Annotated in this window: 40 protein-coding genes (1 of these 40 running past the window's edge); 15 read left to right on the forward strand and 25 right to left on the reverse strand. The window is 61.6% G+C overall.

Annotated features, from left to right (window positions below):
- The 3 genes from EJD88_RS18255 to EJD88_RS18265 all read left to right on the forward strand — a co-directional run.
- Positions 1 to 1,022, forward strand: a 1,022-nt coding sequence (locus EJD88_RS18255) for an RHS repeat-associated core domain-containing protein (RefSeq protein WP_178121994.1), incomplete at its 5' end; no start/stop codon positions are given.
- The gene (locus tag EJD88_RS18260; RefSeq protein ID WP_158878668.1) at positions 1,019 to 1,663 is read left to right on the forward strand and encodes a hypothetical protein; all 645 of its coding nucleotides are present in this window, start codon (positions 1,019 to 1,021) and stop codon (positions 1,661 to 1,663) included. The genes EJD88_RS18255 and EJD88_RS18260, both read left to right, overlap by 4 nt.
- Before the next feature lie 997 nt (positions 1,664 to 2,660).
- The gene (locus EJD88_RS18265; protein ID WP_158878669.1) at positions 2,661 to 3,071 is read left to right on the forward strand and encodes a hypothetical protein; all 411 of its coding nucleotides are present in this window, start codon (positions 2,661 to 2,663) and stop codon (positions 3,069 to 3,071) included.
- A 28-nt stretch (positions 3,072 to 3,099) separates the two neighbouring features.
- On the opposite strand, the gene EJD88_RS18270 is transcribed toward EJD88_RS18265, so the two are convergent.
- Positions 3,100 to 3,537 carry a DUF3995 domain-containing protein gene (locus EJD88_RS18270; RefSeq protein ID WP_112194952.1) on the reverse strand — a complete coding sequence of 146 codons (438 nt, stop codon included), beginning with the start codon at positions 3,535 to 3,537 and terminating at the stop codon, positions 3,100 to 3,102.
- A 91-nt stretch (positions 3,538 to 3,628) separates the two neighbouring features.
- On the opposite strand from EJD88_RS18270, the gene EJD88_RS18275 reads away from it, so the two are divergent.
- Positions 3,629 to 4,018: a DUF2946 domain-containing protein gene (locus EJD88_RS18275; protein WP_158878670.1), complete on the forward strand. Its 390-nt coding sequence runs from the start codon at positions 3,629 to 3,631 to the stop codon at positions 4,016 to 4,018.
- A gap of 95 nt (positions 4,019 to 4,113) precedes the next feature.
- A complete protein-coding gene (locus EJD88_RS18280) occupies positions 4,114 to 6,240 on the forward strand; it encodes a TonB-dependent siderophore receptor (RefSeq protein WP_158878671.1) in 2,127 nt (708 codons plus the stop codon).
- Positions 6,241 to 6,312: 72 nt separating this feature from the next.
- Here the strand turns inward: EJD88_RS18280 and EJD88_RS18285 are convergent, their stop codons facing one another.
- Positions 6,313 to 7,314: an ABC transporter substrate-binding protein gene (locus EJD88_RS18285; protein WP_158878672.1), complete on the reverse strand. Its 1,002-nt coding sequence runs from the start codon at positions 7,312 to 7,314 to the stop codon at positions 6,313 to 6,315.
- Between the two features lie 133 nt (positions 7,315 to 7,447).
- Positions 7,448 to 7,897, reverse strand: coding sequence for a hypothetical protein (locus tag EJD88_RS18290; RefSeq protein WP_177411611.1), 450 nt, complete (start codon positions 7,895 to 7,897; stop codon positions 7,448 to 7,450).
- Positions 7,898 to 8,695: 798 nt separating this feature from the next.
- Between EJD88_RS18290 and EJD88_RS18295 the strand changes: the two genes are divergently transcribed.
- Both EJD88_RS18295 and EJD88_RS18300 read left to right on the forward strand, forming a co-directional pair.
- Entirely contained in the window at positions 8,696 to 8,926 is a 231-nt protein-coding gene (locus EJD88_RS18295; RefSeq protein WP_099585108.1) for a hypothetical protein, read from the forward strand.
- Between the two features lie 72 nt (positions 8,927 to 8,998).
- Positions 8,999 to 9,235 (forward strand): DUF2789 domain-containing protein, encoded by a 237-nt coding sequence (locus EJD88_RS18300; RefSeq protein WP_158878673.1) that lies wholly within the window; start codon positions 8,999 to 9,001, stop codon positions 9,233 to 9,235.
- Positions 9,236 to 9,283: 48 nt separating this feature from the next.
- Here the strand turns inward: EJD88_RS18300 and EJD88_RS18305 are convergent, their stop codons facing one another.
- The 13 genes from EJD88_RS18305 to iolC form a co-directional block, all read right to left on the reverse strand.
- Positions 9,284 to 10,975, reverse strand: coding sequence for a methyl-accepting chemotaxis protein (locus tag EJD88_RS18305; protein ID WP_371926561.1), 1,692 nt, complete (start codon positions 10,973 to 10,975; stop codon positions 9,284 to 9,286).
- A gap of 95 nt (positions 10,976 to 11,070) precedes the next feature.
- A complete protein-coding gene (locus EJD88_RS18310) occupies positions 11,071 to 11,475 on the reverse strand; it encodes a TraR/DksA C4-type zinc finger protein (protein WP_010564800.1) in 405 nt (134 codons plus the stop codon).
- Positions 11,476 to 11,881: 406 nt separating this feature from the next.
- Positions 11,882 to 12,904, reverse strand: a complete 1,023-nt coding sequence (locus EJD88_RS18315; protein WP_024076018.1) for an ABC transporter permease — start codon at positions 12,902 to 12,904, stop codon at positions 11,882 to 11,884.
- A gap of 31 nt (positions 12,905 to 12,935) precedes the next feature.
- Positions 12,936 to 14,489 (reverse strand): sugar ABC transporter ATP-binding protein, encoded by a 1,554-nt coding sequence (locus EJD88_RS18320; protein ID WP_112194944.1) that lies wholly within the window; start codon positions 14,487 to 14,489, stop codon positions 12,936 to 12,938.
- Between the two features lie 65 nt (positions 14,490 to 14,554).
- The gene (locus tag EJD88_RS18325) at positions 14,555 to 15,484 is read right to left on the reverse strand and encodes a sugar ABC transporter substrate-binding protein (protein ID WP_158878675.1); all 930 of its coding nucleotides are present in this window, start codon (positions 15,482 to 15,484) and stop codon (positions 14,555 to 14,557) included.
- A gap of 48 nt (positions 15,485 to 15,532) precedes the next feature.
- Positions 15,533 to 15,709, reverse strand: coding sequence for a hypothetical protein (locus EJD88_RS27025; RefSeq protein WP_012723783.1), 177 nt, complete (start codon positions 15,707 to 15,709; stop codon positions 15,533 to 15,535).
- Positions 15,710 to 15,837: 128 nt separating this feature from the next.
- Complete coding sequence (locus EJD88_RS18330; RefSeq protein ID WP_158878676.1) at positions 15,838 to 16,866, reverse strand: Gfo/Idh/MocA family oxidoreductase; 1,029 nt, start codon at positions 16,864 to 16,866, stop codon at positions 15,838 to 15,840.
- A gap of 314 nt (positions 16,867 to 17,180) precedes the next feature.
- On the reverse strand, positions 17,181 to 18,191 hold the full coding sequence (locus EJD88_RS18335) for a Gfo/Idh/MocA family protein (RefSeq protein ID WP_158878677.1): 1,011 nt from the start codon (positions 18,189 to 18,191) through the stop codon (positions 17,181 to 17,183).
- A 19-nt stretch (positions 18,192 to 18,210) separates the two neighbouring features.
- Entirely contained in the window at positions 18,211 to 20,142 is a 1,932-nt protein-coding gene (iolD, locus tag EJD88_RS18340; RefSeq protein ID WP_158878678.1) for a 3D-(3,5/4)-trihydroxycyclohexane-1,2-dione acylhydrolase (decyclizing), read from the reverse strand.
- A 10-nt stretch (positions 20,143 to 20,152) separates the two neighbouring features.
- On the reverse strand, positions 20,153 to 20,968 hold the full coding sequence (locus tag EJD88_RS18345) for a TIM barrel protein (protein ID WP_099585116.1): 816 nt from the start codon (positions 20,966 to 20,968) through the stop codon (positions 20,153 to 20,155).
- A 23-nt stretch (positions 20,969 to 20,991) separates the two neighbouring features.
- On the reverse strand, positions 20,992 to 21,780 hold the full coding sequence (gene iolB, locus EJD88_RS18350) for a 5-deoxy-glucuronate isomerase (protein WP_099585117.1): 789 nt from the start codon (positions 21,778 to 21,780) through the stop codon (positions 20,992 to 20,994).
- Complete coding sequence (gene iolE / locus EJD88_RS18355; protein ID WP_112194937.1) at positions 21,780 to 22,670, reverse strand: myo-inosose-2 dehydratase; 891 nt, start codon at positions 22,668 to 22,670, stop codon at positions 21,780 to 21,782. The genes iolB and iolE overlap by 1 nt, the downstream gene beginning before the upstream one ends.
- Positions 22,671 to 22,771: 101 nt before the next feature.
- Positions 22,772 to 24,709, reverse strand: a complete 1,938-nt coding sequence (iolC, locus tag EJD88_RS18360) for a 5-dehydro-2-deoxygluconokinase (RefSeq protein ID WP_099585119.1) — start codon at positions 24,707 to 24,709, stop codon at positions 22,772 to 22,774.
- Between iolC and EJD88_RS18365 the strand changes: the two genes are divergently transcribed.
- Together EJD88_RS18365 and EJD88_RS18370 are read left to right on the forward strand one after the other, a co-directional pair.
- Positions 24,708 to 24,911, forward strand: coding sequence for a hypothetical protein (locus EJD88_RS18365; protein WP_143522444.1), 204 nt, complete (start codon positions 24,708 to 24,710; stop codon positions 24,909 to 24,911). The two genes, iolC and EJD88_RS18365, sit on opposite strands and share 2 nt — an antisense overlap.
- Before the next feature lie 82 nt (positions 24,912 to 24,993).
- Positions 24,994 to 25,902: a MurR/RpiR family transcriptional regulator gene (locus tag EJD88_RS18370; protein WP_099585120.1), complete on the forward strand. Its 909-nt coding sequence runs from the start codon at positions 24,994 to 24,996 to the stop codon at positions 25,900 to 25,902.
- A 151-nt stretch (positions 25,903 to 26,053) separates the two neighbouring features.
- Here EJD88_RS18370 and EJD88_RS18375 read toward each other — a convergent pair whose 3' ends face one another.
- The gene (locus tag EJD88_RS18375) at positions 26,054 to 26,959 is read right to left on the reverse strand and encodes a hypothetical protein (protein WP_158878679.1); all 906 of its coding nucleotides are present in this window, start codon (positions 26,957 to 26,959) and stop codon (positions 26,054 to 26,056) included.
- Between the two features lie 289 nt (positions 26,960 to 27,248).
- Between EJD88_RS18375 and EJD88_RS18380 the strand changes: the two genes are divergently transcribed.
- Both EJD88_RS18380 and EJD88_RS18385 read left to right on the forward strand, forming a co-directional pair.
- Positions 27,249 to 27,932 (forward strand): response regulator transcription factor, encoded by a 684-nt coding sequence (locus tag EJD88_RS18380; protein ID WP_010564812.1) that lies wholly within the window; start codon positions 27,249 to 27,251, stop codon positions 27,930 to 27,932.
- Positions 27,910 to 29,304, forward strand: coding sequence for a HAMP domain-containing sensor histidine kinase (locus tag EJD88_RS18385; RefSeq protein WP_099585122.1), 1,395 nt, complete (start codon positions 27,910 to 27,912; stop codon positions 29,302 to 29,304). The genes EJD88_RS18380 and EJD88_RS18385 overlap by 23 nt, the downstream gene beginning before the upstream one ends.
- Positions 29,305 to 29,443: 139 nt before the next feature.
- On the opposite strand, the gene EJD88_RS18390 is transcribed toward EJD88_RS18385, so the two are convergent.
- Positions 29,444 to 29,857, reverse strand: coding sequence for an SRPBCC family protein (locus EJD88_RS18390; RefSeq protein WP_158878680.1), 414 nt, complete (start codon positions 29,855 to 29,857; stop codon positions 29,444 to 29,446).
- Between the two features lie 55 nt (positions 29,858 to 29,912).
- Positions 29,913 to 31,208 carry an FAD-binding oxidoreductase gene (locus EJD88_RS18395; protein ID WP_158878681.1) on the reverse strand — a complete coding sequence of 432 codons (1,296 nt, stop codon included), beginning with the start codon at positions 31,206 to 31,208 and terminating at the stop codon, positions 29,913 to 29,915.
- Between the two features lie 245 nt (positions 31,209 to 31,453).
- Between EJD88_RS18395 and EJD88_RS18400 the strand changes: the two genes are divergently transcribed.
- Positions 31,454 to 32,338, forward strand: coding sequence for a helix-turn-helix domain-containing protein (locus tag EJD88_RS18400; protein ID WP_158878682.1), 885 nt, complete (start codon positions 31,454 to 31,456; stop codon positions 32,336 to 32,338).
- A 127-nt stretch (positions 32,339 to 32,465) separates the two neighbouring features.
- On the forward strand, positions 32,466 to 34,616 hold the full coding sequence (locus EJD88_RS18405) for a TonB-dependent siderophore receptor (RefSeq protein WP_158878683.1): 2,151 nt from the start codon (positions 32,466 to 32,468) through the stop codon (positions 34,614 to 34,616).
- Positions 34,617 to 34,619: 3 nt separating this feature from the next.
- On the opposite strand, the gene EJD88_RS18410 is transcribed toward EJD88_RS18405, so the two are convergent.
- Positions 34,620 to 35,057 (reverse strand): carboxymuconolactone decarboxylase family protein, encoded by a 438-nt coding sequence (locus EJD88_RS18410; RefSeq protein ID WP_099585127.1) that lies wholly within the window; start codon positions 35,055 to 35,057, stop codon positions 34,620 to 34,622.
- Between the two features lie 96 nt (positions 35,058 to 35,153).
- The gene (locus EJD88_RS18415; RefSeq protein WP_099585128.1) at positions 35,154 to 35,624 is read right to left on the reverse strand and encodes an Lrp/AsnC family transcriptional regulator; all 471 of its coding nucleotides are present in this window, start codon (positions 35,622 to 35,624) and stop codon (positions 35,154 to 35,156) included.
- Between the two features lie 123 nt (positions 35,625 to 35,747).
- Here EJD88_RS18415 and EJD88_RS18420 point away from each other — a divergent pair, with 123 nt between their 5' ends.
- The gene (locus EJD88_RS18420; protein WP_158878684.1) at positions 35,748 to 36,992 is read left to right on the forward strand and encodes a methionine gamma-lyase; all 1,245 of its coding nucleotides are present in this window, start codon (positions 35,748 to 35,750) and stop codon (positions 36,990 to 36,992) included.
- Positions 36,993 to 37,134: 142 nt separating this feature from the next.
- The gene (locus EJD88_RS18425) at positions 37,135 to 37,803 is read left to right on the forward strand and encodes a helix-turn-helix transcriptional regulator (RefSeq protein ID WP_178117119.1); all 669 of its coding nucleotides are present in this window, start codon (positions 37,135 to 37,137) and stop codon (positions 37,801 to 37,803) included.
- A gap of 90 nt (positions 37,804 to 37,893) precedes the next feature.
- Here EJD88_RS18425 and EJD88_RS18430 read toward each other — a convergent pair whose 3' ends face one another.
- From EJD88_RS18430 to EJD88_RS18445, 4 genes are all read right to left on the reverse strand, one after another.
- Positions 37,894 to 39,852 carry a MacB family efflux pump subunit gene (locus EJD88_RS18430; RefSeq protein WP_158878686.1) on the reverse strand — a complete coding sequence of 653 codons (1,959 nt, stop codon included), beginning with the start codon at positions 39,850 to 39,852 and terminating at the stop codon, positions 37,894 to 37,896.
- Between the two features lie 3 nt (positions 39,853 to 39,855).
- Positions 39,856 to 41,007, reverse strand: coding sequence for a macrolide transporter subunit MacA (macA, locus tag EJD88_RS18435; RefSeq protein WP_158878687.1), 1,152 nt, complete (start codon positions 41,005 to 41,007; stop codon positions 39,856 to 39,858).
- Positions 41,008 to 41,322: 315 nt separating this feature from the next.
- The gene (locus EJD88_RS18440; RefSeq protein ID WP_158878688.1) at positions 41,323 to 52,665 is read right to left on the reverse strand and encodes a non-ribosomal peptide synthetase; all 11,343 of its coding nucleotides are present in this window, start codon (positions 52,663 to 52,665) and stop codon (positions 41,323 to 41,325) included.
- A protein-coding gene (locus EJD88_RS18445) for a non-ribosomal peptide synthetase (protein WP_158878689.1) crosses the window boundary here: on the reverse strand, positions 52,662 to 57,671 show its final stretch. Its footprint extends 7,884 nt past the window's final position; the window shows 5,010 of its 12,894 coding nt (coding positions 7,885-12,894); its start codon lies beyond the right edge, outside the window — the gene reads right to left on this strand; its stop codon occupies positions 52,662 to 52,664. The genes EJD88_RS18440 and EJD88_RS18445 overlap by 4 nt, the downstream gene beginning before the upstream one ends.

A 57,671-nucleotide genomic window follows, 5' to 3' on the forward strand; every position in this document is an offset into this window, starting at 1 on the left:
TCGGCAACCTGATCGGTGAACGCAGAGGCAAAGGTCACCAACTGGTCACCCAGTACCGCTACGACTGCCAGCACCGCCTGATTGCCGTCACACAACCCAACGGGCAAACCGCCAGCTACCGCTACGACCCGTTTGGACGGCGTATCAGTAAAACCGTAGACGGCATCACCACGGAGTTCTTCTGGCAAGGCGACAAGCTGATTGCCGAGCACCATGCAGATCGCCACCGCAGCTACCTTTACGAACCCGACAGCTTTCGACCCTTGGCGCTGCTGGACGGCTTCGGCCCAACCGACACCCAGCCCTACCACTACCAACTCGACCACCTCGGCACGCCACAGGAACTCACCGACCCAGACGGCGAAATCGTCTGGTCCGCGCACTACCGCGCCTACGGCCAGATCAGTCGTCTCGACAAAGGTAAAATCGACAACCCGCTGCGCTTTCAGGGTCAGTACTTTGATCAGGAAAGCGGGCTGCACTACAACCGTCATCGCTACTACAATCCAGATATTGGGCGTTACCTGACACCTGACCCGGTGAAGTTGGCGGGCGGGATCAATGCGTACCAGTACGTGCCCAACCCTACCGGGTGGGTGGATGTGCTGGGTTTAAGCACGTGCCCAGGTGCGGATGCATGCAAGCCAAAATACACCGCTGAGGATCCGGCGAAAAACGCCAAGGTCAATGACGGCGAGGCAGAACTCCCCAAGGGCACGGATAGCAACCTATCGAGGAACGGAGCATTCAGGAGAGCCAAAGAAATCGGAGGGATTCCAAAAAACACTCAACCATTAGCAATTTACCGAGATAAAATTCGCGATCAGGATAAGCACATAATGGGACGGGTATATGTTTTTAGCTTAAAAGATGGCCACCTTACTACGATTTACGAACACTCTCTCGGACACTTAGAAGGAAATCATGGCCCACACTTCAATACCAAAAATACGATAAACGAAATTAAGACCCCACTAAAAATTGGTGACGACTCCCACACGTATTTTAAGAGATCAAAATGAAAACCGCTTATATAAACGAACTCGGCATCAGGCCTTGGACAGATGCGGACAGCATAAACAACAGTAAATTTACTACCACAACCTTGGTAGACCACAACTTTCCTGATTTATGGAAAAGTTGGTGCAGTGTCGTGGAGCACCTTTCTGAGACGTGGTGCTTTAAAAGAGAGTGGAAAGTAATTCGCGGGAAAAAGCCCAACTCAAAAACTGAGGAATACTTATTAAGGAAAGACTTAACCAGCCAGCTCAAAAGTGGAGATTTCTTGCAAAAAAACGAAAAAAGCAACACATACTCCATGATCAAAAACAGGCCAAACACGCCAATAAAAATAAACAGCTTAGCGCTAGAAGGGTCAAGTAGCGTTTTTTTAATAATAGAAAAAACAAAAAGCGAAATAGAGACACTCTGGAAAAACATGTTGATTTTTGAAAAAAATATTACCGCAAAAAACATTGGTTATTTTTTAGACTCGAATGACAGCTTATTACTCTGTAGATTCTATGAAGAAGAAACACATGCAGCAACGCAGTTTATATACCCAACAAAATTCAAAGACGAGATATCTTCAGCACTCAAAAAAAACAAAATACAGAAAATAAATATTCAAGACACCTACAATTTTATTCACCACAAACTATAAATATACAACCTTGGCAAGCAATATAAAAACCAAGCAACTAACAGCACTCTGATATTTATTGGAGACCCTACTGATATTTATTTTTATGAGGCAACCAACCTAAAACTCAAACACCAAAAACACAGATAAGTTATAAAAACAACCCAAAAAAACACAAAATAATTTAACCAATGAATAATTCAACAGATCACACAACCCATTACAAAACAGCTTTGGTTATAGCACTCAATGCCGACATAGAAGAAGACGTTATGCTACTTATCGATGAAGTACTCATTAATTGCTTTATCACCTACTGTCCTTATGAAATTGAAATAGGCAAGGGCTACTCCTATTTCCTTTACGGATAATTGCAAGACGAAAACTTTTTTCCTTCACGCTGCTCAATGACCAAGGCGTGCATTACGACCACCCCCACCTCAATGAGGGCCTCATCAAGTTAGAAGTCGAACGAATAGATGCAAGCTTTCACTAACATATAACTAAGCGACAATACTGCGCACTGCAGACCAACCCAAGCAAAATTCGAAAATCACATCGAGATTGACATGCCGGAGCGAATAAGATTACAAGCACAATCCATTAAGGTTGTCACGAGAAAAATCTTAATTCAAATAACACCAAGCTTGCGAAAAGCAATATTATTGCAAAGCTTATAACCCGAATTAGCGAGAGCAATAATCGCTGGATGACATCAACAAAAGCCAAACCTAAAACACCTGCACCGCCAAATCAAAACACATGGAACTAATGAAGACAAATTTTGATCATCTCGCATAACTATAAACCTCAACAATCCAAGTGGTGCAAAAACAAAAATTGTGACATTTAAACCATGGCGATACCATAGAGCTTCGGCAGCAAGGCGCACACGCACGCCAGTCACCATAAGATTGATCAAAGATTTAGATAGCCACAAAAGCTCATTCAGCAGCACCAAAGATGTGGTAGATGCTTCAAATGCAGTCGGGCTCGATAGATTGGAAAGGCCAAGAAGATGAAAACTCAGACCCTGGAAAACTTGATAACCGAATATTTATCACAGGTTAAAAAAGCAACAGACCTACTTGAGCGCACGTTCGGAACCAAAAATATTCTGGGGCTATGGCGCGCCAAAAAGATTCCGCAATGCGGGCTCCTTACCGAAGACATTACCTACGAGCTGCATGGTGTTGGTTGCAGTGTTTATCTATCTAACATTTGTGTCGATTTCGATTATGGCCCTGATGAGAGGATCGACGGCTTCGACCCTTGGCGGCTGTATATGTACGCATGTGAGGTGCCGAACAAATACAAGAAATACACAAACAAAGCGTCTTTGGAGAATGACTTCAACGAATATCTTAAGCTGGGAAAAGCCAAGAGAATTTCCGGCTCCATGTCGAACTTGTACTTCATTCAACCATGACCCAGGAACCTAAAAAAACGATCGGGCCTCACCCCCACGCCACCACCAACAACCCCACCCCCAACCCCAAACACAACGGCGAATAAACCCACGTATCCATCCTCGCAAACCGCGATCCGCCGACCTTCTTGAAAAACCCCACCAACTCCGAGTCCCCAATCGCCCTGGCAAACATCACCAAGGCAATCGCACTGATCCCCCACTGCAATGCTCCGTGGGATACCGGCGAGAAATACAGCCCGGCTCGCAGGCAGACGAGCAGTGCAATCGCGACCAAACCCATTGCCACCAGAAATGTGCCCAAAGCCGATGGTTTGAACGCAGGACGAGGCCCGCTGGCGAATTCGCCCGGGAGCTGCGGGATGGCCGCCAGGCTGCCGAGTTTGCCGCCCGCCGCCCAGTACAGGTGGACCATGCTGATGCAGGTAAAAATGCCGACGATCCACCGTGCGATGACAAAGCTCATGGCTGGCTCTCCTCAAAGGTGCGAGACAGGATAGTCGCCCAGGGATTTTTTGCAGGCATTTCGTCGGCGGCTGATGGTAAAGTGCCGCCCCATGAAACTTGCCCGTGCCGACCGCTCACTCATTGCCTGGATGCTGTATTGCTGCGTCCTGTTCAATGTGTTCGTCTGCAGTATTGGGCATGGGCAGATGGTCGGGATGCAGCTCAATGGCATCGGCGGTCAGTTCTGTACCGTGGACCCGCGTACCCAGGCGCCCAAGCCGTCCAACTCCACCGATGAAAACCTGCCCACGCTGTCCAAGGCATTTGGTTGCCCACTGTGTTCCACCGGTGGTATGGGGCCGGCGCTCAGCTCCAGCCTGAATGTGGAGGTGTTGCCACAACCTCACGCACCACCGCCAGCAATCGTCACCCGCGCTGACACCCCCGCCCGCGTCACCTGGCCCACGGCTAATCCGCGTGCCCCGCCTGCCTTCACCTGATCCCTGCGCTTTCCGATCTGCACCGGCCACCGTTTCCCCAAGGAAATACGCAAGGCTGTGCGTTGCTTTCAAGCCAAGTTTTTCAGGATTCAACCATGAAACATTTACCCCTGTTGGCGGGCCTGTTCGGCTGCCTGCCTGTCTGCACCTGGGCCATCGAGCTGGCCCCGACCACCATTGATGGCGAGTCAACAACCGAACCCGGCCTGAGCCTGGAGCAATCCAGCGGCGTGGCTTCGCGCTTGGGATTGAGCGTGCGGGAAACCCCGGCGTCAGTAGCCATTGCCAATCGCAACGATATTGAACGCCACGGCGCCAAGACCTTCCGTGATGCCGCCAACACCCTGCCTGGCGTCAATGCCAGCGCTCCGCCGGGATTTGGAGGTTTTGTGTCTTATCGTGGATTTACCAGCAGCCAGATCACCCAGATGTTCAATGGGATCAACGTTGCCACCGGCCTGGCACGGCCGGTGGATGCGTGGATCTATGATCGGGTGGAACTGGTCGGCGGCCCTTCCTCCCTGATCAACGGGGCCGGCTCCGTGGGCGGCTCGCTGAACTACGTGACCAAGTTGGCGACCCGTGAGGAACACGCTGCCGAAGGCCAACTGACCTATGGCAGCTACGACACGGCCGGCATGGCCTTCGGCGTGAACCATGCCCTGACCGAACCGGGCGCCGAGGTGCAGCACTATGCGCGCCTGGACGTCAGCCGCAACACCCATCACAGCTACATCGACCGCGCTCAACGCGATGCCTGGAGCCTGGCGTTTTCCCTGCTCAGCGACCTCACCCCCAACCTGTCCCACACCCTGGCCCTGGAATATCAGGATGAGCATGAAGACAGCCCGTATTGGGGCACGCCCGTGCTCAACCCCAAGGCCGGCGAGTTGAAAATCGACACACATAACCGTTTCAACAACTACAACGTCGCAGACGGTCGTTATGAGCAGCGCACGCTGTGGGCACGCTCGATCATCGACTACCGGATCAACGACAGCACCACTCTGAAAAACACCCTCTATCATCTCGACAGCCAACGCGACTACCGCAACCTGGAGACCTACCAGTACAACGCCAATAACAGCGCGGTGAACCGCTCCACCGCCTACCAGGTGCGCCATCAAGGTGAACAGAACGGCAACCAGTTCGAGCTGCGCCATGACGCCCGTGTCTTTGGCCTGTCGACCACGTGGTCCGGCGGCTTTGAGTACAAGGTCAACAGCACCACTAACACGCCCTGGAATGTGCCGGGCAACAGCACGGTGGATCCGAACGCCTTCAACCCCGGCCACTTCTACGACCTACCGCGAACCCAGGAGAAGTTCGGTGAGGACAAGACCAATGAAGTCACCACCAAAGCGCTGTTCGTGGAGAACCGACTGGGCCTCACCGACAAGCTCTCGTTGCTGACCGGCCTGCGTTATGACGCCATCGACCTGGATGTGACCAACCACCGCGCAGTCACGGCCACCAACCCGCGGCACTTCAAGCGCCGTTGGGAGCCGGTGACCGGCCGGGTGGGCCTGACCTATCAGTTTGTCCCATCAGCAAATGTTTACGTGCAGTACAGCACCGCCGCCGAGCAACCGAACACCACCACGCAGGTGTTCGATGTATCGACTGGCAAGCAGTGGGAAGTGGGCAGCAAGTTCGACTACCTGGACGGGCGTGGCTCAGCCACCGTGGCCGCCTACCGGATCGAGCGCAAGGATTTTGCCGTCACCGACCCGCAGGCCCCGACCAGCAGTATCCCGGTCGGCGCGCAGTCGTCCAGGGGCATCGAGCTGGCCACTTCGCTGCGCCTCACACCGAGGTTACTGGCAGAGGGCAACTTCGCCTGGGTGGATGCGGAGTACGACGAGTTCAACGAGAAGATCGCCAGCGGTGCGGTGGTTTCGCGCAAGGGCAATACACCGACCAACGTGCCCAAGCGCGTAGGTAACCTGTGGTTGACTTATGATTTCGCCGAGGACTGGCAAGGGGGCGTGGACGCACGTTATGTCGCCGAGGTTTATGCGGATAACGCCAATACGATGACCGTGCCCGCCTACACCCTGTTTGGCACGTTCCTGCGCTACAAGGTGGATGCTCACACCTCGGTCACTGGCCGGGTGCGTAACTTGACCAATGAGGTGTATGCCGAGTTTGCCCATGTGTCGCCGGCTTATTACCTGGGCTCGCCGAGAACCTTCGAGGTCGCGCTGCAAACCCGTTTCTAAACCTGGAATGCAATCAACTGTGGGAGCGGGCTTGCTCGCTCCCACAGTTTGACCTTCAGCAGCTAGCAAGACTCACTTCAAGCTTGCCTCCACCTTCCCCGCCACATCCTCCGGTAACCAGGCCTTCCACACTTCAGGGTGCTCTTTCAAGAACACCTGAGCCACCTCCCGTGGCGGTGTGTGCTTCTCGCTCATGCTCGCCAAGGCTTTATTCAGCGGCTCTATCGGAAATTCGACCTTCTCGAAAACTGCCGCAATCTGCGGATGTTCCTTCTGGAACGGGGTAGACACACCAATGCTCAATTTGGACGCCAGGGACCGCGTAGGCTTTGGATCGGGATTATCCGCATCCGTCAGCGTTTTCCAGGCTTCGGCATCGAACGGCGGCTCTTCCAACTGGATCAACTTATAGCGGCCCATCAAGGGCGTCGGCGACCAGTAGTAAAACAACACCGGCTTGCCCCGGCGGATCGACGAGGCAATTTCGGCATCCAGCGCCGCCCCCGAACCACTGCGGAAGTTCACGTAGCTGTCGTCAAGGCCATAAGCCTTGAGCTTCTGCTTGTTGACCACTTCCGAGGTCCAGCCGATGGGGCTGTTGAGAAAGCGCCCCTTGCCTGGGGATTCCGGGTCCTTGAACACATCCTTGTAACGGGCCAGGTCCTTCACGCTCTTGAGGTCCGGCGCCAGGGGCTTGATACCTTTGGCGGGATCGCCCTTGACCACGTATTCCGGCACCCACCACCCCTCGGTGGCACCTTTGACCGTATCGCCCAAGCCCGCAACCTTACCCTCGGCTTCGGCCTTGACCCACACCGGGCTGCGTCCCGCCCACTCTTCACCGATGACCTGGATGTCGTCCTTGGCCAGGGCGGTTTCCAGCGTAATGGTGGTGCCGGGCAAGGTGTCGGTGGGCAGGTCATAACCCTTCTCGACAATCACCCGCAGTATTTCGGTGATCAGGCTGCCGCTTTCCCAGTTCAGGTCGGCAAAGTGTACCGGCGCCTGTGCGGCCGACACTGACAGGCTCATGGCCGTCAACGACGCCGCCAACAGCGTTCTCAATCCTTTCATGCCCTTGCACCTCGCGATATCACAGCAAACAGCGGACGGCTTTGCTGACTAAGCGCGAAGCCTCTGAATAGTTAAGTCAACTCAACTGTAGTAGAGGTTCCGGGAGATAGGAGATGTTCGCTGTATTTGCTGGTTATTCGCTGGCCTTGAATGTCACCAGCTCACCCTTGCGCCATTTGGCGGCCTTGCCGGTCACGGCCTTGAGGGTTTTGGTCAGGCCTTCCTGCAGTTGTTCGTTGGCCGCAAATACCAGCATCACGCTGTGGCCTTCCTTGAAGACGATGCCGTAGCCATCGGCCGTCGACACAAAGGCGTAGTCGCCCAGGCCATACACCGTCAACTTGATATCGCGGAACTTGAGTTCGAACTTGCCACCTTCGCGACTGGGCAGTACCGCAGCACGAAAATGGTCACCCACCTTGAGCTCCAGGCGCGGTTTGTCATCCACGACCATCGCTGCCTCGGTGTCGATTTCGGCAACGTAGATGCCTTCTGGCGTCTGCTCAGTGATGTAAACGAAACGGGATTGAAACTGCTTGACCAACTTTGCGCGCAAATCACCCAGCACGAACAACGCGTGCATATCCAGATTACTGACTGCCAAGGAAACGCCCCCACATCGAAAAGAGCGCCGTCCGCCAGAGCGGGCAGCACAAAAAAACGGCCATCTCGGCACGATCACACAACACATTCATAGAAAAACTGAAGAAGATCTCGCGGCTGCGTCCGAAGACTAGTACCGACGTACACAATGAGCCTTGTGCAAGGTCATCAGCCATCACAGGAGATCACAGGTTCAATAACCAGAGAATACCGGTCGACCCGCTTCAGAGAATAACGCCCTTAAAAAACGTAGTTTCCGACAATTCAAACAAGCCAGGACAGCCTGGCATGGAACCAACGGCCGGCTGCCGACGACAATACTAAAACAGCAACGCGGGTTAAAACCACCTGTAACGCTGCTGCTGGGTCAACAAAGATCGATCGACAGGAGCCGACCATGCACCGACGCCCAAACGACGCTACGTCTTCCCTAACTCGCTCATCGTTTCAGGACGAACACCAATACTACTGCTTGCACAGTCCCAACGGGTACCCCAATTCTATTCTTTACCAGGTAGTACCGGCCGGAAGAAACTTCTTTCATATCCGCGAAGTCACCAGCGGCAGGATCAAAGGCTTTCGCAGCGACCATGTCCAGGCCTGCGAACTGGCCAAGCGGCTGGAGGCCTCCCTGCACGACGGGATCGTTTCGTCACCCGGATGACTTTACTGCGCCGCCGCCCCTCAACAACTGCCATACTGGCCCGTCCATTGAAATTGGCCCCGCTTGGGTCAGGTTTCATCAGTGCAGTTGGTTACCTCGAAGGGAAGGCTATACGTGACGGAATTTGATATTGGCGAATTTTTCATCCACGGCGACGCAAGGGAAGTAGACGGTGAGTTTCAAGCAGTGATCGTGATGCGCGCCAAGCCACCGTTGACCACCGTCACCACGCACCAGGTGGAAAAGGACCGTTGGTTCAAGACACTGGATACCGCTGCCATCGCTGGCAAAGAATCCGCCCTGGCGCTCAAGACCGCAGTGGATTCAGGGGCGCTGACCTCCTGACAATCCGATCGAACTCTACCGCGCCACAAGCCTCCCATGCGTAACGATCCTAAAACCCGCAGGGAGACTGATATGGACGCGCCACTACCTACACTCGAAACGTTATTTGAACAACTGGGCCTGGACTCGTCGCCGCAAGCCATCGACACTTTCATTGCCGCGCACCCGCTGAGTGACGACGTCAAATTGATCGACGCCCCGTTCTGGACGCCGCAACAGGCTCAGTTTCTCAAGGAAGAACTGCGTGAAGACGCCGAATGGGCCATCTGCGTGGATGAGCTCAACCAGCGCCTGCATCAACCTCGGTAACCGCGTCGCTGCAAAGCGCCTGCAGCTCGCAGGCGCTTGCACAAGCGCCTAACGCAGAGCCTTCGCGCCCTCAGGCTTATACCCCAGACGCAAGCCACCCCAATGCCGCCCCAGAACCATGATCGGCACCGACAGGTCATGCATCAGCTCGCCGGTATCACGGGTATAGGTCTGTAACAGCACCGCTTGCTGATGGCTGCCACAACGAATCCCTGTGCGGTCCTCGAACTTGCGCTTGGTGCGATTCTGCACCGCATCCACCTGGGCATCTCCGGTCAGCGCCTGGGAAAACGCCTTGTTGTGGGTCGGCACATAGCCTTGGGGCGTGCAGGCAATCGCAAACACCAGCCCTTCGTGACGCGGCAGCAGCGCCTCCTGAATCGCCGGCAACACCTGGTCGGTGTAACCGTCGAAGCGCGTGTGATACTTGCTCGGGCTGGTTTTGGGGATTGGCGTGTAGCTGCGGTCGAACAAGTCGTCCAGGCTGATGCGGCTTTGCTGCACGTCTGCCTCGAACTGCGCGGCAATGCGGCTGGCCCCTTCGCGCGCCAGGTCGTAGACACGCTGGTGATAGTCATCCAGCCCGACCTCCGCCAGGCGTTCGCTGATGGTTTCTGCCTGCCCCTCCATTTGCACGGCGGCGTCGGCCAGTTGGCGGGTTTGCTGGTCGCTCACGTCCAGGTCGCTGCGCATCTGCTCAACGGCGTGGAACAAGCTATCGAGTTGGGCGCGGTTGGTGTCGGTACCCTGGGCGATCTCACTGACCTGCCCTTCCACATCCGCCGCCAGGCTGGCGATGCTGTGCAGTTGCTCGCCGGCTTGCTCCACTTGCTCGACGCCGGTGTGCAGATCCGCCGACAACTGGCGAATCTGCTCCACCACCTGAGCCGTGCGTTGTTGGATGTCCGCCACCATCACCCCGACCTCATCGGTGGCCGTGGCGGTACGACCGGCCAGCCCGCGCACTTCGTCCGCCACCACGGCAAACCCGCGCCCATGCTCACCGGCCCGCGCCGCTTCAATCGCGGCGTTAAGCGCCAGCAAGTTGGTCTGGCTGGCGATGGACTGAATCACCAGGGTGACGCGCTGGATTTCTTCGCTGCGCTGACTCAAGGCTTCGATCAGCTCTCGGCTGGCGTTGGCGCGCTGGCTGAGCTGGTGCATGCGGATGATCGACTGGGCCAGCACTTCACGACCTTCAGTGCTGCGCTGATGGGCCTGGCTGGCGGCCGCCAAGGCCTCACGGCTGAGTTGGGAGGTGATCTTCTCGGTGCCGATCATCACTTCGGCATTGTTGACAATCTGCTTGGCCGCGCTCAATTGCGACTGCACACGCGCAGCCAGTTGCTTGACCGAATAGGCCACGCCGGCGGCGGACAATGCGTTATGGCTGGTGGTATAGGACAGATCGCGGGTCAGCTCGCCCATCGCATCGGCGGCATCGGCGGCATCAGACTGCGCAATCACAGGCTTGGGACTTTTGAGGCGGGGCAACCAGATGACCAGCAAGGTCAATGGCAGGCAGAGATACAGCGGCAGGCTGGCCAACGCAAGGCCCAGCAGGACCAGCACCAGGGCGGTGCTCTGCAAGAGCGGCATCAACCAGCCGGGCAACCCGCGCACCACCGCATCGGGTGGCACTGCTGCGCCCATCAGAGTTCCGTCTCCAGCCATCTTCGTTACCCCGCTGCTTGTCGTTATTGTGCCTGCATTAAACGCCACTATCGGGCCATTATCCATGGGCCTTTAGTGGGGTGGCTTGCAGCAGATCAATAGACGGGGTGTAACGGGTTTTTCTCTGGGGAGCCGCCTACACGGCCCCCAGCTTCACCGCATCAGGCTTGACGCTGGTGCTTGTCGATCTGCTCGTGGCGCTCTTGCGCTTCGATGCAGTACTTGGTGGTCGGGCTGATCAGCAGGCGCTTGAGGCCGATAGGCTCGCCGCTGTCATCGCACCAGCCAAAGGAATCTTCCTTGATGCGTTCCAGTGCACGCTCAAGTTGCGGCAGCATGCGCTGGTCGCGGTCGATGGCGTTTACCAACCAGGTGCGCTCTTCTTCCACGGAAGCAGCGTCGGCCGGGTCAGCCGGGGTGTCCAGGCTTTCAATGGCGATACGGTTCTGTTCAATGCGCTCGTGGTGCTCCACTTTCATGTCTTGCAGCAACTGCTCAAAAAAAGCGTGCTGTTCGGCATTCATGTAGTCATCCGCCGGCATGGCCAGCAACTTTTCCTTTGTCATTGATTTCTCTATAAAAAATACGTGCATTAAGGCGAATAAGGGAGCGTTCCGGCCGACCTCTGCAGGTCTCGGAAGGGCGCCATCCATTCCAAGCGCCACCCGGCACTCAATTTACGAGGGGCGGCAGTCTAAGGCCGACTTGAGGGCGCAGCAACTGAAAAGACAGGCATTTTTACCGACACAACCCCAAAAGGCACCAGAACGGGCTTGGCGAACGGTTATCGGAGTGCGTTTATAGCAAGAAATTCAAGTTTGTGGAGCTATATAGAAGACAAACGGTTAGATCTGCCTGGTGATTTTCAAATGTGGTAGGGGGCTTGCCTCCGATAGCGGTGGGTCAGTAAATAAATCTGCTGGCTGACACTCCGCTATCGGGGGCAAGCCCCCTCCCACATTTTGTACTGCGTCAGCGCTTGAGTTTGCGCTTGTTGCGGTATTGGTCGATGACCACCGCCACCACAATGATCAAGCCCTTGATGATGTCCTGGATATACGCATCCACACCCACAAACGTAAACCCGCTGGCCATCACCCCGAGGATCAGCGCGCCGATCACCGTGCCGGTGATGCGCCCTACCCCGCCCGCCAGGCTGGTGCCGCCGATGACCGCCGCAGCAATCGCGTCCAGCTCATAGGACATGCCCATGCCCGCCTGCCCGGTGGCAGCGCGTGCCGAGGCCACCACACCGGCCAGGCCAGCCAGCAGGCCCGCGATGCTGTAGACGATGATCAGGTGGCGCTTGACGTTGATCCCCGAGGTCCGCGCCGCCTGCATGTTGCCGCCGATGGCGTAGGTGTACTTGCCGTACTTGGTGTAGCGCAGGGCGATATGGAAGATCACCGCCACCACCAGGAAGATGATCACCGGCATCGCGCCATGACCGATGGCCGTGTACGAGTCAGAAAGCATGCTCACCGGCTGGCCTTCAGTGTAGTAACGCGCCAGGCCACGGGCCGACACCATCATGCCCAGTGTGGCGATAAACGGTGGGATACCGGTGACAGCAATGATGCTGCCGTTGATCGCCCCCGCCAGCAGTCCCACACCCAGCCCCATCGCTACCGGGATCCACACCGGCAAATCGGTCAGGCTTGGGAACACGGCTCGGGAAAAGTCGGAGGTCTGCGCCAAACTGGCGGCGATCATCGCCGACAGCGCCAAAACCGACCCGGACGACAAATCAATCCCCGTGGTAATGATTACCTGGGTCACCCCGATGGCCAGCAGGCCGATGATCGACACCTGCAGGATCATCAGCACCAGGCGCTGGGAGTTCATCAAAAAACTCTGGTCCCGCACGATCCAGCCGAACAACTCAAACACCAGGCCGATGCCGATCAGCACCAGGAAGATGCTCAGCTCGGTGGGCAGTCGACGCCGGTGCTTGACCGGTGCCGTGGCAGGCTTGTTGTCTGTTATTGCGTTCATAGCCAATCACCTTCTTATTCTGTGCAATTCTTCAGTGGACCACGGACATACCGGAGGCCAACTGCATGACTTTTTCCTGGGTCGCATCCGCACGGTCCAGGGTGCCCATCAGTTCACCTTCGTGCATCACCATCACCCGGTCGCTCATGCCCAGCACTTCAGGCAGCTCCGAGGAAATCATGATCACCGCCATGCCTTCGCTGGCCAGGAACGAGATCAAGCGATAGATCTCGGCCTTGGCGCCGACGTCGATACCGCGAGTCGGCTCATCCAGGATCAGTAAGCGTGGATTGGTCATCAGCCAACGGGCGAGCAAGGCTTTCTGCTGGTTGCCGCCGGACAAGGTGTCGATGCACTGCTCAAGCGAAGGGGTCTTCACCCGCAGCTTCTTGCACATCTCCTCACACAAGGCGCGCAGGGCTTTCTGCTGGATAAAACCGTTGCCCGAATAATGCGGCAGCACGGCCATCTCCATGTTTTCCAGCACCGACAGGCACGGGAACAGCCCACTGAGCTTGCGGTCCTCGGTCAGCAGCGCGAAGCCTTTCTCGATGGCCATGTGCGGGTCGGTAATGCGTACCGGTGCGCCGTCCAGGGTGATCTGGCCGCTGCTGCTGGGGGTGATGCCAAAGATGGTTTCCGCCACGTTGGTGCGGCCAGAGCCCATCAGCCCGGCAATACCGAGGATCTCGCCGGCATGCAGATCGAAGGAGACGTCCTTGAACACGCCGTCCAGGGTCAGGTCGCGCACCGACATCAGCAGCTCGCCGATAGGCGTTTCGCGTACCGGGAACAACTGGCTCAGTTCACGCCCGACCATCATCGAGATCAGGCTGTCGCTGTTCATGCTGTCAGCACGTTGCAGGCCGATGTAATGGCCGTCACGGAACACCGCCACTTCATCGGCGATCGCAAACACTTCGTTCATTTTATGGGTGATGTAGACGATGCCTTTGCCCTGTGACTTGAGGTCGGCAATGATCGAAAACAGGTGGGCCACTTCCTTCTCGGTAATGGCCGACGTCGGTTCGTCCATGATCAGGATGTCGGAGTCGTAGGACACCGCCTTGGCAATCTCGACCATCTGTCGCTCGGCGATGCTCAGGTTGCCGACGTGTTCTTCCGGGTCGAGGTTGATGCGCAGGCGCGCCAGCAACTCGGCGGTGCAGCGGTGCATTTCGCGGTGGTTGACCATGTGCAGGCTGTTGAGCTGCTCGCGGCCGATCCAGATGTTCTCGGCGATGCTCATGTGCGGCATCAGGTTGAGTTCCTGGTGGATCATCGCGATCCCGGCCTTCTGGGCCGCCAGGGGCGTTTCAAATACGATGGGCTTGCCGCGCAGGCGGATTTCACCGGCGTCTGGCTGATAGATGCCGGCGATGATTTTCATCAAGGTCGACTTACCTGCACCGTTCTCGCCCATCAGCGCCAGTACGGTGCCAGGGCGTACACGCAGTTGCACGTCGGCCAGGGCCACGACGCCGGGAAAGCCTTTGCTGATGTTGACGATTTCCAGCAGGTAGGGTTCTTCCAGCGCCAGCGGCTGGAGACCGGGGGGCTGCGAGACAGCGGCTTGAGCGAGCATAGGGAGGTACTCCATCAGCAGGGCGGGCACGACCGCCCTGCCGGTTTATTGTTGTTATGTCAGGGCTACTTGAAGTCTTTGACGTTGTCCGGGGTGATCAACTGGAACGGGATCACCACGTTCTGCTCGATGGGTTCGTTCTTGGCCATCTTGCGCGCCGTCTCCACCGATTTGTCCGCCTGGCCCTTGGCATCCTGGAAGGCCGACACGGTCATGTCGCCCTTGGTGATCGCGTTGAGGCCGTCCGGCGTGCCGTCGACACCCGCGATCAGCACGCCTTTCTTGCCTGCCGATTTCAGCGCCATGGACGCGCCAATCGCCATTTCATCGTTGTTGGCCAGCACCGCGTCGAAATCGCGGCCTTGAGTCAACCAGTCGTTGACCAGGGTCATGCCCCTGTCACGCAACCAGATGCCGGTCTGTTCCTGCTCGATCTTGATGCCTGGGTACTTGGTCAGGACTTCCTTCACGCCCTTGGTGCGGTTGGTGGTGGAGTTGTTTGCCAGGTCACCCAACAGGATCACGACGTTGCCCTTGCCGCCGAGTTTTTCGGCGATGTATTGCATTTGCAGTTTGCCGGCCTCGACGTCGTCGGACACCACTGCCGCGACGCCTGACGCCAACGTTGGGCTGTCGGGGCGGCGGTTGACGAACACCAGCGGAATTTTTGCGGTGGTAGCAGCCTTGATGATGTTCGCCGTAGAGGCAGTGTCCACCGGGTTGACGATGATGGCGTCGACCTTCTGGCTGATAAAGTTCTCGACCTGGCTCAGTTGCTTCACCACGTCGGCGCGGGCGTCTTCGAACTGCAGCTGCACGCCGTCACCTTTAGGGTAGGACTTGGCTTGCTTGTCCATGTCTTCACGCAGGTAGGTGAGGAAGGTGTCATCGAAGGCGGACATGCTCACGCCTATCTTCAGATCAGCAGCCGAGGCAACACCGCTGGCGAGCAGCACGGACAGGGCCAGCGCGGTAAAACGGATCGGGGTCTTCATGAACGGTCTGTCTCCACTTTCTTGTTGGTTTTTTGGACGTTGCGTTTATCAGAGCTCGGCGGGCAGTCGTACGACCGGTGCGCCAGGAATGCAGCAGACCAGCGCGCCTTTGTTTTCGACGCACAGCACATTAAGGAAGGAGAAGTAGAACGGCCGGGCGCGGGGCAGACCGCGTGGCGTGTGAGCAGGGCGTAAAACTCGCAGTACAGCGTTGAAGATTTTCATCTGACGGTACCTGGTTGTTTTTGATCTTGTTTTTGTTGAGTCGCCGGGGTCGAGCCCAAGACGTACTTTATGCAACCTGGAAAAGACTTTATTGGAAAATAATTTCCATATCAACCTGTTTTAGAATTTTATTCTATTTTTGTTGAAACCACCTGCTGGCGCTCGGCGCTCAGGCGTGCGGCGTCCAATATACGGGTGGTTTCCAGCGCCTCATAGGCGTCTACCGGTAAAGGTCCCTGCCCTTGCACGGCGGCTTGCAATTGACGATAGAACTGCGTCCAGCAGCCCTTTTCCGATGGCACCCGTTCACGCTCATCCCCTTGCTCGAACCAACCCCAGCGTCGGTGCTCCTCGGCGCCCCAGTGCTCGCCTTCGGTTTTCGGCGATTTGCCGGCCATCAGCGCTTCTTCCTGGCCATCGAGGCCCTCCACCGTGTAACAGCCCAAACTGCCACTGACGCGAAAACGCGGGGCCTGGCTGTTTTGCAGGGCGTTGCCCCAGAGGTGGGAAATCACCCCGTTGGCGTGGGTCAGGGAGACAAAAAAACCGTGGTCGACGCTGGGGTGTTCGGCGGTGTAGTGCAATTGCGCAAACACCCGCTCCACCGGGCCGAACAGTTGCAGTGCCTGGTCCACCAAATGGCTGCCCAAATCACGCAGCCAACCGCCGCCACTGGCATTGCCCACCGCTTGGGGGCTGTAGCGTTCCACGCGGGATTCGAAACGGGTGATGGTGCCCAGGGCGCCGGCGTCGATCAGTTTGCGCAAGGTCAGGTAGTCCGAGTCCCAGCGGCGGTTCTGGTAAACGCTCAGCAGCACCTCATGGCGCTCGGCGGCCGTGATCAGCGCCTGGGCCTGTTCGGCGTTGGCGGCAAAGGGCTTGTCGCTGACCACCGCGACACCGTGTTCAATGGCCTCCAGCACCAGGGCCGGGCGGCCTTTGAGGGTGGTGGAGATGACCAGCGCGTCGACACCGGCTTCGACAATCTGGCCGATGGAGTTGAAAGCCTGGACGCCTGGGTGGTCGGTATTCAACTGTAGGCGCCGCTCAGGAGAACGGGTGACGACGCCAACGAACGTGGCGCCGGGCAATGTGGCAATCAGCGGCGCATGAAAAAAGCGCCCTCCATGGCCGTAGCCGACTAGTCCGATTCGCATGATTCACTCCTTCTTTAAAGTGCAAACCCAATGAAATGTGGGAGGGGGGCAAGCCCCCGATGAGCATAGGTATCTACACAACTTCGAGTGGATGTTGAATCTATGGCAATGGGCTGTTGTGGTGAGCGGGCTTGCCCCGCGCTGGGCTGCGAAGCGGCCCCAATAAGGTCACTGCAGAGCGCCAGGACCAATCGAGGTGAAGGTTTTGGGGCCGCTTCGCAGCCCAGCGCGGGCAAGCCCGCTCACCACAGTGTTATGTGTAAGCCTTTGAGAATTGCGTAGATACCCATGCCCCCTCCAACCTCGACCGAGTGTCAGCCGTAGAAGTGCGGACGATCCGGCAAGCTCACCTTGACGATCTGCTCGCTGCTCTGCGCCTGGATGCACGCATCTGCCGCCACTGCCGCTGCAAACCCATCCCACGCCGACGGCCCGCCGACTTGCCCGGCGCGCACGCTGTCGATAAAGGCTTGCAACTCAACGTCATAGGCGCCGATAAACCGATCCTTCCAGTCCATCAGAATCGCGTTCGACAGCTTGGCGCCGCTGCGCATCTGCACTTGTGAAGGCTCCGGCAGTTTGGCGATGCCGGTCTCCCCTACCACTTCGCACTGGATGTCATAGCCGTACTGGCAGTTCACAAACACTTCCACGTCGATGCGCGTGCCCTTGGCGGTTTCCAGCAGAACGATCTGCGGGTCACGCAGGTGGGCCAGGGCCTTGCTGGTTTTGCGCGGGAACACCACTTGCACGGAAACGTAGTCGTCATTGAGCAACCAGCGCAGCACGTCCAGCTCGTGGATCAGCGTGTCGGTGATCGCCATGTCGGTCTTGTAGCTCTCGCCCACCGTCGGGTTGCGGTGCGCGCAGTGCAGCATCAACGGCTCGCCGATCTGGCCGCTGTCGATCACTGCCTTGAGGGCGCGATAACCTTCGTCGTACGGGCGCATGAAACCCACTTGTACCAGGCGCTTGCCGTGGGCCACTTCGGCCTCGACGATCTTGCGGCAGCCTTCGGCAGTCACCGCCAGGGGCTTTTCACAGAACACCGGCTTGCCGGCGGCAATGGCGGCGAGCACGAATTCTTCGTGGCTCGGGCCCCAGGAAGTCACGAGAACGGCCTCGACCTGCGGCGAGTTGATCAGCGCATGGCCGTCCGGATACACCTCGGCGTCCAGCTTCAAATCGGCAACCACCATGGCGGCTTGCTCAAGGTTGATATCGGTGACCGCCACCACCTGGCTGTTAAGCAGGGTCTGGCTGCAACGACGAATATGGTCACGGCCGATGGCACCGGTACCGATCACTCCAAGCTTCAACGACATACAAACACTCCTCTTGTTATTAGTACTGCCGGGCCTTCGCCAGGTGTTCATTGAGTTTTTTCGCTGCGGCATTCGTGCGTTCGCTGGTGGACACCTGCGCCACCCCCACCCGCCACCACGACAGATAGCCGTGGATCATGGTCTTGGGCAGCACTTTGATGTCGATCAGGGTCGACACGGTTTGCGTACGCGCATCGGCCAGGGCCGCTTCAAGCTGTTCCACGGTGCTGACCTTGTAGGTCTTGCAGCCATAGGCCGCCGCACTCATGGCGAAATCCACCGGCACCAACCCGCCGTCGAGCTTGCCGCTCTCGGGGTTGCGGTAGCGGAACTCGGTGCCGAAACTGTCCATGCCATTGCCGATCTGCAAGTTGTTGATGCAACCGAAGGCCATGTTGTCCAGCAGCACCACGTTGATCTTGCGCCGCTCCTGGATCGAGGTGGCCAGCTCCGAATGCAGCATCATGTAGGAGCCATCGCCGACCAGCGCGTAGACCTCTTTGGTCGGCTCGGCCAGCTTCACGCCGAGGGCCGCGTTGATCTCGTAGCCCATGCACGAGTAGCCATATTCGACGTGGTAGGTATTCACGCCCTTGCTGCGCCAGGCGCGTTGCAAATCGCCCGGCAGGCTGCCGGCGGCGGCAACGATGATCGCGTCGTCGGCCAGGGTTTCGTTGAGCACGCCAAGCACGCGGCTTTGGGTCAGGCAAGAGCCGGTCAACTCGATAAACTCACGCAGTACGGCGCGGTCCAGGTGGTCGTCGACCTCGGGGACGAAGCCGTCACCTTCGTATTCCACCTGGTGCACACGGTCCACTTCGGCGTCCAACTGCGCCTTGGCCTCGGCAACCTGCCCGCCCCAGCCAGAGCGGTAATCGCCGAGGGCATCGGCCAGCGCTTCCAGGGCCAGCTTGGCATCGGCCAACACCTGCACGCCGTCCAGCTTCAAGGCGTCGGCGGGGCTGATATTGAGGTTGAGGAACCTCACCTCGCCATGCTTGAACAGCGATTTCGACGAGGTGGTGAAGTCGGTGTAACGGGTGCCGATACCAATGATCAGGTCCGCCTCGGGCGCCAGCAGGTTGGCCGCCAGGCAGCCGGTTTCGCCGATGCCGCCGACATTCAGCGGATGGCTGGAGACCACCGCGCTCTTGCCCGCCTGGGTTTCCGCGAACGGAATATCAAAACGCTCGGCAAACGCCTGCAACGCCGCATTCGCGCCGGAGTACTTCACGCCGCCGCCGCAGATGATCAACGGTTTGCGCTTGCCCCTGAAAGCCGCCAGTGCATCGCCGATCATCGCGGCAGTGGCCGGACGACGGTCGAGTCGGTGCACACGTTTTTGCAGGAAATAGTCGGGATAGTCCCAGGCTTCGGCCTGCACGTCCTGAGGCAGCGCCAGGGTCACGGCGCCGGTTTCCGCAGGGTCGGTGAGCACGCGCATCGCATGGATCGCAGCGGTCATCAGTTGCTCGGGACGGTTGATACGGTCCCAGTATTTGCTCACCGAACGGAATGCATCGTTGGTGCTGATGCTCAGGTCATGGAACTGCTCGATCTGTTGCAGCACGGGGTCCGGCTGACGGCTGGCGTACACGTCGCCGGGCAGCAGCAGCAACGGAATACGGTTGGCCGTGGCGGTCGCGGCAGCGGTCAACATATTGGCGGCGCCGGGCCCGACGGAGGCGGTGCACGCATAGATCTTGCGGCGCAGATGCTGCTTGGCAAACCCGATGGCGGCGTGGGCCATGCCCTGCTCGTTGCGGCCCTGATGCACCACCAGGTCGCCGCTGTCCTGCTCCAGCGCCTGGCCCAGGCCCAGCACATTGCCGTGACCGAAAATGGTGAACACGCCGGCGACAAATTTGCTCTGCACGCCATCGACTTCGATGTATTGGTTATCCAGGAACTTCACCAGGGCCTGGGCCATGGTCAGTCGGGTGGTGGTCATGTCGCGCCCCTTAACGATTTTGCAGGTGGGCAATGCTTGCCCCCAACGCCTGCTGGATATCCGCCAACTCATGCACGCTGGTCGCAAACGGCTCGAACGACAGGTAGCCGCTGTAACCGGTGCTGAGCAAGGTGTCGATCTGCGCGGCATTGCCGAGGATGTCGCCCTCACCCACCAGCACACGGTGGCCGTCGCGAATCGAGTTGAGCGGCGCGTCGGCATCTTCCACACCGGAGATATGCACCAGGCCGGTCAGCTCCGGGAAGAACTCGTGCTCATTGGCCAGGTGATGGTGGAAGGTGTCATGCACCACACGGAACACATCCAGGCCGCCGATGGACTTGATCGCATCCACCGCCACACGCTTGCGGCGCAGGGCGGATTCTTCGAAGCCCAGGGGTTCGACGAAACCGAGAATCCCGTACTCGCGCAGGATCGGCGCCAACTCGCTCAACGCGGTGCGCAAACCGGCGGCGCGCTGGGCATCGTTGCGCGTGTCGCCGGGCTCATTGAGCGGGCACATCACCAGCCCTTGGGCGCCGCATTCACGGGCGTAGGTGGCGAGTTTGATCGCCTGGGCGCGGCGCTCGTCGTTCCACACATCAAAGGGGTACAGCGCGTTGATCGACAGCACGGTAATGCCCTGCACCGCGCACAACTCACGCACGCGGCTGGCCGGGGTGCCGTACTCGATTTCACGGTTTTTCAGGTCATTGCGAATTTCGATGGCATCGCACTTGAGCGCGGCCGCCAACTGGATGAAATCCGGCAGGGACAGGTTGGGTGCGACCATGCGGTTCAGGGCAAAGCGTAGAGGCGACTTCATTGTTGTTCTCCGTCCAAAACCGCTTAAAGGTCCAGCAGCCAACTGTGCTGCGGGTCGTTGTGGAAATGCCAGGCGCGCTTGGGCCCCGCCATCACGTTCAGGTAATAAGATTCGTAGCCGTACGGCACGCTGACCGGGTGGTAACCCTTGGGCACCACCACCAGGTCGCTGTTTTCCACGGCCATGGCCTGGTCAATGCTGCGGTCGTCGGTATAGACCCGCTGGAACACAAAACCCTGGGGCGGGTTGATCTGGTGGTAGTAGGTTTCTTCCAGGAAGCTCTGGTGCGGCAGGTCGTCGGTGTCGTGCTTGTGCGGCGGGTAACTCGACGAATGCCCCGACGGCGTGCGCACTTCCACCACCAGCAGCGAATGGGCCGGCGAAGTGTCGGGCAGGATGTCGCACACATAGCGCGTGTTGGCACCTTTGCCACGCACGCTGCGCTTGCAGTCTTCGGGGCGGATCAGGCGTGGTTCGTAACCGCCGGCACCGGGGGCGGCGCAGACGGCAATCTGCACATCGCTCAAGGCGGTCACCTGGGCGTCGGCGCCCGGCGGCAGGTAGGCGGCGAACGGGGACTTGTCCTCGAACACCGACTGGCGATCGCCGAGGTTCTGCCAGTTGAAGCCCTCGCCTTCGATGTTCACCCGACCGCTGAGCAGCACCAGGCACAGCTCTTTATCGCCAGCGCTGACCGGCAGGGTTTCGCCCAGGCTCAGGCGGTAGGCTTTGAACCCGACGTATTCCAGCCGGCCCTCTTCCAGGGCAACCATGGTTTGCCCGCGTTTGCTGCTTTTGACCAACAGGCTCATCACTGGGTCCTCTCTGTGAGCAGAGCGCGCAGGGTGTCATAACCCTTTTTCGCGTAGATATAGCTGGGCGCCACTGCCGGATCCTGCTCGGCTTCCACCACCAGCCAACCCTCGTATTTCGCCGCGAGCAGCACATCGAGCAACTCGGCAAAGTCGATATCGCCATCGCCGGGCACGGTAAACGTGCCGTTGACGATGCAGTCCGGGAAGCTCCACATCTGGTTGCGCGCCAGTTGCACCACCGGTTTGCGCACGTCCTTGAAATGCACGTGGCAGACGCGGTCGATGTGCTTGCGCAGCACCTCCAGCGGTTCGCCGCCGCCCATATAGCAGTGACCCGAATCAAACAGCAGGCCGACTTCCGGGCCGGTTCTTTTCATCAACTGGTCGATGTCTTCCGGGGATTCGACGTAGGCGCCCATATGATGGTGATAGGCAAGACGTACGCCTTGGGACAGGGTGAAGCGCGCCAACTCGGTGAGCTTGTCGGCGTACGCCTGCCAGGCCTGCTCGCTATGGAAACGCGGGCGTTCGATCAGGCGAATGCGCGAGCCCTGGATCGAATCGGCCACCTCACCGTAAACCAGCACGTTGGCGCCATTCTGTTTCAGTAATTCGACGTGAGCGGTGATGGCTTCGATTTCTTCGGCCACCGAGCGGCGGGCCAGGCGGCTGGAATACCAGCCGGAGACCAGCGCCAGGTCATAAGGGCGCAGTACGTCGCCGACGCCTTTGGCGTCCTTGGGGAATTTACCGTTGAGTTCAAAACCTTCGTAGCCGATTTCCTTGCCCTCGCTCAAGGCGGTGCTCAGCGGCGTTTCACCGCCCAGGGCTGGCAGGTCGTCGTTGCTCCAGGAGATCGGGTTGATGCCAATTCGGATTGCGGGCATGGCTGCACCTTTATTATTTTCAGGTATCACTGAGATCTGCTTTATGTGGGAAGGGGCTTGCCCCTCCCACATTGGATTGCCTTTCAAATCAGGAACTGGGTTCAGGTTCGGGCACTGCGCCAGGCATTGATCAGTTGCTCGAACGTCGCCTGTACCTGCTGGATCAGGGTTTCATCATCAATCTCCCCCGCCATCCACGCCTTGCTCGGCTCCTGGAAAATCGTGCGACCCACGGCAAACCCACGGCAGGTGGTGCTCAGGCGTGCTTGCTGGAAGCCGTCTGCGAGAAACTGTGCCGAGGCATTCAGGCCCAGCAACACCACGCCACGGCAGTACGGGTCGCGCTCCTGGATCAGCGCATCGAGCTTTTTCCAGTCCTCGGCCGACTGCGCTTCGATCTTCCACCACGCCGGGTAGATGCCCAGGTTGTACAGGCGCTTGAGGCTGCGATAGAGCGCGTCCGGGTAGGTGGACGGGTGATCCTTGGGCGGGATGACTTCCAGCAGCAGTTCATGGCCGCTGACCAGGGACGCGTCATACACGGCCTTGAGTTGGGCTTCCTGTTCCAGGCGCAACAAGGGTTCGTCATCCGGGTGGAATTGCACCAGGCACTTGATGATCTGTTCCTGGGGCCAGGCGATCAGGTTGCTGCCAATCGAACGCCCATGCTCGAAGGCCAGGGGCCGCGAGTTCTGCACTTCCACCGGGCGCGCGATCCACCAGCCGCGACCGCTGGCGGCGTTGAGCGCGTCCTGGCCGAAGCGCTGGTCGGCCAACAGGCCCACATCGGCGGCAACACCCTGCTCGGCGAGCTTTTTTTCCACCCGTTCGATGGCCTGGATAAACAGTTGCTTGATGTCGCTGATACGCGCCGGATCCTGGCCGCCGCGCTGCGCCAGGTCGACCAATTGCCAGCGGTGGTCGAAGGCAAAAATGAACAATTGCTTCCATTGCTTGCGCGGCACGCTGACGCGGTGCAGGCGTTGCAGGGTCACGTCCTGGTCCGGCCGCGTGATCGGCACTGGGCTGTTGAACAGGTAATCCAACTCGGCCGGCGTCGGCATGGCCGGGGCGCAGGCGTGGCGCGAGACCACCAGGCCGCCACAGGCATTGGCCAGTTGGCTGCAACGTTCATCGCTGGCGTCGTTGATCCAGCCGCTGAGAAAGCCCGACATAAACGCATCGCCGGCGCCCAGCACATTGAGCACTTCGACGCGCACGCCGGGGTAGATCGCGCCGTCTTCCAGGCGCGCAGGAATCGCACCGTGAATCACCGTGCAACCCTGCGGGCCGAGCTTGACTACCAAGGTGGCGGGCGTGAGTTCGCGCACGGTGCGCAGTGCGGTGAGCAGGTCTTCACTGCCACCGGCGATCAGGAATTCTTCCTCGGTGCCGACGATCAGGTCGAAACGCGGCAGGATTTTCTGCACATGCTGGCTGACATTCTGGTCGGCGACAAACCGCGTCTCGCCATCCGCCTTGCCTGCCAGGCCCCACAGCACGGGCCGGTAGTCGATATCCAGCACGCGCTTGACGTTGTGCTTGGCCGCATAGTCCAGCGCCTGGATGCTGGCCTTGTACACGCCATCGGTGGAGAAATGCGTGCCGGTGATCAGCAGCGCCTTGCTGGAGGCAATAAAGGCTTCGCTGATGTCTTCGGCGCGCAGGGCCATGTCGGCGCAGTTTTCGCGGTAGAACACCAACGGGAAGGTTTCGCGGTCCTTGAGGCCCAGCAGCACCAGGGCGGTGAGCCGTTCCGGGTCGACCTTGATGCCGCTGACATCACAGCCTTCGCGGGCCAGGGATTCCACCAGGAAGCGACCCATATGGTCGTCCCCCACGCGGCTCAGCATCGCCGACTTGAGGCCCAGTCGGGCAGTGCCGAAGGCGATGTTGGCGGAGGAACCGCCGAGGTACTTGGCGAAGCTGGACACGTCCTCAAGCCGCGCACCTACTTGCTGTGCGTAGAGGTCGACGCCCAGGCGCCCGAGGCAAATCAGATCCAATTGACGCCCACTGGCAAAACGAGTCTGGCCCATGCTGGCTCCTGTTATTTTTATCAGCCTGCGTGGTGCCGCCGTGGTGACGGCACACGCTCTTGGTGAGAGCAGACTAGAACGTCCGGCGGCCGCAATCAATATTTATTCCAGAATTATTTTTAGTGGAATATTTTTTCCAATAAGCCAGCATAATGGCACCCCAGCCCGCGTGCATCGTTTCAGCAGCCCACGGGCGCCGTGATGCCGGGGTATTTTTTTGCGCCTACCCTGTAGACTTGCGCCACCCATCAGCGCATCAGACGAACACGCCAGAAGGATTGCCCATGTCCCGCACCGATCCCGAGACCACCCTGGAAGTCCCACTCGCCAGCACTCCGGTCAATGCCGAACGCCTGTTGCAGCTGATCACCGACGAATACGAAAGCCTGCCGCGCCAGCTCAAGCGCATCGCCAGCTACATGAGCCAGCAGAGCGACCGGATCATGGTCGACCGCATCAGCGACATTGCCCGTGAATGCGAAGTGCATCCGTCGGCCATCGTGCGGTTCTCCCAGCGTTTCGGCTTCAGTGGTTTCAGTGAGATGCAGGCGCTGTTTCGCGAGGCCTACACCCACAAGACCACGCCGGTACAGAACTACCAGCAGCGCATTCGCAGCATGATTGCCAACAAGTCGCAGAAGGCCAGCGGCGGCGACCTGGCGCGCGAATGCGTGAACGCCACGCTATCGGGCATCGAGCGTCTGGGGCTGGAACTGGATGACGTTGCGTTCGACAAGGCCGTGGACCTGGTGGTCAACGCCGACAATATCTACGTGGTGGGTGTGCGCCGTTCGTTCGCGGTGGCCGACTACCTGGTCTACAACCTGCAGCACACCAACAAGCGCATCCATTTGATTTCCGGCCTGGGCGGCAGCTACCGCGAGCAGATGCGCAGCGTACGCGCCAATGACCTGGTGATCGCCATCAGCTTCACGCCGTATGGCAAGGAGACCCAACACTGCTTGCGCATCGCCCAGCACCATCAGGCCAAGACCCTGATCATCACCGACAGCAACCTGTCGCCCCTGGCCAAGCGGGCGAACGCGGTGTTGTTGGTGAATGAAGGTTCGTCGTTTGCTTTCCGCTCGCTGAGCGCCACCTTGTGCCTGTGCCAGGCGCTGTTTATCGCGGTAGCGTATCGGTTGGAATTGAAGGTGGATGAGATTCACGAGCAGGTCGGGTTCGACGACTGACTTCCTGACACTGCAGACCAAATGTGGGAGGGGGCTTGCCCCCTCCCACACTGGACCGGCATCAGTGCATGAAGATTGCGATCAGGATGATCACCGGAATTGGCACGCCGAGGAACCACAGAAGTAATGAGCGCATGGTGTTCTCCTTGAATTAACGAACGTAGTTTTCGGTTTCGACGTACACCACCGCATCGCGACGACGACCACCAAAGGTCGCAGCGAAGCTGGCAAAGAACGCACCGATCAACAGGGCAACAAACGTCCACAGCGACGTGTAGGCAGCCACTTTGGCGGCCGTGTCAGCGGCCTGCCTGGCTTTGAGCTTGGCGTCTTCGACAGCTTTACGGGCATCGCCATAGACCTTGTCGATGCGCGCTTCGGCCTCGGCCTGGCTGAGGTTGGTGCGCTGGCTGATCAACTGCGCCAGGTAGGCACGGTCTTCAGCGGCCAGTTGGCCATCGTTGCTCAGGGTGCGAGTGAAGATGCGCGCTACCACGCCGTGGGCCGCGTCATCGCTGACGGCAACCGGGCGGTCGTCACGGAACAGGCTGTCGACGTAATAGTCGAACTCGCCGCCGTTGACGCCTTTGGCCGCACTGCCCGCTGCTTGGGTGATTCCGCTGGCGGCGCCCGCTGCGACACTCGCGCCGGCTTTCACACCACCGCTCACGACACTGCTGACCGAGCCGACCACCAGCACTGCGGTAATCAACGTCGCGACCGCCCAGGCCAGGAAGCCATGGGCCGTGTCACGAAAGTACACCTCGTCGCCATGCATTCCGGACCACTTCACTCGCAAGCGTCCGGCGATATAACCGCCCAACCCGGATGCGACGATCTGGGTAAACGCCAGCCAGACAATAGTGGAAATGCCAAGCCCCTTGGCGCTGATACCGCTATCGGCCCACGGCGACACCGCCGAAAAACCCAGGCCGAAACCCAGCAGTACCAGGATCAACGACAGTGCAGCCGCCGCAGCGGCCCCGGCAAAGATCGCTCCCCAGGAAACCCCGGAGTGCGTGCTCGACGCTTGCAGCGTGGATGAGGATGTGATCATTGTTGTTGTGCTCCCGGCAGGAAAAATAGTGTTACAAGTCTCAAAAGGGACAGTGCAGGCACCATGCCAGTCGGCATAAAAATAAATACCTATATATTTCAATAATTTAAATAAGTTGAACTTACTCAAGCCATGCAAGTTGCAAGAGCGGCGGCAGGGAGGCGTGCGTTATGCATTCCCCTGGAAAAAGTATCGGTTTTGCCAACATGAAGTTTTATTTAGGAAGCGTTCAGCCATTTCTTGGCAAAATGCCCCCACTTCTAGTGTGAATCGCTCACCAGGTAATCCTATGACCCGCATTTTGACCATCGAGGATGACGCCGTAACGGCCCGCGAGATCGTCGCCGAGCTGAGTAGCCATGGACTGGACGTAGACTGGGTGGACAACGGCCGCGAAGGCCTGGTCCGCGCCGTGAGTGGTGATTACGATCTGATCACCCTCGACCGCATGCTGCCCGAACTGGATGGGCTGGCCATCGTCACCACCTTGCGCACCATCGGGGTGTCGACGCCGATCCTGATGATCAGCGCCCTATCCGACGTGGACGAGCGCGTGCGCGGCCTGCGCGCCGGCGGTGATGACTACCTGACCAAGCCATTCGCCTCCGATGAAATGGCCGCCCGCGTCGAAGTGCTGCTGCGGCGCAAAAGCACGGTCAAGGAATTCGAAACCGCCCTGCGCGTGGCCGACCTCGAACTCAACCTGATCAGCCGCGAAGCCAGCCGCGCCGATCAGCCTCTGAGCCTGTTGCCCACGGAGTACAAACTGCTGGAGTTCCTGATGCGCAACACCGGGCAGATCCTGTCGCGGATGATGATCTTCGAGGAAGTCTGGGGCTATCACTTCGACCCGGGCACCAACCTGATCGACGTGCACATCGGTCGCCTGCGCAAGAAAATCGATCCACCGGGCCTCACGCCGTTGATCCGCACGGTACGAGGTTCGGGTTATGTCATTGCTGAACCCCTCTAAAGGCTGGCGTTCTTCCAGCAGCCGTTTGCTGGCGCTGTACAGCTCGCTGTTCGTAGCCTGGAGCTGCATCCTCATGGGGGTGCTGTATTACGAAGTGTCCGGTTACCTGAGCGACCTGTCGCGCCATTCGCTGATGCAGCGCCAGCATCTGTTCCAGCGCTTTGACGGCGAAGAGCTGGTGGAAGCGTTGACCACCAGCATGACCTTCGACATGAAGGGCGTGGACGCCTACGGCTTGTTCGACGAGCAATTTCGCCCTTTGAGCGGGCCGATCCGTGCGATCCCGCCGGACCTGCCGCTGGACGGCAAGATCCACGCCCTGTCCAACTGCGTCGACTCCGACGACCCCAAACTGCCCAAGGACAGCTGCGACGCCGTGGCCACCCACACCGACGACGGCCGCTGGCTGGTGCTGGTGCGCGCCAATGGCTCGTTGTTTGGTGTGACGCGGATCATCTGGCATGCCTTGCTGTGGGCGCTGTCACTGACGATCATCCCCGGCGCTGCTGGCTGGCATTTACTACGCCGACGTCCGCTGCGGCGGATTCGCGGGATCCAGGCCAGTGCCGAAGCGATCGTCGCCGGCGACCTCACCCATCGCTTGCCGCTGTCCAACCGGCGTGACGAGCTCGACATGCTCGCGGCCATCGTCAACGCCATGCTCGACCGCATCGAGAAGCTGATGAACGAGGTCAAGGGCGTGTGCGACAACATCGCCCACGACCTGCGCACCCCGCTCACCCGTCTGCGGGCTCAGTTGTACCGCATCAAGCAGCAGGCCGAAGCCGAGTCGGCCCATGCGCTGCAACTGGACGACGCCATTGCTGAAACCGACACCCTGATGGCGCGTTTTCGCGGGCTGTTGCGTATCTCGGAACTGGAAGATCACCAACGTCGCTCAGGCTTTCTGGTGATGGACCCGCTGCCATTGCTGCGCGAGTTGCACGACTTCTACCTGCCCCTGGCCGAAGAAGGCGAGTTGCAGCTTTTACTGCAAGTACCAGACTCCCTGCCGTGGATCACCGGCGACCGCGCGTTGCTGTTTGAAGCCCTGGCCAACCTGCTGAGCAACTCGATCAAGTTCTCCCCGGCGGGCGGCGAAGTGATTTTGCGCGGGGTCAACGACGGCGGCAGCACACGCATCGAAGTCCATGACTCCGGGCCAGGCATACCGGCGGCGGAACGCAAAGCGGTGTTCCAGCGGTTTTATCGCGTGGATGAGAGCGACCAGCAAGGTGGGTTCGGCTTGGGCTTGTCGATTGTGGCGGCGATTATCAATTTGCACGGGTTCAAGTTGGACGTCGGCACCAGCGAGCAAGGCGGTGCGAGGCTAGTGCTGGAATGTCGCCAGCAACTGATGCCCGAAGCCTAAGGCGACTGGGTTCCAAATGTGGGAGGGGGCTTGCCCCCGATGGCAGTGTGTCAGTCACCTGATCAATAACTGAAAAACTGCCATCGGGGGCAAGCCCCCTCCCACATTGGCCCTGCGGTGCGTAATAGATCTGATCAGCTCAGAAATTCGCCCGCAGCGCCTCAACCCCTCCCTTGTATAACCCAGCGAACAGCTCTTCCACCGCTGCATCCGTAGTGCCGGCCGACGGCGTAAACACACCGGACCATGTCACCTTCGCCGACGATTCGCTCAACGCCTCAACCTGCAACGTCGCCAGGTAGGCCGTCACCGGAAATGGCGATGCCCCCTCAATGGTGTAGCTGTAGGTGCGCGCCACGTTATCAAAGGTCTGCAAACGCTCGACGATCGAACCACCGTCGGCGGTGGTCAGGTGGCGCAAGCGGCCGCCTTCGCCCGGTTCGCTCTTGGCGATCAGCGGCAACCAGTCCGGCAGGCTGTTGAAGCCGCCTACCCATTGCCAGACCGTGTCGGCCGATACCGGGATTTCAATCACTGCAGATGCTGTTGGCACGGTAAATCTCCAAAAGTCGTAGGAAAACGTCGTTCAGCCTGCCACGCAAAGCCGGTCAATGCATCAATTCCCGCAGTCGATACCACAACATCCCCAACGCCAGCAGCGGCGAACGCAGCGCCTTGCCGCCGGGAAAGGTCATATGCGGCACCTGGCTGAAAACATCCAGACCCTGACTGTGACCTGCATGAATCGCCTCGGCCAGCAGTCGCGCGCACCAGTGGGTCACATTCAGCCCGTGGCCGGAATAGCCTTGGGCGTAGAACACATTCGGGTACTGCTGCAACCGCCCGACCTGAGGGAAACGGTTGGCGGTGATGCCGATCTTGCCGCCCCACTGAAACGCGATGGCGGTGTCAGCCAGTTGCGGGAACACCTTGAGCAACTTGGGCTGCATATACGCGGCAATGTCCGCCGGGTCGCGCCCGGAATAATGGCAGGCACCGCCGAACAGCAGGCGACGGTCGGCCGACAACCGGTAGTAATCCAGGCCGACTTTCTGGTCGCACAGCGCCAGGTTCTGCGGGATGAGTTGGTTGGCCAGCGCCTGCGACAGCGGCTCGGTGGCGATGATGTAGCTGCCCGCCGGCAACACCTTGCCGCTCAGGCGCGGTTCCAGTTCTTCGAGGTGCGCATTGCAGGCCAGCACCAGGCTGGCGGCGCGCACCGTGCCAGCGGCGCAGCGCACGTGCACGGTGTCGCCGTGGATCAGCTCCAGCACTTCGGTGTGCTCGAAGATTTTCACGCCGAGGGACTCAGCCATCTGCGCTTCACCCAGCACCAGGTTCAATGGATGCAAATGCCCGGAGCCCATGTCCACCAGGCCGCCGGCATACACGGTCGAGCCCACTACCTGCGGCATATCCTGCGGCCCAACCAGGCGGGTTTCATGGGTATAACCCAATCGCCCAAGGCCCTCCTGCTCCGCCTTGAACGCCGCGAACTGCGCCGGGGTGTTGGCCAGCTCGCAGAAACCCCAGCGCAGATCACAGTCGATGCCATGCTCACGAATGCGCTCGCCCACCAGCGCCACCGAGTCGATGCCGGCGCGCTGCAGGTAACGCACACCCTCCTCCCCCACGTATTTGGCGAACCCCGACACATCGTGGCCGATCCCGCGGATCAACTGCCCGCCATTGCGCCCGCTGGCGCCCCAACCGACGCGCCGGGCCTCCAGCACAATCACCGAGAGCCCGCGCTGAGCCAGTTCGATGGCGGTGTTGATGCCAGTAAAACCGGCGCCGATTACGCACACATCGGCACTCAGGTCGGCGTCCAGGCTCGGCCGCTCAGGCATGGCATTGGCCGTGGCCCGGTAATAGGAGCGGGCGTGGTCGTTGGACTGGATCATTTATGGGCCTTCACTTTGCTCCAGGCGCGGTCATCAGGCGCATGGTTGCCGGGGTCGGTGGAATCGCCAGCAGCTCGAACCACAGGTTGGAGCCTTCCTTGGGAATCGAATAGGCGATATTCAAGGGCCAGCGGGAGAAGCTTGTTCACAAGACGCATTGAGGTCTATCTTGGGCCAGCCTTCGAACGGCATCTATCCACTTTGCACGCAGCACAACGCACCAATAGAGTGCGCACGGATTCTTCATGACACTGGCAACCGCTTCGCGCGTACAGGCCTTCGCCACTGGTGATGTGGCCGCCCAATGCAATGCAACACCTGGCTGGGTGCAGCAGTACCAGCAGATGTCCCCGGGGCACTTTGCCGGGCGCATCCGCTACCTCGATCTGCAGGGCGTGCAGGTGTACGAAGAGTGCATGAATACTCGCGTCGAGCAGCATTTCAATGCGCCCCCGGGCTCGCTGACGTTCTGTTTCGATGGCAGTGACGACGCGCTGTACCTGCTCAATGGCGAAAGCCGCAATACCTGGATCACCCCGGAAAACTACCGCGAAGTGGCGGTGGTGTTCGGCCCGCAATTCGTGCAGCGCCATGGCTTGGATGTGACGAAGCTGGAAGGCCTGTTCATGGCCCCGCTGACCTCCCAGCAGAACGCGCTGTTCAGCCGCTGGCTCAGTGGCACGCTGACGCGCTTGTCCACAGTCGTCGACCCGGTCTCCCTCACCCGGCAACTGCTTGACGACTGCCTGTTCATCCTCGACAACGCCTGTGTCTGCCTGGATCGCAGCTCATTGCGAAGACGCAGTGAAGAACGCCAGTTGATGGCGCGCATCGGTGAGTGGGCGGCGGATGCGCCGGATGCAACCGTCAACCTGCTGGAACTGGCACAGATCGCCGGCGTGTCCTTGCGCCAGCTGCAGCAAGGCTTCAAGACCTACACCGGGATGAGCCCGGCGCAGTGGATGAGGCTGCGCCGCTTGAATGGCGCACGGCGGGACTTGCTGACCGCAGTCGACCGCACCGTGGCTGAAGTGGCGATGAACTGGTCGTTCTGGCATTTGGGGCGGTTCTCGCACAGCTACCGTGCGCTGTTCAACGAGCTGCCAAGCGAGACCCTCAAGCGCTCCTGAGGACATCAGGTTTTTATGGTGAGCGGACTTCTGTGATGTCTGTGCGGCCATTCTCAATAACTTGTAAAACCGCGCCGTTATGCCTAGCTTATGCGCCCCCCGCCCTGCGCTTTAAGGCCTTGCCCCCATGGTTTTGCGTTTTCGTCCCGTCGTCACTTCCCGTTTCGCCCTCGGCCTGCTGCTCAGCGGCGGTATCGGCAACAGCCTCGCGGCAGAGATCGAACTGCCGGCGGTGAAGGTCCAGGGCCAGGATGAGGCCGGTTATCGCGCCGATACCGCCTCGGTCGGTGGCTTCAGCGAAACACCGCTGCTGGACACCCCAGCCTCGATCACCGTGCTCAACGCCGCCCTGATCAAGGACCAGCAAGCGCGCCTGCTCAGTGAAGTGCTGCGCAACGACGCCTCGGTGGGCGACAGCTATGCGCCGATTGGCTACTACGAAAACTTTGTGGTGCGCGGCTTTTCGCTGAACGCGGCCAGCAGCTACAAGATCAACGGGCGCACCATCACCGGCGAGCAGAACGTCGCCCTGGAAAACAAGCAGCAGGTCGAAGTGCTCAAGGGCCTGGCGGGCCTGCAAAGCGGGATTTCCGAACCCAGCGGCGTGATCAACTACGTGACCAAGCGCCCGGAGGATGTACGTTCGGTCACGGTCTCCACCGATGATCGTGGCAGCGGCTACATCGCCACCGATGTCGGCGGTTGGTTTGGCACTGAGCAGCAATTCGGCCTGCGCGCGAACGTGGCCCACGAAGACCTCAACTCCTATGTCGAGCACGCCAATGGTCAGCGCGACTTTGTGTCCCTGGCCTTCGACTGGAACATCAGCCCCGACGCCGTGCTGCAACTCGACGCCGAGTACCAGAACAAGCAACAACGTTCGGTACCGGGTTATCAATTGCTCGGCGGCACCGAACTGCCCCACGACGCCTCGCCGAAAAAACTGCTCGGCCATCAGAGCGGTTCCAGGCAGGTCGGCATCGACTCGCTGAACCTCAACGGCAAGTTTGAATACCGCTTCAGCGACCAGTGGCAAGGCAGCGTCAGCGCGGCGCGCAGCAAGGTGGTGATCGACGACTACAGTTCGTTTGCCTATGGTTGCTTCTACGTGACCGATTGCGGCACCGCAACCTTTGGTCCAACCGGCGACTACGACGTCTACGACTACCGCAGCCCTGACGACACCCGCCGTGACGATGAAGCGCAAGCGGCGATGACAGGGCTGTTCGACACCGGCCGCCTGAGCCATGAATTGACCTTTGGCACCAGCGCGTTTCGCAGGGTGGTCGACAAGCGCAAGTCCGTAAACGAACAAATAGGCAGCACAAATCTTGACGCCGACGTACCGACCTTCACCCCCACCAACGTGCCGTTGAACGACAAGCACCGACGTCTCGACAGCCGACAGTACGGACTGTTCGTCACCGACCGCATACGCTTCAATGAGCAATGGCAAGCCATTATCGGGGGCCGTGAAGTGCGCCTGGATGAAAAAGCCTTCGATGAAAACGGCGGTCAGGAACGCCACACTCAGAAATACGAATTCCTGCCCCAGGCATCGTTGATTTACAAACCAGTGGCCAACCTTTCGCTATACACCAGCTACAGCAAGGGCTTGTCCTTGGGCGGTGAAGCGCCATGGACAACAACCAACGACGGCGAAACCCTCGCCCCCACCACCTCCCGCCAGATCGAAGCCGGCGTGAAATACGACTGGCGCCGCATCAGCTTCGCCGCCGCCGTGTTCCAGACCCGCCAGGCCTATCAGTACGCCAAGCCCGACGCTGCCGGCGACTTCACCTATGTGCAGCAGGGCGAGCAGAAAAACACCGGCGTGGAACTCTCGGCCAACGGCTGGGCCACTGAGCGCCTGCAAATCTCCAGCAGCGTGGCAGCCATTCGCGCGCGGGTGACCGGCAGCGGCACGCCGGAATACGAAGCGCACCAGGCGATCAACGTGCCGAAGCTGCGCGCCAGTGTCTACGCGGACTATGCGTTGCCGTGGGTGAATGGGTTGGCGGTGCTGGGCGGTGTGCAATACAGCGCCAAGAAGTACGCCAACCGCAGCGGCAATGTGGAGGTGGGGGATTACGCGGTGGTCAACGTCGGCAGCCGCTACACCACCAAGGTGGACGGCTATGAAACGGTGTTTCGCCTGAGCGTCGACAACCTGTTCGACAAGCGCTACTGGCGCGACGCGGGCGAGTACATGGGCGATGACTATCTGTTCCAGGGCGCGCCTCTGACGGCGCGGCTGAGTGCGTCGGTCAACTTCTGAGGCTTACTTGGGCATCTTGCGAAAACCCACTGCCAACCGGTTCCAGCTGTTGATGGTGGCAATCGCGACGCTCAGGTCGATCTGTTCCTGGGCGCTGAACTCGGCCGCCAGTGCATTGAAATCTTCATCCGGGGCGTGGGTCTGGCTGATCAGCGTCAGGCTTTCGGCCCAGGCCAGCGCCGCACGTTCGCGCGGGGTGAAGAACGGCGTTTCACGCCAGGCCGACAGGGTGTACAGGCGCCGCTCGGTCTCGCCGCCCTTGCGGGCATCGGCGGTGTGCATGTCGAGGCAGAAGGCACAGCCGTTGATCTGCGACACGCGCAGGCGGATCAGCTCCAGCAACGGCAACTCGATGGAGAGTTTGCCGACCGCCGCTTCCAGGGCAAGCATGGCTTTCATGGCGTCTGGGGATGCGGTGTAGAAATCGGTACGGGCTTGCATGGTGGAACTCCAGGACGGTGGGATTGGTGGCTAGGTTAGTCACCGTCGCAGCCGCGAGAAATATCCAATTGTGGAGAAGATCAGGTAGCCAATGCGTCAGCCCGGCAATGGAATCACCCGCAACGGCCGCACCGACTTATAGGAAAAACTCGAATAGATCTCCTTGACGCACGGCAGCGTCTGCAACACCTCCCGCGCAAACTCGCCAAAGGACTCCAGGTCCTTGGCCACCACTTCGAGCAAAAAGTCATAGCGCCCGGACACGTTGTGACACGCCACGATTTCCGGAATCTCCAACAAGCGCTGCTCGAACGCCCGGGCGATGTCCTGGGTGTGGCTCTCCATCATGATGCTGACAAACGCCGTCACCCCATACCCCAGCGCCTTGGGCGAAAGAATCGCCTGGTAACCGCTGATCACCCCGCTCTCTTCCAAGTTACGTACGCGACGCCAGCACGGTGAGGTGGTCAGGGACACGCGGTCGGCCAGTTCGGCCACGGTGAGACGGGCGTTGCCTTGCAGGGCGTTTAACAACGCCTTGTCGGTGCGATCCAGGGTGACGGGCATGATGTGCCTCTGTTTGTTGTTTTTAGGGGTTTTTCATCCCTTAACGCGGGATTTGTCGGCAAAGTTTGCAAAATCCATCTGTGGTTATGAGCATAGCATTGTAGGAAATAAGGAGCGCCCGACATGAACAATAAACACCTTGCATTCGGCTTTTCCACCCGCGCCATCCACCACGGCTACGACCCCAAGGACCACCATGGCGCGCTCGTGCCACCGGTCTACCTCTCGGCGACCTTTGCCTTCCCGACTGCCGAATACGGCGCCGCGTGTTTTGCCGGCGAAGCCAGCGGCCACTTCTACACACGCATTTCCAACCCGACCCTGGCGCTGCTGGAGTCGCGCATGGCCACCCTGGAAAACGGCGAGGCGGCGGTAGCGTTCAGTTCCGGCATGGGCGCGATTGCCGCGACATTCTGGACCTTGCTGCGGCCAGGCGATGAAGTGATCGTCAGCCAGACCCTCTACGGCTGCACCTTCGCCCTGTTGCACCACGGCATCGGCGAGTTCGGCATCAAAGTGCGCCATGTGGACCTCACCGACCTGGCCGCCCTGCAAGCGGCGCTCAGCCCCGCCACCCGCATGATCTACTGTGAAACCCCGGCCAACCCCACCCTGCAATTGGTGGACATCGCCGCCGTGGCCGCCCTCGCCCATCAACAGCCGAATGTCACGGTCGTGATCGACAACACTTACTGCACGCCGTACCTGCAACGCCCGCTGGAACTGGGCGCAGATGTGGTGGTGCACTCGGCCACCAAATACCTCAGCGGCCACGGCGATATCACCGCCGGCATCGCCGTGAGCAACCTGGCCACGGCCCAGCGCATTCGCTTGCAAGGCCTCAAGGATCTGACCGGCGCGGTGATGTCGCCCCAGGACGCCGCGCTGCTGATGCGCGGCCTCAAGACCCTGGCCCTGCGCATGGACCGCCATTGCAGCAACGCCCAGGCGGTGGCCGAAGCCTTGCAGGCGCACCCGGCGGTGGAGTGGGTCACGTATCCGGGGCTGCGCGCTTTCGCGCAGTACGAGCTGGCAGCGCGGCAAATGAGCCAGGCGGGCGGCATGATTGCGTTCGAACTCAAGGGGGGGATCGACAGCGGTCGGCGCTTTATGAACGCCCTCAAGCTGTTCACCCGTGCGGTCAGCCTCGGGGACGCCGAATCCCTGGCCCAGCACCCGGCGAGCATGACCCACTCCACCTACACCCCCGAAGAGCGTGCGCACCATGGCATCAGCGAGGGGTTGGTGCGTTTATCGGTCGGGCTGGAGGATGTGGCCGACCTGCTGGCGGATGTGCAACAAGCGCTGGCCAAATGTGCTCGCGCCGTGCCACGCCAAACGCTGATGGCGGCGCATGCCGTGAGATAAGCGCCGTGCTCCCCTCGCGGCGGTCGGACAGTTCCGGCCGCCGTTGGCCGTGGTTAATCTGGTTTTTTTGGCAATTGGATCCCCATGCCGCCGCCAGGCTGTACTAGCATACGTCCTGCACTCGACATTCATGGACGAACTGATGAACTCACACCTGTTCCCACATATAGGCAAGGTCATCGCCAGCACCGGCAGTCGCCATTTCCCACGCATGCTGCATGACCTGATCCTCACCCAACTGGCAGTGGACGCCACCCATATCACCCAATTGCACGTGAGCCCCGACGGGCACACCCGCCGCAAGATCAGCCCGGTCTACACCGACTCGGTGGCGGCCCTGGGCGAAGCACAGCCCGCCGCACAACTGCACCTCACGCGCCGCAAAGACGACGTGCGCTATGTGCTGTCGGTGTACCGCTCGCACCAGTCCGAAAGCTTTTCGCCCCAGGAACGCAGCATGCTGCAGGACTTCTCCACCCTGCTGCTGCCCATGGTGGAAAAACACATCACCGCGATTCAACCCTGCAGCCCGGACAGCGACCCGAAGGCGCCGCAAAACCAGGGCATCGACACCCTGCGCCGGCGCATTGAAGAGCGCCTGGTGCAATCGGGCCTGACCCTGTCCAACCGCGAGCTGGAAGTGTGCGTGGGCCTGCTGGCCGGGCGCACCGCGCCAGAGTTGGCGGAGCAACTGGCGTTGAAGGTCAACACGATTGAAAGCTACCTCAAGCGAGCGGCGATCAAGTTGGGGATCAGCGGGCGGCATTCGCTGTTGCGGTGGATGTACGCCACGGACGACATCACCAGTTAAGCAGGTGTGAGGGGGCCTCTGTGGTGAGCGGGCTCACCACAACACCTGTGCCCCGATAGCGGGGTGCCAATACGGTATCCACGAGGAGGGTCAATCCCTCGCCAGTGCCTCGATCGGGTCCAGCCGCGCGGCGTTCCGCGCCGGCACAAAGCCAAACACAATGCCGATCAGCGTCGAACAGGCAAAGGCCGTGACGATTGAGCCGACCGAAAACACCATCTCCCATTCCTTCACAAACAGCGAAAACAGAAACCCCAGCGCGTAGGACAGTGAGATACCAATCAAACCGCCGATCAGGCACACCATCACCGCTTCCACCAGAAACTGCTGGCGAATGTCCGACTGCCGCGCGCCCACCGCCATGCGGATGCCAATCTCGCGGGTACGCTCGGTGACCGACACCAGCATGATATTCATCACCCCAATCCCCCCCACCAGCAATGAAATCACGGCAATCAACGACAACAGCAGCGCCAGGGAGCGGCTGGTTTTCTGCACCGTCTGCATGATGCTGTCGAGGTTGTTGGTGAAAAAATCCTTGGTGCCGTGGCGTTGCAGCATGAGTTTGTTGACGTTGTCTTCGACCACCTTGCTCGGCTGGCCGTCCTTGATGCGCACGGTGATGCTGTCCAGATGACGCTGGCCCAACAGGCGCCCCGCCGCTGTTTCGTAAGGCACCCACACGTTGAGCGCCTTACTGGCGGCGAACATGTTTTTGTTGTCGGCCGTCACGCCGATCACCGTGCACGGCAGGTTGCCCACCAGGATCACCTGGCCCAGCGGGTCCACGTTCGGGCCGAACAGGCGGTGGCGGGTGTTGTGGTCGATCACCACCACCTGGGCCTGGCGCCGGGCATCGCTTTCGCTGAAGGCAATACCGGCTTCGAGCTTCAGGCCCTTGACCTTGAAATAGCGGTCGCTGACACCGTTGACCTGGGCGTCCAGGTCGATATTGCCGTAGCGCAGCAACAGACTGCGGCCCACCACCGGCGTGGCGCTGTCCACGTAGTACAGCTGGTTCAGCGCGTCCACATCCGATGGCATCAGGGTTTCGATGGCCGAGGCGCGGCTGTCGCCGAAACTGGTGCCGGAAAAGATATCGATGGTGTTGCTGCCGATCGCCTGGATGTCCTTGAGCACATAGCGCTTGGCGCCTTCGCCAATTGCCGAGATCGACACCACCGAGGTGATGCCGATGACGATGCCAAGCATGGTCAGCAAGGTACGCATGCGATGGGACACCAGCGCGACCCAGGCCATGTTGAACGCTTCCTTGAACAGCCCCAGGCTCGCCACCAGCCGCCGTGCGCCGCTGCGCCGCGGCTCTATCGGCGTCTCGGCCGGCACGTCCAGGCCACTGCTGGCGTTGGCCTTGTCACTGATGATCTCGCCGTCGCAGACCTCGACAATGCGCTGGGCATTCGCCGCCACTTTCGGGTCGTGGGTGACGATGATCACCGTGTGCCCCGCCGCGTGCAGTTCAGCGAGGATGCGCATCACCTCCTTACCGCTGTGGGTGTCGAGGGCGCCGGTGGGTTCGTCGGCGAGGATCACTTCACCGCCGTTCATCAAGGCCCGCGCGATACTCACCCGCTGCTGCTGGCCGCCGGAGAGCTGGCTGGGCCGGTGCGTGGTGTGGCTGGCCAGGCCCAGCCGTTCGAGCAATTCCCGTGCGCGACTGTGGCGTTGGGTCTCAGGAGTGCCGGCATAGATCGCCGGCATTTCCACGTTGTGCAAGGCGCTGAGGTGCGCCAGCAAGTGGTAGCGCTGGAAGATGAACCCGAAGTAATCGCGACGCAGCTCCGCCAGTTGCTCATCGCCCAACGAGCGGGTTTCGATGCCATTGATTTTGTAGCTGCCGGCGGTGGCGTAATCCAGGCCGCCGAGGATGTTCATCAAGGTGGATTTGCCGGACCCGGACGCACCGATAATCGCGACCATTTCCCCGGCCTGAATCGTCAGGTCGATACCCTTGAGCGCAATGAATTCGCGCTCGCCGGCCATGAAACCGCGGGTGATGCCCTTGAGTTCCAACAGTGGCTGGCTCATCCGTCAGTTCCCCGCCACGGCAGGCGACGCATCGCCGATCACCACTTTATCGCCCTCGGCCAGGCCGTCCAGGATCTGCACCTTGACGTTGTTGTTGATGCCGGTCTTCACATCCCGCGACACCGCCTTGCCCTTGGCGTCCAGCACCCGCAGCGCGTAACTGCCGTCCTGGTTGCGCGCCCCGAGTGCGGCCACCGGCACCATCAACGCGGCCTCGGCGGTGTCGAGCACGATGCGCACCTGGGCGGTCATGGCGATGCGCAGGCGGTGGTCGGGGTTGGGCACATCGAACAACGCGTTGTAGAACACCGCCGTGTTCTGCTTGGGCGTGCCGGCGGTCTGGGTTTCGAGGAAGTTCTGCGGCGCCGGCTCGGTACCGCGCAGCTTGGCGTAGTAGCGTTTGTCAGCCTCACCGAGGATGGTGAAATACACCTGCTGGCCGGGGCTGATATGAATCACATCCGCCTCCGACACCTGGGCCTTGACCGTCATTGTGTCGAGGTCCGCCAACTTGAGCAGTACCGGTGCCAACTGGCTGGCGATCACCGTCTGGCCTTCCTGGGTGACGATGCCCACCACATCGCCGTCGATAGGCGCATTGATGCGGGTGTAGTCCAGGTTGATCTTGGCGGTGTCGATCTGGATATGCGCGCTTTTGATCTGCGCATCCAGGGCCAACAGGTTGGCCTGCTGTACCTGATAGCTCGATTCGGCGTCTTCGAAATCCTGGCGTGAGACCGACTCGTCATTCTGCAAGCCTTTGTAGCGCTCATACACCGACTTGGCCTGCCTGAGCTGCGCCGCCGTGGCCCGGCGCTGGGCCTGGAGGTTTTCCTCATCCACCTGGGCCTTGCGCAGGGTGTTCTGCAGGATCAGCGGGTCGATTTCCGCCAGCCACTGGCCCTTCTTGACCTTGTCGCCGACCTTGACCTTGAGCGACTTCAACTGCCCAGAGACCTGGGCGCCGACGTCGACCTGCTTGATGCCTTCGAGCAGGCCGGTGGCCAGGACGGCGTTTTCGATATCGCCGCGTTCGGCGGTTGCGGTGAGGTACAGCGGTGCGTCGGCTGGGGCCTGGACGGTGTAGATGATCAGGCTTATGGCGACGGCCAGTACGGTGAATATGCCGATTTTGCGAAATTTAGAGTTTTGCATAGGTGACCATATGAAGATGATGAGGTTTGATCGGGTACATATCCGTTTCTGCGGTAATGGCGGCTGTTGGTTCCGCCCTTACGGCGGGTCACTTTGGAAAAGCCCCCCACACTCGGTGCCTCGCCTAGGCTCGGCATGCCCTCACTCCGGCTTGAATCCGTGGGCCGCCGCGATGGGCCATCCTTGGCCCACCTGATGTATGGAGATCAAAATGTGGGAGGGGGCTTGCCCCCGATAACGGTGGCTCAGCCAAAGTTGCATCAACTGACACCCCCTCATCGGGAGCAAGCTCCCTCGCCCCAACAAGCCTTCCCGTCACGACACCACCTCCGCCGCAACGCCTTCCAACCACCACACAGCCAACCCCTGAACATTCGGCGCCTTGAGCAAAGTGAAATGATTCCCCCCGCCATACCAAACCTCCAAGCCACTGCCCTGGCGCTTCCAGCCCTCGACCATCCCGCCTTGCTCGCGCTGATTGCCCGCCGCATCCAACGCCGGATCCTCGGCCAACACCAACCGCACCACCCCGCGATAGCGCTGTGCCGGGCGATACACCGTGCGCAATGCGACCGCGTAAGTGCGCGCCGGCCCCGCCATCGCGTCAACACTGGCACGGGCCGGCAACAACCCCGCCCCCGCCATCCCGGCATGCAGGCTCTGGCGCTGCGCCACTTCATCGCCAGCCGCGAAGTCCTCACGGTCAATTCCGAGGGGTTTACCCGCCGCCAGCTTCATCGCTTCGATCAACCGCAACAACGCCGCCGTCGTCGTATAAGCCCGACCCGCAACCCCCGGCGCCTCGCTGTCGATCACCGTCAACGACGCCACTTCCCGCCCCGCCGCCTGCAACCGCAGCGCCATCTCCAGCGCGACCCAACCGCCAAACGAATGCCCCACCAGATGCACCGGCCCATGGGGATACTCATGCTCCAGCGCGAGCAGATAACAACGCGCCGCCGCTTCCACCTGGCTATGGGGCACCGCCTCGCCGTCCAGCCCGCGCGGCTGCAAGCCGAACAACGGCCAGTCTCGCCCAAGCGCTTCGCCAAGGCCAACGAACCCGGTAACGCTGTCCCCTGCCCCCGGTACACAGAACACCGGCGCATAGCCGGCCCGTCCGCCCTGGATCCGCAGCATCGGTTGATGCGCGGTTTCCAGCACCGGTGAGCACCCCGCCAAGGCCTCTGTCATCGCCGCGCCCAATGCACGGATGTGCGGCGCCTGCATCATGCTCTGGTGATCACCCGGCACGTCCACTTGGCGCAATTGCCCAGGCGCCAGGGCGTCCTCCCAACCGAGCGATACACTGCGCCGCGACAACTCGGTCGGCCGCTCCACAGCGCTGAACAGATGCACCGGTATCGGCAACGGGAACAGGCTGTAATGCGCCAGCGCATGCCCGTGACCGACTTCGCGCTCGATAAAGCTCAAGAGGTCCGCATCCGCAGCCGCCGCCATTTGCGCGTATAGCAAACCTTGATCGCGACAGCGTTGCAGCAGACCTGCAAAGTCCAGCTGTCCAATCTGCGCGTCCAGCTGTTCAATCCTCGCCAGCTCATCCACACCTCCCTGTGCGTTCCAATAGGCGCGGCACTGCAACAGCAAATGCCGCTTGAGCGCATCCGGCCCGCTCCAGCGCGCCTTGCCCTGGTCGGTCAGGCGCGGCACGTAGCTGTCGATCAGGCCGAGGAACGCCACCGGTTCATCCAGCCCCAGCAATTGCATCGCCACTTCATAGGCCAGCACCCCGCCAAATGACCACCCCGCGATGCGATACGGCCCATGGGGTTGCAGGCCGCGAATCAGGCCGACCATGCGTGCCGCCAGGCCTTCCAGGGTGTTGAGGTGCGACTCGCCGAGCGCCAGTCCCGGCAGGCCATAGATCGGGTAGTCACCCGGCAGATGCTGGCCCAGCGCCGGGAAGTACACGTCCATGCCGCTGAATTCATGCACCAGGAACAACGGCGCTTGCTTGCCGCTGCTGCGCACCGTGATCACCGAAGCGTCGCGCACCGGCTCGTCGGTGCGCTGGCGCAGCATGACGGCCACCGAGGCGACGCTGGCGTGTTGGAACAACTCGGCCAGGCTCACCGCCAGCCCTGCGGTTTCCATCAGGTTGACCAGGCGAATCGCCAACAGCGAATGCCCGCCCAACTCAAAGAAACTGTCATGCCGGCCAACCTGTTCCAGCTTCAGCACCTCGGCCCATAACTGCGCCAGGGTCTGTTCCAGAGCATCGATCGGTGCTTCGAACTCGCGACTGACCTGCGCGTCCAGGGCCGGCACCGGCAGGGCTTTGCGGTCAACCTTGCCATTGGCAGTCAACGGCAGCTGGTCCAGCGGCACATAGGCCGAAGGCAGCATGTAGTCCGGCAGCTGCCCTTGCAGATGGGCGCGGATGCCGTCGATACCAACGGGCTGCGCCGCCCAGGTGAAATACGCCACCAGACGCTTATCCCCCGGCGCGTCTTCACGGGCCAACACCACCGCGTCCTGAATGCCCACGCAAGTCATCAGGCGCGCTTCGATCTCGCCCAACTCGATGCGGAAACCCCGGATCTTCACCTGATCGTCATTGCGTCCGATGCATTCGAGCAGGCCATCCACGGTCCAGCGGCCGAGGTCGCCGGTGCGGTACATCAAGGCCTGCGGATTGAAGGGATCCTGCACAAACTTTTCAGCGGTGAGCTCCGGTCGATTCAAATAACCCAGGGCCACGCCGTCACCACCGATGCAGATTTCACCGGTCACGCCCTGGGGCACCGGCTGCAAGTACGCATCCAGCACATGCACCTGGGTGTTGGAGATCGGTCGCCCCACCGGCACGCTGTCGGCGTCGTCGGCAATCGTGCGCACTTCATGGGTGGTGGCGTAGGTGGTGGTTTCCGTCGGGCCGTAGCAATGCACCAGGCGTAACGCCGGCGCCTGGGCCAACAGGCTGCGAAACGCCGCAGGATCGGCACGCTCGCCGCCGCACAGCAGGATGCGCAAACCGGCCAATGCGTCGGGAATCAGCTGCACGTACTGGTTGAACAACGCCGTGGTGACAAACAGCACCGTCGCGCCACGCAGCGCCGCGCCGAATGCCGCAGGGTCAAGCAAGGTGGCGTGATCGATGACCTGCACCTGCCCACCGTTGAGCGACGGCCCCCAGACATCCATGGTGCTGGCGTCGAACGCCGGGTTGGAGGCGAAGGCCACGCGGTCGCTGGAGTTGAAGTCCGCGTAGCCGTTGTTGAGCACCAACCGCGTGATGCCGCGATGGGGCACCCGCACGCCCTTGGGAATGCCGGTGGAGCCGGAGGTGTACATGATGTACGCCACGCTGTCCGAGGCTTGCGACAGGTCCGGGTTATGGCTCGGCTGTGGATCGAGGACCAGGGTGTCCAGGTCCAGGCGCTGCGCCGCGTAGTCGATCAGCGCATCACTGCGGGTCAACAACCAGCGCGCATCGCTGTCCTGCACCATGAACGCCTGGCGTTCGGCGGGTGCGTTGATGTCCAGCGGCACATAGGCGGCCGCGCACTTCAACACGGCCAGTTGACCGACCAGCAGCGCGACAGAACGCGGCAGCAGGATCGCCACGTTGTCGCCCGGTTTTACGCCCAGGCCCACCAGGTGATGGGCCAGGCGGTTGGCGCTGGCATTCAGCTCGCCGTAGCTCACGCGCTGCTCGCCCTGCACCACGGCCACTGCGTCGGGACGTGCCTGGGCCTGGGCTTGGAACAGGCGCTGCACCGTGTGCTCACGGGGGAAGTCGCGGGTGCTGGCGTTGAACGCCAGCCGCAGTTGGTGCTGTTCGGCGACGGGCAGGATCGGCAAGCGGCTGATGGCGGTATCGCTGCCCTGTTCCAGCGCCTGCACCAACTGCTCCAGAGCCACACTCAGGTAATCACACAGCCGCCGGGCGCCCTGCCCCGAGGCTTTGAAGGTGAAGCCATCGCCCAGGTCATCCACGCTCATCGACACGCCGTAGTTGCTGTGTTCCTCGGCCTTGAGCAGCTCAATGCCCTGCCACGCCTCAGCCACTCCAGCGACCTGCGGCGCGCTGTGCCGATAGTTGAACAGCACGCTGAACAGCGGCGTGCTCACCGGCACCCCACTGCAACGCTGGGCCACTGTCAGCGGTGCGTGTTCATGGCTGAGCAGTTGGCTCAGCCGCGCATGGGTGGCGCGAGCGGCGCTGCGTACCGAGTGCTCGCCGAGGTCGACCCGCAACGGCAATGTGTTGATGAACACGCCCATTGCCCGCTCGGCGCCTTCGCCGCCTTGCATGCGGCCGAGCATCACGGTGCCGAACACCACCTGCTCACGGCCCGACACCTTGCCCAGCACCTGGGCCCACCCCAGGTGCATCAGGCTGGCGGCGCTGACGCCGCACTGGCGCGCCTGAGTGCGCAGGCGCTGGCTTAATTGAGGAGCAATCGCCAGGCGTACCTGTTCATCGATGCCCAGGTTGGCCACCTCCGTGGGCTCGTCGATCTGACCAAGCATGTCGCGGAAAAACTCTTCGTGATCGTCCACGCGCGTCTGCGCCACCGTCTGTGCCACCGTCTGTGCCACATAGTTGCGATACGGCACAGGCGTGCCCAAGGTGTGTTGCGTGCCCAGCAGGAACGCCTGCAGCTCGTGTTGCAGGATCTCCAGGGCGATGTGGTCCATGACCAGGTGATGGAACAGCAAGGTGGCGACCACACGCGGGGTTTCTTCGCTGCACACCAGGCGCATCAATGGCGCCTCGGACAGGTCCAGGCGCGGGGGCAACGGACCGCTTTCAACCCGCAGCGATGCCTTGCGCCAGACCACCTGCACCGGTTCTTCCAGGCCGTCCCAGTGGAACGACGAGCGCAGGATGTCATGGCGCTCGATCACCGCCTGCAACGCCAGGGCAAACGCATCCAGGCGCTGGCGGCTGTCAAAGGCAAACTGCGCCTGCAGCACATAGGCATCGCCGGCCTGCACGGCGCGATGGTGATAGAGCATGCCGGCCTGCAACGGCGCCAGCGGGTAGATGTCCTGCACATTCGCCGCGCCACCGGGGATACACGCGACGAGGCGGTCGATGGCGGCCTGCTCCAGCGCGATCAGCGGCAACATCGCTGGGGTGATCGAGGTGCAGCCGGCGACGATGCCATTGGCCGGCACCGACACTTCGCGGCCACCGCCCAACGCCGCCGCCAAGGCCGACAGGGTGGGCTGACCGAACAGGACTTTTACGTCCGCCGACAAACCCAGGCCGCGCATGCGCCCCATCAGGCTCACCGCCAGCAACGAATGCCCGCCCAGTTCGAAGAAGTTGTCGTGACGCCCCACACGCTCCACCTTGAGCAACTCGGCCCACAGGCTGGCCAGGGCGATTTCCGTGTCGCCCTCGGGCGCTTCGTATTCGCGCACCACCATCGACTCCAGGCCCGGCGCGGGCAGCGCCTTGCGGTCGAGCTTGCCGTTGGGGCTCAAGGGCAACGCGCCGAGGTGGACGAAGACCGCCGGCACCATGAACTCAGGCAGGTGATGCAGCAGCTGACTGCGCAGCACATCGATGTCGGCAAAGGCGCCGGTGTAGTACGCCACCAGGCGGTCTTCACGGGCGATCACGGCGGCCTCGTTGACCGCCGGGCACTCGGTCAGGCGCGCCTGGATCTCGCCCAGTTCGATGCGCAAGCCACGGATTTTCACCTGGTCGTCGTTGCGGCCCAGGTACTCAATATTCCCATCGGGCAGGTAGCGTCCGACGTCGCCGGTGCGGTACATCCGCCCATGGGTAAAGGGATCCTGGAGAAAGCGTTCGGCGGTCAGTTCCGGGCGGTTCAGGTAACCCCGCGCCACTTGCACGCCGCCAATAAACAGCTCGCCGACCACGCCCAGCGGCACCGGCTGCAATTGCCCGTCCAGCAGGTACATGCGGGTGTTGGCGATGGGCTTGCCGATGGGGGTGTTGTCCGGCGTCACCGGGCCTGCGCAGTTCCACGCCGTCACGTCGACAGCAGCTTCGGTCGGGCCATACAGGTTATGCAGCCCGCTGCCTGGCAACTGCTGCTTGAAACGCCGCACCAGGCTGCCCGGCAAGGCTTCGCCGCTGCACATTACGCGCACCAGCCCGGCGGCCTGGCTGACATCGCCATGGGCCAGGAACACGTCGAGCATCGACGGCACAAAGTGCAGCGTGGTGATGTGTTCGGCCTCGATCACCTCACACAGGTACGCCGGGTCTTTATGCCCGCCGGGACGCGCCATCACCAGGCAAGCGCCGGTGAACAACGGCCAGAAGAATTCCCAGACCGACACATCGAAGCTGAACGGGGTTTTCTGCAAGACCCGGTCCTGGGCCGTGAGCCCATATTCGTCCTGCATCCACAGCAGGCGATTGACCACGCCGCTATGATCATTGATCACGCCCTTGGGCTGGCCGGTGGAGCCGGAGGTGTAGATCACGTAGGCACTCACGCCTGCTAAACCGGGGTTCTCCACGGATTGCCGGTGCCAGCTCGGCTGGTCCAGATCAACCACCGGCACCGCGCCCACCAGCGCACGGGTAGCGTCCTGGATCAGCACGACGGCGGGCGCGCTGTCTTCCAGCATGTAGGCGATGCGCTCCAGCGGGTATGCCGGGTCCAGCGGCACATAGGCGGCGCCGGCCTTGAGGATCGCGTACAGGCCGATGACCATGTCCAGGCCACGTTCCACGCAGATCGCCACCCGCGAATCGGGCTGTACGCCCCGTTCCAGCAGGTGATGGGCCAGTTGGTTGGCCCGTGTATTCAGTTCGGCATACGTGAGTTGCTGTTCCCCGGCTTTAAGCGCAATCGCGTCGGGCGTGCGTGCCACCTGGGCCTCGAACATCCCGTGCAAGGTCTGGTCGAGGTTGTAATCCACCTGTGTCGCATTGAAGTCGAACAGCAGGTGCTGGCGCTCGCGCTCGTCCAGCAGCGGCGCGTGCTCCAGCACCGCCTGGTCGTTATCGACCATGGCCTGCAACACGCGGGTGAAGTAGCCGACGTAACGCTGCACCGTCGCTTCATCGAACAGCGCCACGGCGTATTCCAGCGCGCCGAGAATCGTGCCCTGCACTTCGCCCAGGTTCAGCGACAGGTCGAACTTGGCAAAGTGGCTGTTCTCGACGATGCCTTCCAGAGCCAGGTCGCCCAGGGCCAGGGTCGGCGCGCTGCTGTCCTGCCAGGCCAGCAGCGTCTGGAACAACGGGCTGTGGGCCAGGCTGCGCACCGGCCGGGTGAGTTCCACCACTTGCTCGAAGGGCAGGTCCTGATGGGCCTGGGCTGCCAGGGTCAGCGCCTTGACCCGCGCCAGCAGCGCTTCGGTACTCAGCCCACCCGAGGTGTCGATGCGCACGGCCAGGGTGTTGACGAACAGGCCGATCAGGCCTTCGACTTCACTGCGCGTACGGTTGGCCACCGGCGAGCCGATCACCACATCCGCCTGCCCCGACAGCCGTGCGAGCAAGGAGGCCCAGGCGCTCATCACGGTCATGTACAGCGTGCTGCCATGGCGCTGGCTCAAGGCCTTGAGCCCGGCGGTAAGGCGCTCGTCGAGGCGGATGTCCACGCTGCTGCCGGCGTAGTCCTGCTGCGCCGGGCGCGGGCGGTCGGTGGGCAGGCTGAGCAACGCCGGCGCCCCGGCCAGGGCCTGTTGCCAATAGCTGCTCTGGCGCTGCAGGACGTCGCCGCTGAGCCACAAGCGTTGCCACACGGCGAAGTCGCCGTACTGGATCGGCAATGGCGGCAACGGGTCGGGCTGGCCCTGGCTGAAGGCCTGGTACAGCGCCATCAGCTCGCGGGTGAGCACGCCCATGGACCAGCCGTCGGAGACGATGTGGTGCAGGGTCAGCAACAGCACATGGTGTTCGTGCCCCATCACCACCAGGCGCCCGCGCAGCAGCGGGCCGCGCTCCAGGTCGAACGGCGCCGAGGCTTCGCCGTGGATCAACGCATCCAGCGCCTGTTGCGGTTGCGGGTGGCGGCGCAAGTCCTGCACCTGCAGCGGCAGCACATCGTCGGCCGCGACGATCAGCACCTGGGCGTCATCGCCGTGCTGGGCGAAGCGGCTGCGCAGGGTTTCATGCCGCGCCACGATCCGCGCCAGCGCCCGTTGCAAGGCCTGCACATGCAACTGCCCACGCAAGCGCAAGCCGATGGGGATGTTGTAGGCGGTGTTGGCGCCTTCCATCAATGCCAGGAACCACAGGCGCTGCTGGGCAAACGACAGCGGCACCGGCTCATCGCGGTTGGCCGGCAGGATCGCCGGCAAGGTGCTGCGACCGGCCTGGGCCAGCACCTCGGCGACGGCGGCCAGTTCGGCGTTGGCAAACAGGTCGCCGAGCAACAGTTCCACACCCAGGCGCTGACGCACTTGGGACACCATGCGCATGGCGAGCAGCGAGTGCCCACCCAGCTCAAAGAAGTGATCGTGACGGCCGACGCGCTCCACCTGCAACACATCGGCCCAGATCTGCGCCAGGCTGTTTTCGATCTCGCCCTCGGGCGCGGCGTATTCGCGGGTAAACAGCGCGGCCATATCCGGCGCCGGCAAGGCCTTGCGGTCGAGTTTGCCGTTGGCGGTCAAGGGCAACGTGTCGAGCTTCATGAAGGCGACCGGCACCATGTAGTCCGGCAGGTGTGCCACCAGATGGGCACGGATATCGCCCACCGCCAGCGCGTCGAGTTGCGGATTTTCGGTGTAATACGCCACCAGGCGCTCTTCGCGCACCAGCACCACAGCCTCCTGAACGCTTGGCAGGTGGTTGAGCTGGGTTTCGATTTCCCCCAGTTCGATGCGCACGCCACGGATTTTTACCTGATCGTCATTGCGGCCCAGGTAGTCGAGATTGCCATCGGGCAACCAGCGCGCCAGATCGCCGGTGCGGTACATGCGACCGGCGTTGAACGGGTCTTGCAGGAAACGCTCGGCCGTCAGTTCCGCACGGTTCAGGTAACCCCGCGCCACGCCCTGGCCGCCGACATACACCTCACCCGCAACGCCCAGCGGCACCGGGCGTTGTTGCTCGTCCAGCAGGTACACCGTGGCATTGGCGATGGGCTTGCCGATATGCAACGGCTGCCCGGCCTCGACCTTGCCGGAGGTGGCGACCACCGTAGCCTCGGTGGGGCCATAGTTGTTGATCAGTTCAAAACGCTGCGCCCGCCCGAATTGCCGCAGGCGGTCGCCGCCGATCAGCAAGGTGCGCAGGGTTGGGTGCTCGATGTGCTGGCTGAAGGCGTACTCGGCCACGGGCGTGGGCAGGAAACACACATCCAGCGGCTGCGCGCACCACCAGGCCAGCAGTGCGTCGATGTCTTCGGGGCCGTCATGGGCCGGCGGCAGGTGCAGGGTCGCGCCAACACACAGCGCCGGCCACACTTCCCAGGCCATGGCATCAAAGCCGAACCCGGCGACGCTGGCGGTGTGGCGCCCGGCGCACAGGTCGAAGGCGCGGCAATGCCAGTCCACCAGGTTGGTCACGGTGTGGTGCTCCACCATCACGCCCTTGGGCAGGCCGGTGGAGCCGGAGGTGTAGATCACATAGGCGAGGTTCGCCGGGGTTACGGCGACGCTGGGATTGCTCGCCGCGTGGTGGTGCCAGGTGTAGCGGTCCAGGTTGATCACCGGCACGTCCAGCTCGGGCAGGCGTTCGAGCAAGGCGTGCTGGGTCAGCACCGCCACCGGGGCGCTGTCGCTGAGCAGGTAGGCCAGGCGCTCGGCCGGGTGGGACGGGTCCACCGGCACGTAGCAGGCGCCGGCTTTAAGGATCGCCAGCAACCCGGCCAGGGTGTCCAGGCCACGACGGGCGACGATGGCCACGCGGTCGTCAGGTTTGACGCCCAGCGCCAGCAGGTGATGGGCCAGCAGGTTGGCTTGCCCGTTGAGTTCGGCGTAGGTCAGTGAGTGCCCCAGTTGCACCGCCGCAATGGCATGCGGCGTAAGCGCGGCCTGGGCTTCGATGCGCCCGTGCACGGTGCTGCCCTGGGGGAAATCGGCCTGGGTGGCGTTGAACTGTTCCAGCAGCAACCGCTGCTCGACGGCGGGCACCACCGGCACGCGATTGAGCGCAGTGTCGGGCGCCTGCTCCAGGGCCGTCACCAGGTTTTCCAGGGCGGTGTGCAGGTAGGCGCAGACCCGCTGCGGGTCCACCTGGGTGCTGGCCAGCAGGCTCAGGCCAAAGCCGTCGCCGAGGTCATCGATGCTCAGGGTCAGCGGGTAGTTGGTGCGCTCTTCGGCACTGAGGGCGGCGATGCCCTGCCACGCCGAGACGGCTTCGGCGCTGGCGGCAGGCGCGCTGTGGCGATAGTTGAGCAGCGCACTGAACAACGGCGTCGGCGCAATCACGCCGCTGCAGCGCTGGGCCAGGGCCAACGGCGCGTGCTCGTGGCGCAGCAACGTGGTGAGTCGGGCATGGGTGGCCTTGACCCCGGCGCGCACGTCCTGGCTATCGACGTCCACGCGAAACGGCAAGGTGTTGATAAAGATGCCCAAGGCGCGATCCGTGGCATGGCTGCCTTGCATGCGGCCCATCAACACCGTGCCGAACACCACCTGTTGCTTGCCCGCCAAGACCCCCAGCACCTGCGCCCAGCCCAGGTGAAACAGGCTCGCCGCGCTCACCCCCAACTGCCGCGCCTGGGTGCGCAAGCGCAAGCTCAACGGCGCCGCCAACGGCAGGCTGAGTTCGCTGATGCCGCGCGCATCGCCCTGCACATCCTGCAAGCCAAACGGCAAGGTCGGCTCGCTGATATCGCCGAGCATCTGGCGGAAGAAACTTTCGTGCTCCTGTTCACTGATGCCCAACCGCGCCTGGGCCACGTAGTTGCGAAACGGCACCGCCTGACCCAACGCCGCGCCCTGCCCCAGCAGGCACGCCTGCATTTCATGGCACACCACTTCCAGGGCGCTGTGGTCCAGGGCCATGTGGTGGAACAACAACGTGGCGACGATGCGCCCATTGGCCGGGTCGTCGGCACGCACCAGGCGCAGCAGCGGCGCCTGGGTCACGTCGAGGCGATAGTGGCGGGCATCGAACAGGGCGTGCAGTTGGGCGGCGATCTCGCCATCCGCCGGATCGAGTTGCAGGGCCTGCACCGGCAGGCGCGCAGTGCGCCACACCACTTGCGACGGCTCCTGCAGGCCATCCCAGACCACGCCGGTGCGCAGGATGTCATGGCGGTCCATCACCGTTTGCAGTGCTTGGGCAAATGCGTCGAAACGCGCCAGGCTGTCGAACGCGAACTGCGACTGCATCACGTACGGGTCGCCCTGCTCGGCGCTGACATGGTGGAACAGGATGCCTTCCTGCAACGGCGCCAGCGGGTAGATGTCCTGGATATTCGCCACGCCGCCGTCGACCGTGGCGACGACGCGATCAATCTCGTCCTGGCTCAGGCTTGAAAGGGTCAGCATGGCCGGTGTGATGCGCTCGGCGCCAGGCGGGATGCCATTGGCCGGCACGTCGACTTCACCGGCCTTGGTCGCGCAATACTCGCCGGCCTTGATCAACTCGATCAGCCCCGGTTTGTGCTCGCGCAAGGCGGCCAGGATTGCAGGGTCGCTCAAGGCCTGCTTGTTGCCTTGCACCGACAACTGCTCGCCCTTGAGCGCCAGTTGGATGTCCTTGGTTTTCAGGGTTGCCAGCAGCTCAATGAGGCTCACAGGACGATCTCCATTCGTTCGGTCATTGCGGCGTAGCCGGCCAGGGTCGGCTGTTCGAACAGCCCCCGGACGTCGGCTTCCATGCCTTCCTGGCGCAAGCGCCCAATCAAGCTCACGGCAAGCAGCGAGTGCCCGCCCAGTTCAAAGAAATTGTCCTGGCGCCCGACCCGCTCGACGTTGAGCAACTCGGCCCACAAGCGCGCCAGCAGGATTTCGGTATCGCCTTGCGGTGCCTCGTATTCACGCAGGTTCAGGGCTTGCAGGCCGGGCGCCGGCAAGGCCTTGCGGTCGAGTTTGCCGTTGGGGCTCAGGGGCAGCGCGTCGAGGTGCACAAACAGCGCGGGCACCATGAAGTCCGGCAGGTGGCACAGCAGGTGGGCGCGCAGGTGCTCGATATCGGTGTGCGTACCGGTGTAGTAGGCGACAAGGCGATCTTCACGGGCGACCACCGCCGCTTCGCTGACCTGGGGATGCTCAAGCAGCCGCGCCTGGATCTCTCCCAACTCGATACGCAGGCCACGGATCTTGACCTGGTCGTCATTGCGGCCCAGGTATTCAATGTTGCCGTCGGGCAGGTAGCGGCCAAGGTCGCCGGTGCGGTACATCCGCCCGGCGCGGAACGGGTCCTCAAGGAAACGCTCGGCGGTCAGTTCAGGACGGTTGAGGTAACCCCGCGCCACTTGCACGCCGCCGATAAACAATTCGCCGACCACGCCCAGCGGCACCGGCTGCAACTGCGCATCCAACACGTACATGCGCGTATTGGCGATGGGCTTGCCGATGGGCGTGTTGTCCGGCACATCGGGGCGTGCGCAATTCCAGGCCGTCACGTCCACCGCCGCTTCGGTGGGGCCGTACAGGTTGTACAGACCGATCCCCGGCAACTGCGTCTTGAAGCGGCGCACCAGACTGCCCGGCAGTGCTTCGCCGCTGCACATCACCCGCAGCAGCCCCGCCGCCTGGCTCACGTCGCCATGGGCCAGGAACACATCCAGCATCGACGGTACAAAGTGCAGCGTGGTGATCTGTTCCTCTTCGATGACCTCGCACAGGTAGGCCGGGTCTTTATGCCCGCCGGGGCGCGCCATTACCAGGCGTGCGCCGGTGAACAACGGCCAGAAGAACTCCCACACCGACACGTCGAAGCTGAACGGGGTTTTCTGCAACACCGCATCCTCGGCCGTGAGGCCATAGGCGTCCTGCATCCACAGCAGCCGGTTGACCACCCCGGCGTGCTCGTTGATCACGCCTTTGGGCTGGCCGGTGGAGCCGGAGGTGTAGATCACGTAGGCCTGGTGCCGGGCGGTCAGGCCCGCGACCTCGGGGTTGCTCGGCGGCTGATGCTGCCAGGTGACCTGGTCCAGATTGAGCAGCGGCACGTCGCCCAGCAATGCCACGGTGGCGTCCTGGGCCAGCACCACCACGGGGGCGCTGTCTTGCAGCATGTAGGCGATCCGCTCCAGCGGGTACGCCGGGTCCAGCGGCACATAACCGCCGCCGGCCTTGAGGATGGCGAACAGGCCGATGACCATGTCCAGGCCACGTTCCAGGCAAATCCCCACCCGCGCATCGGGTTGCACGCCCAGCCCGCGCAGATGATGGGCCAGGCGGTTGGCCCGCTCGTTGAGGTGTTGGTAGGTAAGGTGCTGCTCGCCCGCCTTCACCGCGATAGCGTGGGGCGTGCGCTGGACTTGGGCTTCGAACATCCCGTGCAGGGTCTGGTCGAGGTTGTAGTTCACCTCGGTGGCGTTGAACGCCACCAGCAATTGTTGACGCTCCTCGGCGCTGAGGATGGGCAGGCGATTGAGCGCCTGGTTCGGTGCCTGTTCCAGGGCCTCGACCAAGCCGGCCAGGGCCACATGCATGTACCCGCAGACGCGTTGCGCATCGACCTGGGCCAACGCGGTCACATCGTAGCCATCGCCCAGGTCGTCCACGTTCAGGGTCAGCGGGTAGTTGGTGCGCCCGTCGTTGACCAGGGTCTGCATGCCTTCCCAGGCGTGTTGCGCCTCCTGGGAACGGGTGGCGGCGCCGCGATGGCGATAATTGAGCATCGCGCTGAACAATGGCGCTGGTGCGGCCACACCGCTGCAACGCTGGGCCAGGGCCAGGGAGGCGTGTTCATGGCCGAGCAACGCGGTGAGTCGGGCATGGGTGGCGCGCACCGCCGAGCGGGCGCCCTGAGCGTCGATATCCAGGCGCAGCGGCAAGGTATTGATGAATACACCCAGCGCCCGGTCGGCACCTTCGCCGCCTTGCAGACGGCCCACCAGCACGGTGCCGAACACCACGCTGTGGCGCCCGGAGGTGGCCGCCAGCACTTGGCCCCAGGCCAGGTGGAACAGGCTCGCGGTGCTCACGCCAAGCACGCGGGCCTGGGCACGCAGGCGGCGGTTGAGGTCGCTGTCCAGGTGCAGGCGGTGCTCCTGGATCGCGGTGCCGTCGCCGCGTACGTCTTGCAGACCGAATGGCAGGGTCGGTTCGTCGACATCACCGAGCATTTCGCGGAAGAACACCTCGTGCTCCTGCTCGCTGATACCCAAGCGCGCCTGGGCCACGTAGTTGCGGTACGGCATCGGCGCAGCCGTCGGCGCCGGATGACCCAGCAGGTAACCCTGCATTTCCCGCAGCACCACGTCGAAGGCGGTGTGGTCGAGGGCGATATGGTGATAGAGCAGCACCACGACCACGCGCTGGTTGGCCGGATCTTCGGCATAGGCCAGGCGAATCAACGGCGCCTGACTGATGTCCAGGCGGTAGCGCCGCGCATCAAAACGTTGATGCAGGCCGGCGAGTACATCGCCTTCAAGGTGCAGCTGTTCAAGGGGCAACCGGGCCTTGCGCCACACCACTTGCAGTGGTTGCACCAACCCTTGCCACACCACGCCGGTGCGCAGGATATCGTGGCGATCGATCACCTGTTGCAGCGCCTGGGCAAAGGCGCGCAGGCGCTCGATGCTGTCGAACGCCAGGTGCGATTGCAGCAAATACGGGTCGCCCTGCTCGGCGGTGAGGTAGTGGTAGAGAATGCCTTCCTGCAACGGCGCCAGCGGGTAGATGTCCTGCACATTGGCCGCACCGCCGGGCACTTGGGCAACCACTTGATCCAGGGTGGATTGGTCGAGTTGCACCAGTGACAACAGGTCCGGGGTCAGGCGCTGGCAGTCGACCGGGATGCGGTTGACGGGCACCTGCACTTCACGCCCGCTGCCCACCGCTGCCGCCAGGGCGGCCAGGGTCGGCTGGCTGAACAGCACTCGCACATCGGCACTGAGGCCGACCTGGCGCATGCGCTCGATCAGGCTGACCGCCAGCAACGAATGGCCGCCCAGTTCGAAGAAATGGTCGTGACGCCCCACCTGCTCGACCAGCAACACCTCGGCCCAGATGCCGGCCAGGGTGGTTTCCACTTCACCCTGCGGCGCTTCGTAGTCACGGGTCAGCAGCGCGGCCTGATCCGGTGCCGGCAAGGCCCGGCGGTCGAGCTTGCCGTTGGCGGTCAGGGGCAATGCGTCGAGCTTCACGTAGGCCACCGGCACCAAGGCCTCCGGCAAGTGCGCCTGCAACTGCTCGCGCAGGCTTTCGATCAGCAGCGGCTGTTGTTCGGTGAACCACGCGATCAGGCGGCCCTCGCGCACCAACACCACCGCTTCGCCGACGCCGTGCAACGCCGCCAGCCGGCTTTCGATTTCGCCCAGTTCGACGCGCACGCCACGGATTTTCACCTGGTCATCGTTACGCCCCAGGTACTCGATATTGCCCTCGGGCAACCAGCGCACCCGGTCGCCGGTGCGGTACATGCGCCCTGCATTGAACGGGTCTTGCAGGAAGCGTTCGGCAGTCAAGTCCGGGCGCTTGAGGTAACCCCGCGCCACGCCACTGCCGCCTACATACAGCTCACCGGCCACGCCCACCGGTACTGGACGCAACTGCGCGTCCAGCACGTAGACGCTGGCATTGGCGACAGGCCGGCCGATATGCAGCGCCTGCCCGACACGCACGCGGCCCGAGGTGGCGACCACCGTGGCTTCGGTGGGGCCGTAGTTGTTGATCACCGCAAAGCGCCGCTCCTGGCTGAACTGGCGCAGGCGGTCGCCGCCGATCAGCAGGATGCGCAAGGTGGGGTGCTGCAACTCCTGGCTGAATGCGTATTCGGCCACCGGCGTGGGCAGGAAGCTCACGTCCAGGGGCTGCGCCAGCCACCAGGCGAGCAATGCGTCAATGTTGTCGTTGCCCACATCGACAGGCGGCAGGTGCAGGGTGGCGCCCACGCACAGCGCCGGCCAGACCTCCCAGGCCATGGCATCAAAACCGAAACCGGCGACGCTGCTGGTGTGGCTGACGGCGCTCAGGCCAAAGGCTTCGCAATGCCAATGCACCAGGTTTTCCACGCTGCGGTGTTCCACCATCACGCCCTTGGGCTGGCCGGTGGAGCCGGAGGTGTAGATCACGTAGGCCAGGTGCGCCGGGGTCAGGGCGGCGAGTTGTGGATTGCTGACGGGGTGGCGCCAGGTGGCGTGCACATCGATGCTGGTGACGGCGCCCAGCAGGTCGCGGGTGCTCGCTTCGGCCAGCACCGCCGCTGGCGCGCTGTCTTGCAACAAGTAGGCAATGCGCTCGGCGGGATACGCCGGGTCAATCGGCACGTAGCCGGCGCCGGCCTTGAGAATCCCCAGCATCCCCACCACCATCTGCGGGCCACGGCGGCAGCACAGGGCGACGCGGTCGTCTGGCTGCACACCCTGTGCAATCAGTTGATGGGCCAATTGGTTGGCGCGTTGGTTGAGTTGCTGATAGGTCAGTGATTCGCCGTCCTGCACCAGCGCAATGGCGTGGGGCTGGCGGTCGGCGCGGATCTCGAAAGCGCCGTGAAGCGTGTGACCGCTGGGGAAATCCGCGACGGTGGCGTTGAACTCGCGCAGCAGGGTTTCACGTTCGCCGGCTGGGAGAATGTCGAGCTGATTGAGCGCGGTGTGCACGCTGTGTTCCAGGCTATCGACCAACCG

Source organism: Pseudomonas sp. PB105 (assembly GCF_009764655.1).
In the GTDB taxonomy this organism is placed as follows: Bacteria; Pseudomonadota; Gammaproteobacteria; order Pseudomonadales; family Pseudomonadaceae; genus Aquipseudomonas; species Aquipseudomonas cyclaminis.

Excerpts from the sequence above, each read along its gene's own strand:
- EJD88_RS18260 (WP_158878668.1), top strand. The coding sequence starts at position 1,019 with ATGAAAACCGCTTATATAAACGAACTCGGCATCAGGCCTTGGACAGAT.
- EJD88_RS18265 (WP_158878669.1), top strand. The coding sequence starts at position 2,661 with ATGAAAACTCAGACCCTGGAAAACTTGATAACCGAATATTTATCACAG.
- EJD88_RS18270 (WP_112194952.1), bottom strand. The coding sequence starts at position 3,537 with ATGAGCTTTGTCATCGCACGGTGGATCGTCGGCATTTTTACCTGCATC.
- EJD88_RS18275 (WP_158878670.1), top strand. The coding sequence starts at position 3,629 with ATGAAACTTGCCCGTGCCGACCGCTCACTCATTGCCTGGATGCTGTAT.
- EJD88_RS18280 (WP_158878671.1), top strand. The coding sequence starts at position 4,114 with ATGAAACATTTACCCCTGTTGGCGGGCCTGTTCGGCTGCCTGCCTGTC.
- EJD88_RS18285 (WP_158878672.1), bottom strand. The coding sequence starts at position 7,314 with ATGAAAGGATTGAGAACGCTGTTGGCGGCGTCGTTGACGGCCATGAGC.
- EJD88_RS18290 (WP_177411611.1), bottom strand. The coding sequence starts at position 7,897 with ATGCACGCGTTGTTCGTGCTGGGTGATTTGCGCGCAAAGTTGGTCAAG.
- EJD88_RS18300 (WP_158878673.1), top strand. The coding sequence starts at position 8,999 with ATGGACGCGCCACTACCTACACTCGAAACGTTATTTGAACAACTGGGC.
- EJD88_RS18305 (WP_371926561.1), bottom strand. The coding sequence starts at position 10,975 with ATGGATAATGGCCCGATAGTGGCGTTTAATGCAGGCACAATAACGACA.
- EJD88_RS18310 (WP_010564800.1), bottom strand. The coding sequence starts at position 11,475 with ATGACAAAGGAAAAGTTGCTGGCCATGCCGGCGGATGACTACATGAAT.
- EJD88_RS18315 (WP_024076018.1), bottom strand. The coding sequence starts at position 12,904 with ATGAACGCAATAACAGACAACAAGCCTGCCACGGCACCGGTCAAGCAC.
- EJD88_RS18320 (WP_112194944.1), bottom strand. The coding sequence starts at position 14,489 with ATGCTCGCTCAAGCCGCTGTCTCGCAGCCCCCCGGTCTCCAGCCGCTG.
- EJD88_RS18325 (WP_158878675.1), bottom strand. The coding sequence starts at position 15,484 with ATGAAGACCCCGATCCGTTTTACCGCGCTGGCCCTGTCCGTGCTGCTC.
- EJD88_RS27025 (WP_012723783.1), bottom strand. The coding sequence starts at position 15,709 with ATGAAAATCTTCAACGCTGTACTGCGAGTTTTACGCCCTGCTCACACG.
- EJD88_RS18330 (WP_158878676.1), bottom strand. The coding sequence starts at position 16,866 with ATGCGAATCGGACTAGTCGGCTACGGCCATGGAGGGCGCTTTTTTCAT.
- EJD88_RS18335 (WP_158878677.1), bottom strand. The coding sequence starts at position 18,191 with ATGTCGTTGAAGCTTGGAGTGATCGGTACCGGTGCCATCGGCCGTGAC.
- iolD (WP_158878678.1), bottom strand. The coding sequence starts at position 20,142 with ATGACCACCACCCGACTGACCATGGCCCAGGCCCTGGTGAAGTTCCTG.
- EJD88_RS18345 (WP_099585116.1), bottom strand. The coding sequence starts at position 20,968 with ATGAAGTCGCCTCTACGCTTTGCCCTGAACCGCATGGTCGCACCCAAC.
- iolB (WP_099585117.1), bottom strand. The coding sequence starts at position 21,780 with ATGAGCCTGTTGGTCAAAAGCAGCAAACGCGGGCAAACCATGGTTGCC.
- iolE (WP_112194937.1), bottom strand. The coding sequence starts at position 22,670 with ATGCCCGCAATCCGAATTGGCATCAACCCGATCTCCTGGAGCAACGAC.
- EJD88_RS18365 (WP_143522444.1), top strand. The coding sequence starts at position 24,708 with ATGCTGGCTCCTGTTATTTTTATCAGCCTGCGTGGTGCCGCCGTGGTG.
- iolC (WP_099585119.1), bottom strand. The coding sequence starts at position 24,709 with ATGGGCCAGACTCGTTTTGCCAGTGGGCGTCAATTGGATCTGATTTGC.
- EJD88_RS18370 (WP_099585120.1), top strand. The coding sequence starts at position 24,994 with ATGTCCCGCACCGATCCCGAGACCACCCTGGAAGTCCCACTCGCCAGC.
- EJD88_RS18375 (WP_158878679.1), bottom strand. The coding sequence starts at position 26,959 with ATGATCACATCCTCATCCACGCTGCAAGCGTCGAGCACGCACTCCGGG.
- EJD88_RS18380 (WP_010564812.1), top strand. The coding sequence starts at position 27,249 with ATGACCCGCATTTTGACCATCGAGGATGACGCCGTAACGGCCCGCGAG.
- EJD88_RS18385 (WP_099585122.1), top strand. The coding sequence starts at position 27,910 with ATGTCATTGCTGAACCCCTCTAAAGGCTGGCGTTCTTCCAGCAGCCGT.
- EJD88_RS18395 (WP_158878681.1), bottom strand. The coding sequence starts at position 31,208 with ATGATCCAGTCCAACGACCACGCCCGCTCCTATTACCGGGCCACGGCC.
- EJD88_RS18400 (WP_158878682.1), top strand. The coding sequence starts at position 31,454 with ATGACACTGGCAACCGCTTCGCGCGTACAGGCCTTCGCCACTGGTGAT.
- EJD88_RS18405 (WP_158878683.1), top strand. The coding sequence starts at position 32,466 with ATGGTTTTGCGTTTTCGTCCCGTCGTCACTTCCCGTTTCGCCCTCGGC.
- EJD88_RS18410 (WP_099585127.1), bottom strand. The coding sequence starts at position 35,057 with ATGCAAGCCCGTACCGATTTCTACACCGCATCCCCAGACGCCATGAAA.
- EJD88_RS18415 (WP_099585128.1), bottom strand. The coding sequence starts at position 35,624 with ATGCCCGTCACCCTGGATCGCACCGACAAGGCGTTGTTAAACGCCCTG.
- EJD88_RS18420 (WP_158878684.1), top strand. The coding sequence starts at position 35,748 with ATGAACAATAAACACCTTGCATTCGGCTTTTCCACCCGCGCCATCCAC.
- EJD88_RS18425 (WP_178117119.1), top strand. The coding sequence starts at position 37,135 with ATGAACTCACACCTGTTCCCACATATAGGCAAGGTCATCGCCAGCACC.
- EJD88_RS18430 (WP_158878686.1), bottom strand. The coding sequence starts at position 39,852 with ATGAGCCAGCCACTGTTGGAACTCAAGGGCATCACCCGCGGTTTCATG.
- macA (WP_158878687.1), bottom strand. The coding sequence starts at position 41,007 with ATGCAAAACTCTAAATTTCGCAAAATCGGCATATTCACCGTACTGGCC.